Origin of the sequence: Streptomyces sp. NPDC002896, assembly GCF_040295225.1 — a bacterium.
Taxonomy (GTDB): Bacteria; Actinomycetota; Actinomycetes; order Streptomycetales; family Streptomycetaceae; genus Streptomyces.
In genome coordinates this window covers 113,795-171,465 of the sequence record NZ_JBEOVA010000013.1, presented here as the reverse complement: position 1 = coordinate 171,465, position 57,671 = coordinate 113,795, and the positions used below count along the sequence as shown (strand labels likewise).

The 57,671-nt window shown below is 69.6% G+C and carries 49 protein-coding genes and 2 pseudogenes; 22 read left to right on the top strand and 29 right to left on the bottom strand.

Going from position 1 to position 57,671, the window contains the following annotated elements; genetic code table 11:
• The first annotated feature begins 135 nt into the window (after positions 1–135).
• The 7 genes and pseudogenes from ABT009_RS25375 (at position 136) to ABT009_RS25345 (ending at position 9,778) form a co-directional block, all read left to right on the top strand.
• Positions 136–750, top strand: a complete 615-nt coding sequence (locus tag ABT009_RS25375; RefSeq protein ID WP_351299193.1) for a TetR/AcrR family transcriptional regulator — start codon at positions 136–138, stop codon at positions 748–750.
• 284 nt (positions 751–1,034) lie between these two features.
• Positions 1,035–2,732, top strand: coding sequence for an AMP-binding protein (locus ABT009_RS25370; protein WP_351299191.1), 1,698 nt, complete (start codon positions 1,035–1,037; stop codon positions 2,730–2,732).
• 15 nt (positions 2,733–2,747) lie between these two features.
• Positions 2,748–2,951 (top strand): hypothetical protein, encoded by a 204-nt coding sequence (locus tag ABT009_RS25365; RefSeq protein ID WP_351299188.1) that lies wholly within the window; start codon positions 2,748–2,750, stop codon positions 2,949–2,951.
• Positions 2,952–3,067: 116 nt separating this feature from the next.
• The gene (locus ABT009_RS25360) at positions 3,068–4,279 is read left to right on the top strand and encodes an acetyl-CoA C-acetyltransferase (protein WP_351299185.1); all 1,212 of its coding nucleotides are present in this window, start codon (positions 3,068–3,070) and stop codon (positions 4,277–4,279) included.
• Positions 4,280–4,327: 48 nt separating this feature from the next.
• Positions 4,328–6,535 carry a 3-hydroxyacyl-CoA dehydrogenase NAD-binding domain-containing protein gene (locus ABT009_RS25355; protein ID WP_351299182.1) on the top strand — a complete coding sequence of 736 codons (2,208 nt, stop codon included), beginning with the start codon at positions 4,328–4,330 and terminating at the stop codon, positions 6,533–6,535.
• A 62-nt stretch (positions 6,536–6,597) separates the two neighbouring features.
• Positions 6,598–7,542: pseudogene (locus ABT009_RS25350) on the top strand (CaiB/BaiF CoA transferase family protein).
• Between the two features lie 52 nt (positions 7,543–7,594).
• Positions 7,595–9,778 carry an acyl-CoA dehydrogenase family protein gene (locus tag ABT009_RS25345; RefSeq protein WP_351299179.1) on the top strand — a complete coding sequence of 728 codons (2,184 nt, stop codon included), beginning with the start codon at positions 7,595–7,597 and terminating at the stop codon, positions 9,776–9,778.
• 92 nt (positions 9,779–9,870) lie between these two features.
• On the opposite strand, the pseudogene ABT009_RS25340 reads toward ABT009_RS25345, so the two are convergent.
• Positions 9,871–10,086 (bottom strand): annotated as a pseudogene (locus ABT009_RS25340) (RNA-guided endonuclease TnpB family protein); the annotation flags it as partial.
• 42 nt (positions 10,087–10,128) lie between these two features.
• Positions 10,129–10,908: an SDR family NAD(P)-dependent oxidoreductase gene (locus ABT009_RS25335; RefSeq protein WP_351299176.1), complete on the bottom strand. Its 780-nt coding sequence runs from the start codon at positions 10,906–10,908 to the stop codon at positions 10,129–10,131.
• Positions 10,909–11,117: 209 nt separating this feature from the next.
• On the opposite strand from ABT009_RS25335, the gene ABT009_RS25330 reads away from it, so the two are divergent.
• Positions 11,118–11,885, top strand: coding sequence for a crotonase/enoyl-CoA hydratase family protein (locus tag ABT009_RS25330; RefSeq protein ID WP_351299173.1), 768 nt, complete (start codon positions 11,118–11,120; stop codon positions 11,883–11,885).
• A gap of 222 nt (positions 11,886–12,107) precedes the next feature.
• Here the strand turns inward: ABT009_RS25330 and ABT009_RS25325 are convergent, their stop codons facing one another.
• Together ABT009_RS25325 and ABT009_RS25320 are read right to left on the bottom strand one after the other, a co-directional pair.
• The gene (locus ABT009_RS25325; protein ID WP_351299170.1) at positions 12,108–13,769 is read right to left on the bottom strand and encodes an MFS transporter; all 1,662 of its coding nucleotides are present in this window, start codon (positions 13,767–13,769) and stop codon (positions 12,108–12,110) included.
• 269 nt (positions 13,770–14,038) lie between these two features.
• Positions 14,039–15,673: an AMP-binding protein gene (locus ABT009_RS25320; RefSeq protein WP_351299167.1), complete on the bottom strand. Its 1,635-nt coding sequence runs from the start codon at positions 15,671–15,673 to the stop codon at positions 14,039–14,041.
• A 151-nt stretch (positions 15,674–15,824) separates the two neighbouring features.
• Here ABT009_RS25320 and ABT009_RS25315 point away from each other — a divergent pair, with 151 nt between their 5' ends.
• A complete protein-coding gene (locus tag ABT009_RS25315; protein WP_351299164.1) occupies positions 15,825–17,105 on the top strand; it encodes an amidohydrolase family protein in 1,281 nt (426 codons plus the stop codon).
• 71 nt (positions 17,106–17,176) lie between these two features.
• On the opposite strand, the gene ABT009_RS25310 is transcribed toward ABT009_RS25315, so the two are convergent.
• From ABT009_RS25310 to ABT009_RS25300, 3 genes are all read right to left on the bottom strand, one after another.
• A complete protein-coding gene (locus ABT009_RS25310) occupies positions 17,177–18,415 on the bottom strand; it encodes an amidohydrolase family protein (protein WP_351299161.1) in 1,239 nt (412 codons plus the stop codon).
• Between the two features lie 62 nt (positions 18,416–18,477).
• Positions 18,478–18,927 (bottom strand): nuclear transport factor 2 family protein, encoded by a 450-nt coding sequence (locus ABT009_RS25305; protein ID WP_351299158.1) that lies wholly within the window; start codon positions 18,925–18,927, stop codon positions 18,478–18,480.
• 83 nt (positions 18,928–19,010) lie between these two features.
• Positions 19,011–19,925: an SDR family NAD(P)-dependent oxidoreductase gene (locus ABT009_RS25300; RefSeq protein ID WP_351299155.1), complete on the bottom strand. Its 915-nt coding sequence runs from the start codon at positions 19,923–19,925 to the stop codon at positions 19,011–19,013.
• Positions 19,926–20,041: 116 nt separating this feature from the next.
• Here ABT009_RS25300 and ABT009_RS25295 point away from each other — a divergent pair, with 116 nt between their 5' ends.
• A complete protein-coding gene (locus tag ABT009_RS25295) occupies positions 20,042–21,718 on the top strand; it encodes a FadD3 family acyl-CoA ligase (RefSeq protein WP_351299152.1) in 1,677 nt (558 codons plus the stop codon).
• A 20-nt stretch (positions 21,719–21,738) separates the two neighbouring features.
• Here ABT009_RS25295 and ABT009_RS25290 read toward each other — a convergent pair whose 3' ends face one another.
• Together ABT009_RS25290 and ABT009_RS25285 are read right to left on the bottom strand one after the other, a co-directional pair.
• Positions 21,739–22,992 (bottom strand): CaiB/BaiF CoA transferase family protein, encoded by a 1,254-nt coding sequence (locus ABT009_RS25290; RefSeq protein WP_351299149.1) that lies wholly within the window; start codon positions 22,990–22,992, stop codon positions 21,739–21,741.
• A 51-nt stretch (positions 22,993–23,043) separates the two neighbouring features.
• Complete coding sequence (locus ABT009_RS25285; protein WP_351299146.1) at positions 23,044–23,841, bottom strand: enoyl-CoA hydratase/isomerase family protein; 798 nt, start codon at positions 23,839–23,841, stop codon at positions 23,044–23,046.
• Between the two features lie 245 nt (positions 23,842–24,086).
• On the opposite strand from ABT009_RS25285, the gene ABT009_RS25280 reads away from it, so the two are divergent.
• Positions 24,087–24,785, top strand: a complete 699-nt coding sequence (locus ABT009_RS25280; protein WP_351299143.1) for an enoyl-CoA hydratase/isomerase family protein — start codon at positions 24,087–24,089, stop codon at positions 24,783–24,785.
• Positions 24,786–24,984: 199 nt separating this feature from the next.
• On the top strand, positions 24,985–25,806 hold the full coding sequence (locus tag ABT009_RS25275) for an enoyl-CoA hydratase/isomerase family protein (protein ID WP_351299140.1): 822 nt from the start codon (positions 24,985–24,987) through the stop codon (positions 25,804–25,806).
• Between the two features lie 12 nt (positions 25,807–25,818).
• Here ABT009_RS25275 and ABT009_RS25270 read toward each other — a convergent pair whose 3' ends face one another.
• The 5 genes from ABT009_RS25270 to ABT009_RS25250 form a co-directional block, all read right to left on the bottom strand.
• Complete coding sequence (locus tag ABT009_RS25270) at positions 25,819–25,992, bottom strand: hypothetical protein (protein ID WP_351299137.1); 174 nt, start codon at positions 25,990–25,992, stop codon at positions 25,819–25,821.
• Between the two features lie 42 nt (positions 25,993–26,034).
• On the bottom strand, positions 26,035–26,868 hold the full coding sequence (locus ABT009_RS25265; RefSeq protein ID WP_351299134.1) for an enoyl-CoA hydratase/isomerase family protein: 834 nt from the start codon (positions 26,866–26,868) through the stop codon (positions 26,035–26,037).
• Positions 26,869–26,971: 103 nt separating this feature from the next.
• Positions 26,972–28,162: an acetyl-CoA acetyltransferase gene (locus ABT009_RS25260; protein WP_351299131.1), complete on the bottom strand. Its 1,191-nt coding sequence runs from the start codon at positions 28,160–28,162 to the stop codon at positions 26,972–26,974.
• 1 nt (position 28,163) lies between these two features.
• Positions 28,164–29,567, bottom strand: coding sequence for an OB-fold domain-containing protein (locus tag ABT009_RS25255; RefSeq protein WP_351299128.1), 1,404 nt, complete (start codon positions 29,565–29,567; stop codon positions 28,164–28,166).
• A 166-nt stretch (positions 29,568–29,733) separates the two neighbouring features.
• Positions 29,734–30,417 (bottom strand): GntR family transcriptional regulator, encoded by a 684-nt coding sequence (locus ABT009_RS25250; RefSeq protein WP_351299125.1) that lies wholly within the window; start codon positions 30,415–30,417, stop codon positions 29,734–29,736.
• Positions 30,418–30,857: 440 nt separating this feature from the next.
• Between ABT009_RS25250 and ABT009_RS25245 the strand changes: the two genes are divergently transcribed.
• The gene (locus ABT009_RS25245; RefSeq protein ID WP_351299123.1) at positions 30,858–31,592 is read left to right on the top strand and encodes a GntR family transcriptional regulator; all 735 of its coding nucleotides are present in this window, start codon (positions 30,858–30,860) and stop codon (positions 31,590–31,592) included.
• 125 nt (positions 31,593–31,717) lie between these two features.
• Here ABT009_RS25245 and ABT009_RS25240 read toward each other — a convergent pair whose 3' ends face one another.
• The 4 genes from ABT009_RS25240 to ABT009_RS25225 all read right to left on the bottom strand — a co-directional run bounded on the left by ABT009_RS25240 (position 31,718) and on the right by ABT009_RS25225 (position 34,513).
• Complete coding sequence (locus ABT009_RS25240; RefSeq protein ID WP_351299120.1) at positions 31,718–32,530, bottom strand: enoyl-CoA hydratase/isomerase family protein; 813 nt, start codon at positions 32,528–32,530, stop codon at positions 31,718–31,720.
• Positions 32,523–32,990: a nuclear transport factor 2 family protein gene (locus ABT009_RS25235; RefSeq protein WP_351299117.1), complete on the bottom strand. Its 468-nt coding sequence runs from the start codon at positions 32,988–32,990 to the stop codon at positions 32,523–32,525. The genes ABT009_RS25240 and ABT009_RS25235 overlap by 8 nt, the downstream gene beginning before the upstream one ends.
• 38 nt (positions 32,991–33,028) lie before the next feature.
• The gene (locus ABT009_RS25230) at positions 33,029–34,024 is read right to left on the bottom strand and encodes an LLM class flavin-dependent oxidoreductase (protein WP_351299114.1); all 996 of its coding nucleotides are present in this window, start codon (positions 34,022–34,024) and stop codon (positions 33,029–33,031) included.
• A 72-nt stretch (positions 34,025–34,096) separates the two neighbouring features.
• The gene (locus ABT009_RS25225; protein ID WP_351299111.1) at positions 34,097–34,513 is read right to left on the bottom strand and encodes a nuclear transport factor 2 family protein; all 417 of its coding nucleotides are present in this window, start codon (positions 34,511–34,513) and stop codon (positions 34,097–34,099) included.
• A 216-nt stretch (positions 34,514–34,729) separates the two neighbouring features.
• Here ABT009_RS25225 and ABT009_RS25220 point away from each other — a divergent pair, with 216 nt between their 5' ends.
• On the top strand, positions 34,730–35,854 hold the full coding sequence (locus tag ABT009_RS25220; protein WP_351299109.1) for an LLM class flavin-dependent oxidoreductase: 1,125 nt from the start codon (positions 34,730–34,732) through the stop codon (positions 35,852–35,854).
• Positions 35,855–35,960: 106 nt separating this feature from the next.
• Here ABT009_RS25220 and ABT009_RS25215 read toward each other — a convergent pair whose 3' ends face one another.
• The 9 genes from ABT009_RS25215 to ABT009_RS25175 all read right to left on the bottom strand — a co-directional run bounded on the left by ABT009_RS25215 (position 35,961) and on the right by ABT009_RS25175 (position 45,594).
• Positions 35,961–36,878, bottom strand: coding sequence for an alpha/beta hydrolase (locus tag ABT009_RS25215; RefSeq protein ID WP_351299106.1), 918 nt, complete (start codon positions 36,876–36,878; stop codon positions 35,961–35,963).
• 110 nt (positions 36,879–36,988) lie between these two features.
• Positions 36,989–37,723 carry a class II aldolase/adducin family protein gene (locus ABT009_RS25210; protein ID WP_351299104.1) on the bottom strand — a complete coding sequence of 245 codons (735 nt, stop codon included), beginning with the start codon at positions 37,721–37,723 and terminating at the stop codon, positions 36,989–36,991.
• A gap of 41 nt (positions 37,724–37,764) precedes the next feature.
• Positions 37,765–38,619, bottom strand: coding sequence for a mycofactocin-coupled SDR family oxidoreductase (locus ABT009_RS25205; RefSeq protein WP_351299101.1), 855 nt, complete (start codon positions 38,617–38,619; stop codon positions 37,765–37,767).
• A gap of 101 nt (positions 38,620–38,720) precedes the next feature.
• The gene (locus tag ABT009_RS25200; protein ID WP_351299098.1) at positions 38,721–39,935 is read right to left on the bottom strand and encodes a CaiB/BaiF CoA transferase family protein; all 1,215 of its coding nucleotides are present in this window, start codon (positions 39,933–39,935) and stop codon (positions 38,721–38,723) included.
• Positions 39,932–41,083: an amidohydrolase family protein gene (locus ABT009_RS25195; protein WP_351299095.1), complete on the bottom strand. Its 1,152-nt coding sequence runs from the start codon at positions 41,081–41,083 to the stop codon at positions 39,932–39,934. The genes ABT009_RS25200 and ABT009_RS25195 overlap by 4 nt, the downstream gene beginning before the upstream one ends.
• A 26-nt stretch (positions 41,084–41,109) precedes the next feature.
• Positions 41,110–42,243 (bottom strand): thiolase family protein, encoded by a 1,134-nt coding sequence (locus ABT009_RS25190; RefSeq protein WP_351299092.1) that lies wholly within the window; start codon positions 42,241–42,243, stop codon positions 41,110–41,112.
• Positions 42,240–42,611, bottom strand: a complete 372-nt coding sequence (locus ABT009_RS25185) for a Zn-ribbon domain-containing OB-fold protein (RefSeq protein WP_351299089.1) — start codon at positions 42,609–42,611, stop codon at positions 42,240–42,242. The genes ABT009_RS25190 and ABT009_RS25185 overlap by 4 nt, the downstream gene beginning before the upstream one ends.
• A 152-nt stretch (positions 42,612–42,763) precedes the next feature.
• Positions 42,764–44,029, bottom strand: a complete 1,266-nt coding sequence (locus ABT009_RS25180) for a CaiB/BaiF CoA transferase family protein (protein ID WP_351299086.1) — start codon at positions 44,027–44,029, stop codon at positions 42,764–42,766.
• 41 nt (positions 44,030–44,070) lie between these two features.
• Complete coding sequence (locus ABT009_RS25175) at positions 44,071–45,594, bottom strand: class I adenylate-forming enzyme family protein (RefSeq protein WP_351299083.1); 1,524 nt, start codon at positions 45,592–45,594, stop codon at positions 44,071–44,073.
• Positions 45,595–45,848: 254 nt separating this feature from the next.
• Between ABT009_RS25175 and ABT009_RS25170 the strand changes: the two genes are divergently transcribed.
• From ABT009_RS25170 to chsH3, 8 genes are all read left to right on the top strand, one after another.
• Positions 45,849–46,655: an SDR family NAD(P)-dependent oxidoreductase gene (locus ABT009_RS25170; RefSeq protein ID WP_351299080.1), complete on the top strand. Its 807-nt coding sequence runs from the start codon at positions 45,849–45,851 to the stop codon at positions 46,653–46,655.
• Between the two features lie 15 nt (positions 46,656–46,670).
• Positions 46,671–47,114 (top strand): nitroreductase family deazaflavin-dependent oxidoreductase, encoded by a 444-nt coding sequence (locus tag ABT009_RS25165; RefSeq protein ID WP_351299078.1) that lies wholly within the window; start codon positions 46,671–46,673, stop codon positions 47,112–47,114.
• Entirely contained in the window at positions 47,111–48,382 is a 1,272-nt protein-coding gene (locus ABT009_RS25160) for a cytochrome P450 (RefSeq protein WP_351299075.1), read from the top strand. The genes ABT009_RS25165 and ABT009_RS25160 overlap by 4 nt, the downstream gene beginning before the upstream one ends.
• 80 nt (positions 48,383–48,462) lie before the next feature.
• Positions 48,463–49,929, top strand: coding sequence for an aldehyde dehydrogenase family protein (locus tag ABT009_RS25155; protein WP_351299073.1), 1,467 nt, complete (start codon positions 48,463–48,465; stop codon positions 49,927–49,929).
• Between the two features lie 210 nt (positions 49,930–50,139).
• Positions 50,140–51,642 carry a class I adenylate-forming enzyme family protein gene (locus ABT009_RS25150; protein ID WP_351299070.1) on the top strand — a complete coding sequence of 501 codons (1,503 nt, stop codon included), beginning with the start codon at positions 50,140–50,142 and terminating at the stop codon, positions 51,640–51,642.
• Positions 51,643–51,800: 158 nt separating this feature from the next.
• Positions 51,801–53,033, top strand: a complete 1,233-nt coding sequence (locus tag ABT009_RS25145) for a CaiB/BaiF CoA transferase family protein (RefSeq protein ID WP_351299348.1) — start codon at positions 51,801–51,803, stop codon at positions 53,031–53,033.
• 229 nt (positions 53,034–53,262) lie between these two features.
• Positions 53,263–54,771 carry a class I adenylate-forming enzyme family protein gene (locus tag ABT009_RS25140; protein ID WP_351299068.1) on the top strand — a complete coding sequence of 503 codons (1,509 nt, stop codon included), beginning with the start codon at positions 53,263–53,265 and terminating at the stop codon, positions 54,769–54,771.
• A gap of 198 nt (positions 54,772–54,969) precedes the next feature.
• Complete coding sequence (gene chsH3 / locus ABT009_RS25135) at positions 54,970–55,836, top strand: enoyl-CoA hydratase ChsH3 (protein WP_351299065.1); 867 nt, start codon at positions 54,970–54,972, stop codon at positions 55,834–55,836.
• Positions 55,837–55,968: 132 nt separating this feature from the next.
• On the opposite strand, the gene ABT009_RS25130 is transcribed toward chsH3, so the two are convergent.
• Complete coding sequence (locus ABT009_RS25130) at positions 55,969–56,595, bottom strand: cysteine hydrolase family protein (protein WP_351299062.1); 627 nt, start codon at positions 56,593–56,595, stop codon at positions 55,969–55,971.
• 102 nt (positions 56,596–56,697) lie between these two features.
• Complete coding sequence (locus tag ABT009_RS25125) at positions 56,698–57,627, bottom strand: cyclase family protein (protein ID WP_351299059.1); 930 nt, start codon at positions 57,625–57,627, stop codon at positions 56,698–56,700.
• Positions 57,628–57,671 lie beyond the last annotated feature (44 nt).

The window sequence follows — 57,671 nt, the reverse complement described above, 5'->3', positions numbered from 1 at the left end:
ACGCCCGGTGGACGGAGGGTGATCGTCAACCGGGAGAGTGCACATCCGCCCCTCGGGTAGTCTGAGAATCCGGATGCACATCAGGGAGCGATGATGGGGCGACAGCGGCAGACGGACTCGACGACCGCGTCCAGCATGCCTTTGCCCGCCTACCAACTGGAGCGCCGCCGACGCATCGTCTCCGCCGCCGCTGCCGCTCTCGACGAGCAGGAGTACGACCAGATCCAAGTGCGCGACGTCGCCACCCGCGCCGGCGTGGCCCTCGGCACGCTGTACCGCTACTTCGGCTCCAAGGAACACTTGTACTCCGCCGTACTGCTCGACTGGATCTCTCCCGAAGGCGGCGCTTCGGCCGGCCGGATCCGCGTCGTGGGCACCAAGTCGGCCACGGAGCGCGTGCGGCGGCGTGTCCACGGGACCATCGCCGCCTTCGAGCAGCACCCCCAGTACTTCAAGGTGCTGACGCTGCTCACGCAGACCACGGATTCACAGGCCCAAGCCCTGTACAGCGAGTTCTCCGACATGAGCTACCACGGCCTGTCGAAGGAGCTCGCGCTGCTCGGCCCGCAGCAGGCCGACGACGTCACCATGATGCTCTGGTCCACCGTGACCACCATGCTCACGTCCGCCATCTACCACGGGCGGAGCATGCGCGACGTCTACCGGGTGTGCGACGGCCTCATCGACCTGATCGAACCCCAGTTGATGCGGGCCGAGGCCGAGGACGCGGCGGCCTCGGTCGCCGGGTGACATCGCGGCCCGCACACCATTCGTCGGCCACGGCCGCTGGGCCGCTGAGGCGCCGTCAGCAAGCACGACCGCCCGCAAGGGGGTTGACGCGGCTATTGTGCCGCGCCACGCTGAACTAGATTCTGATTGTGCTCGCCTCGCTGGCCGCACGCCGCCGCGATCGATCCGCACCGGGCACGTGAACTGGCACCACCTTCCCGGCACCCCTGCCGATGCGCCCGCCTCCTCGCGTTCCCGCGACGTCAGACGGGGCGTCCCCACCCGAAGGGAGATGCCCGAGCACCATGACGGACACCCACGGAACACCCACCAGAGGCACCACCTTCAACCTGGGCGACCTGTTCGATACGGTCGCGAGGGCACTCCCCGATCGGGTCGCCATCGTCCACGGCGACACCCGCGTCAGCTACGGGCAACTACGCCAGCGGACGGACGGGCTCGCTGCGGCCTTGCGGCGCCGCGGCATCGGCCGTGGCGACCGCCTCGGCCTCCTCATGCACAACACTCCCGGCCACCTGATCGCGCTGCTGGCCGCGTTCAAGACCGGGGTCATCCCGTTCAACCTCAACTACCGCTACGAACGCGACGAACTCGGCCAGATTCTCGATGACGCAGAGCCGACCGCTGTGATCCACACGGATCGCTACGGTCCCACGTTGCGAGACCTGCGCCGTTCAGTCCCCGGCATGCGCCTGCTCATCCCGGACGACACGGAGCGTGAGTCCGCCACCCAGACCACCAACTCCAGACGGGACCACGCGCCGGAAGCGCTCAGCACGTTGTACACGGAGCCACCCGGAAGAGAGGACATCACCTCCGGCCGCTGCGGTGACGACGTCCTCATTCTGTACACGGGCGGCACCACCGGCCTTCCCAAGGGCGTCGAATGGTCGCACAAGGCGCTCTTCTTCGCGGCCCTCGGCGGCGGAGCGACCTACGGCGGCGCCCCCGTCGCCGCCCCCGTCGCCGCCCCCGATGAGATGGCCGACCGTGCCGCGGCCGTGCCTCCCGCCTCTCTGCTGACGCTCGCGCCGCTGATGCACGGCGCAGGCATGTGGACCGCGCTCATCGCGCTGCTGAACGGCGCATGCCTGGTGCTGTCCGCGTCGCGGAGCCTGGACGGCGAGGCCGTGTGGGATCTGATCGAGAAGGAAGCGGTGGTCTCGCTGTCCATCACGGGCAACTCGATGGCCGCGCCACTGATAGCGGCGTGGGACGCGCATCCGGAGCGCTGGCACGCATCCTCTCTTGCGGCGGTCTCGTGGGGTGGGGCGCCGATGTCCGAGCACTATCGCAACGCCCTTCGCACCAGGCTGCCGGCGATCAGGCTGCTGAGCGGCATGGGCTCGACCGAGAGCGGAGCCTCCGCGACCGTGGACCTGGCGGCCGCTTCCGACGGGCTGCTCTCCATCGCTCCCAAGCCCGATCTCGCGGTCCTGACGGAGGACGGGCGGTTCGCGCGTCCCGGAGAACTCGGAATCCTGGCACGAACCGGCCCCCTGCCCAACGGCTACTGGCGCGACCCCAAGCGCACAGCCGACACCTTCATCACCGTGGAGGACCGGCGCTGGGTACTCACCGGGGATTACGCCTCGGTCGGCGAAGACGGCAGGATCACCTTCTACGGGCGAGGGTCGACCTGCATCAACACCGGTGGCGAGAAGGTCTATCCGGAAGAAGTCGAGAACGTCCTCAGGGCCCATCCCGCCATCCACGACGTCGTCGTGGTCGGCGCGCCCGATGAGCGGTGGGGGGAAGCGGTGACGGCCGTCGCCGTCCTTCAGCCCGGCCGGCGCCTGGGCCTGGACGATCTGAGAGCGTTCTGCGACGGCCGTCTGGCGCGCTACAAACTCCCCGCCAGACTCGTGCTCACGGACGCGGTCAAACGCTCCCCCGCAGGCAAAGCGGACGTGCGCTGGGCCAGGGCCATCGCCGTCGAGCAGCAGCCACGAGCCGAGGAAAAGGACCCCCACTCCGCTTGAAAGGACCGCGTAGCGATGGCCTTCCCCGCTTGCGCGCCCGTGATCGACACCATGATCGGCGTTCCCCATATGAGGTCGGAACAGTACGACTTCATCCGCCGTCAGACCAAGGACCGCCAGTCGCGGGATACCAAGCAACCGGACCGGTTCATACCGTCGACGCACATCGATCCCAACACGGGCATGGACGGAATCCGGGCCCTGGGCCGCGCCTCCTGAAGCTGACCTGACCGCTGCAGGGCGGCCGGCCGCACGAGGCATCCGGCTGCGCTCACAACTGTTGCACCGTCAGATTCGGCGAACTAGATTCTAGTTATCAACCCTCGGAGGGTTCCGTGCCCGATGCGTTCATCTATGACCACGTCCGCACCCCTCGGGGCCGCGGCAAGCCCGACGGCGGCCTGCACGAGATCGCTCCGGTGCGCCTGGCCACGCAGACGCTGCAGGCACTCAGAGAGCGCAACGGACTGCCGGCGGACGCCGTCGACGAGGTGATCCTGGGCGTGGTGACCGCCGCCGGGGAGCAGGGAGCCACGTTGCCCCGGCTGGCCGCGCTGGCAGCGGGGTTCGCCGACCAGGTCCCGGGTCTGCACCTCAACCGCTTCTGCGCCTCCGGTCTTGAGGCCGTCGCCGTGGGCGCCGCCAAGATCGCCGCCGGCTCCTGCGACGTCGTCATCGGGGGCGGGGTGGAGAGCATGTCGCGCGTCCCGATGGGAGCCGACGGCGGCGGTCCGTGGGGCGTGGACCCTGATCTGACAGCCCAGTTCCCGTGGATGCTCCAGGGCGTCAGCGCCGACCTGATGGCCACGCTGCTCGGGCTCACCCGCGAGGATCTCGACGCCTACGGCCTGGCCAGCCAGCAGCAGGCGTCCAACGCCTGGGAGAAGGGCTACTTCGCCCGTTCGGTCATCCCGGTGACCGACGTCCTGGGCATGGTCGTACTGGACCGCGACGAGCACATCCGGCCGGACGCGACCGCCGAGTCCCTCGCCGGCCTCAAGCCGGCGTTTGAAGCGATGGGCACCCAGTTGGGGTACGACGCCGTGGCCATCCAACGCTATCCGCAGATCACCGCGGTCAACCACCTGCACACCGCGGGCACCAGCTCGGGCATCGTGGACGGCGCAAGCGCCGTGCTGGTGGGCAGCGCTCAGGCCGGGGAGCGGCTGGGGCTGACACCTCGCGCCCGGATCCGCTCCTCGGTCTCCATGGGCTCCGAACCGGTGCTCTTCCTCGACGCCCCCGCCGCCACCTGCCGCAAGGCCCTCGCCCGGGCCGGCATGTCCGTCGAGGACGTGGACCTTTGGGAGCTCAACGAGGCTTTCGCGGTCGTCCCCCTGCAGGTCATGGCCGAACTGGGCATCGACCACGGCCGGATGAACGTCAACGGCGGAGCCATCGCGATGGGCCACCCGCTGGGTGCGACCGGTGCGATGATCCTCGGCACCGTGCTCGACGAGCTGGAACGGCGCGACCTGGCCACCGGCGTCGCCACGCTGTGCGCTGCAGGCGGCATGGGCATCGCCATGGTCATCGAACGCGTCTGACGCGCTTTTCGCCCCTCAGCCATCCGACACCGGGAGCACACACCGGCCATGCCCGAGACCACTGCCGCGACAACCGCCGAGGCCGTCCGCTACGACGTCGACCGTGATGGCATCGCCACGTTGACCCTCGACCTGCCGGGGCAGAGCACCAATGTGCTCGGCGCCGTCCTGCAGCCCGCGCTCGCCGCCGCCGTCGAGCGCGCGCTGGCCGACCCGGCCGTTACCACGGGCATGGTCCTGACGTCCGCCAAGTCCACCTTCACCGCCGGCGGAGACCTCAAGGTGCTGGGCGATGGAGAGGCACCCCGCCGGGCTCCCTCCCCGGCCGAACAGCTGGAGCAGGTGCTCACGCTCTCCCGCGACCTACGCCGCCTGGAGACCGGCGGCAAGCCCGTCGTCTGCGCGATCAACGGCACCGCCCTCGGCGGCGGATTCGAGATCGCCCTCGCCTGCCATCGACGTATCGTCGCCGACGACCCCGCAATCATGCTCGGTCTGCCCGAAGTCGGCGTCGGTCTGCTGCCCGCGGGCGGGGGGACACAGCGCCTGCCGAGGCTCATCGGCATCCGCGCCGCTGTCCCCATCCTGCTCTCGGGTGCTCCGATGAGCCCGGCGAAGGCTCTCGCGGCCGGTCTGGTCGACGCCGTCGTCCCCGCCGACCGGCTCCTGGAGGAGGCCAAGCAGGCGCTGCGCGACGGGACCGTCGCCGCCACGGCCCCCTGGGACCACCCGGGATGGCGCATCCCCGGAGGGGCCGGCGCCCTGGAAAAGGACGTGCGCACCTTCTTCGGCGCCACCAACACCATGACGCGGGCCAACACCTCCGGCAACCTTCCCGCCCCCGCCGCCGTCCTGGCCGCCGTCTACGAAGGAACCCAGCTGCCGATGGACGCCGCGCTGCGCATCGAGGGGAAGCGGTTCCTGCCCTTGCTCAACGGCCAGGTCTCGCAGGCACTGATTCGCACCATGTTCATCAACAAGGGCAAGGCCGACAAACTGCATGCCCGGCCGGAAGGCATCGAGCGGGCCCGCTACCATCGCGTCGGCATCCTGGGAGCCGGAACGATGGGCGCCGGGGTGGCTCTGGTCGCCGCCAAGGCCGGCCTGGAGGTCGTCCTGCTCGACCGCGACCAGGCCGCCGCGGATGAGGGAAAGGCCTACGGCGCCGGGCGGCTGCGGCGCGATGTCGACAAGGGACGCACCACCCGGGAGAAGGCCGACACCGTACTCGCGCGGATCCACCCCACCGCCGCGTACGAGGACCTGGCGGACGTCCCCGTGGTGATCGAAGCCGTATTCGAAGACCCAGCCGTCAAGGCCGACGTCATCCGCCGTGCCGAGGCCGTCATCCCGGAGAGCGCCCTGTTCGCCACCAACACGTCGGCACTGCCGATCACCGGCCTCGCCCAGCACAGCGCGCGGCCCGGGGAGTTCATCGGCATGCACTTCTTCTCACCCGCAGAGCGCATGCCCCTGGTGGAGATCATCCGCGGCGGACAGACCTCGGACGCCGCGCTCGCCCACGCCCTCGACCTGGCCCGGACGCTGCGGAAGACCCCCATCGTCGTCAACGACAGCCCAGGCTTCTTCACCAGCCGCTTCATCGGCTCCTTCGTCGCCGAGAGCCTCACCATGATCAGCGAGGGAGTGAATCCGAGTCTGGTCGAGAACGGCGCCCGGGCTCTGGGCATGCCGATGGGCGCCATGGCGATCTCCGACTCCATGGGGCTTGATCTCGCATACCACGCGGCTCGCAGCCACGCCGCCGAGCGCGGCGAAGCCGCCCCGGACACCAGCGTGATCGGCAAGCTGGTCGCCGAACACGGCCGTCACGGCCGCAAGAACAGCAAGGGCTTCTACGACTACGCCCCCGACGGCTCCAAAACCCTGTGGCCCGGCCTCGCCGGCATCCTGCCGAGCATGCCGGACCAGCCCACCGCGGGCGACGTACGGGAGCGCATCCTGTACGCACAACTGGCTGAAGCCGCACGCGCGTTCGCCGAAGGCGTCCTCCCGCACGCCATCGACGGCGACCTGGGAGCGACCCTCGGCGTCGGCTTCCCCGCTCACCTCGGCGGCCCCTACACCGCCATGGACGACATCGGCATTCCGGCCGTCGTGGCCGTCTGCGACCGCCTCGCCACCGCTCACGGCGCCCACTTCGCCATCCCCGACCTGCTGCGCGACATGGCCACGACCCATGCGACGTTCCACGGCCCCCGTGCCGTCCGCTCCCCAGCGGCCACCGCCGCCTGAGCGCACTCCGCCTCGCAAACCGAAGGGAACACGTCGTGGGTCCACTCACCGGAGTGCGCGTCATCGAACTGGCCGGCATCGGTCCGGGCCCCTTCACAGCCACCATGCTGGCCGATGCGGGAGCCGAAGTCCTGCGGATCGACCGGGCCGGTGACCGGCGGTCGGCCGCCGACGTCACCCAGCGCGGGCGCGCGGTCCTGCGGCTGGACCTGAAGTCGCAGGACGGGCGCGGCACACTGTCGATCTGGTCGAGCGCGCCGATGTGCTCCTCGAAGGCTTCCGGCCAGGCGTCATGGAGCGCCTGGGCCTGGGCCCCGAGCAGTGCCACCGCCGCAATCCGAAGCTGGTCTACGCCAGGATGACCGGGTGGGGGCAGGACGGCCCGCTGTCCCGGACGGCCGGTCACGACATCGACTACATCGCGGTCTCCGGGGCCCTGCACAACTTCGCCAGGGACGGGCAGGCGCCGGTACCGCCGCTGAACATCGTCGGCGATTACGCAGGCGGCGCCATGTTCTGCGCCTTCGGCATCCTCGCCGCGCTACGAGGTCTACGAGACCGGCGACGGCCGGTACCTGGCCATCGGCGCCATCGAGCCGCAGTTCTACGCGGCGTTGCTCGAAGGACCGGGCCTGGCCGACGAGGCAGCCCGCGGCGCGCTTGCCGCGCAGATGGACAGGGCTCGCTGGCCGGAGCTGCGGACCCGCGTCGCCGAGGTCGTCGGCTCCCGCACCCGCGACGAGTGGGCCGAGGTCTTCGCAGGCACGGACGCGTGCGGCGCCCCGGTGCTCAGCCCCGACGAGGCCCCGTCCCACCCACACAACGCCGCCCGCGGCACATACACGCAGGTGGGAGGTGTGGTCCAACCGGCGCCCGCGCCGCGCTACAGCCGTACACCGGCCGGAGCCGGAGGGTCCGTGCGGACGGCCGACGACGCGTTGCTCGCCGATTGGGGTCTGGACCGCGACCGCGTGGCGAAGCTGCGCAAGTCCGGCGTCCTGCGGTGACGGCGCCAACGGCTCGACACCGCAACAGCCCTCTCGTAGAAAGGCGAGCACCTTGAGCGTAGCGATCAGCGCAGAGCACCGGGATCTTGCAGCCACGGTCCGCTCCTTCCTGCAGTCGCGCAAGGCACGCGCCGCCGCGCGGGCCCTGCTCGACGCCCCGTCGGCGCCGTTGCCCGACTTCTGGCCGAGGGCCTGCAAGCTGGGCTGGGCCGGACTGCACCTGCCGGAGGAGTACGGAGGGTCCGGATTCGGCTTGTCGGAGACCGCGGTCGTGCTGGAACAGTTCGGCCACGAGCTGGCTCCCGGCCCTCTGCTGCCCACCACGGCCGCCTCCGCCGTCATCCATGACCTCGCCGACCCGCTGCTCAAGGAGCGCCTGCTGCCCGGCCTGGCCGACGGCAGCGTCATCGGCGCCGTGGGGCTGGGCGGTTCCCTGGCGTTGTCGCCCGGCGCGGACAGCACACACACGCTGAGCGGCGAGACGGGGCCGGTACTGGGCGCGGACGCGGCCACCGTCCTGGTCCTGAGCGCGGGCGAGGACCTCGTCGTCATCGACGCACGGCAGGCGGGCGTGACCGTCACGGCTCACCCCTGCCTGGACCCCACGCGCCGCAGCGCCGCCGTGCGCCTGGACGGCGTGCCGGTGGCCACACACGACATCATCCCGGGCGGCCGTCGTCACTCTCTCGCGGTGCTGCGCGCACTGGTGTCCGCGGAGGCGTCGGGTCTGGCCCGGGAGTGCACGCAAGCTGCTGCGGCCTATGCCAAGGACCGCATCCAGTTCGGCCGACCCATCGCCACCTTCCAGGCCGTCAAGCACCACTGCGCCAACATGCTGACCGCAGCGGAGCTGGCCACCGCGGCCGCGTGGGACGCCGCTCGCGCATGCGCGGACCCCGCGGACCAGTTCCAGCTCGCCGCCGCGGCGGCCGCTCAGCTGGCCGTCAGCGCCGCGGTGGCCAACGCGGAGACGTCCATCCAGGTGCACGGCGGCATCGGCTTCACCTGGGAGCACGACGCCCACCTGTTCCAGCGCCGCGCCCTCACCCTGGCCGCGCTGGTCAGCCCCAGCGAGGCGGCTGCGGACGTGGCCCGGACCGCAGCGGCCGGCACGGTCCGCGACCTCGCAGTGGCCCTGCCGCCCGAAGCCGAAGCCGCCCGTCCCGCCATCCGGTCCGAAGTCGCCGCCATCGCCGCGCTACCCGAAACCGAGCGCCGCAGGGCCATGGTCGACAGCGGCCTGCTGATGCCCCATTGGCCCAAGCCCTTCGGCCGCCAGGCACCGGCGGCCCAGCAGCTCGTCATCGAAGAGGAGTTCGCGGCCGCCGGCATCGAGCGGCCGCACCTCGGCATCACCAGCTGGATCCTGCTGACCCTCATCCAGCACGTCGACCCCGCACAGGTCGACCGGCTGGTCCGTCCCGCCCTCTACGGGGAACTGATCTGGTGTCAGCTGTTCAGCGAACCTGGCGCCGGGTCGGACGCGGCCGGCATCACCACCCGCGGCCGCCGCACGGCGGGCGGCTGGCTCGTCACGGGACAGAAGGTGTGGACCAGCGGGGCGCGCGAAGCAGGCAAGGGCCTCGCCACCGTTCGTACCGATCCCGACGCTCCCAAGCACCGGGGCATCACGACCATGGTCATCGACATGCGAGCCCCCGGTGTCGACGTGCGGCCGCTGCGCCAGAACACCGGCAACTCCGACTTCAGCGAGGTCTTCCTCACCGATGTCTTCGTGTCCGACGAGGACGTCATCGGTGAGGTCGACAGCGGCTGGACCGTGGCCCGGGCCACGATGGGCAACGAGCGGGTCAGCCTCGGCGGCGGGGACAACGCCGTGCCGGGCTCCCGAGCCGTCGACCTCTTCGGCCTGGTGCGCGAGCACGGTGACCGCGTCCCGGGCGCCGACGGGCGTCTGGGAGCCCTGCTGGCCGAGGAGCACGCCCTCAACCTGCTGAACCTCCGCAGCGCCGAGCGCGCCCTGGCAGGGTCGGGGCCCGGCCCCGAAGGGAACATCACCAAGCTCGTCCTAGCCGAGCACGTACAGCGGCAGGCTGCGTTGGTGACCGAACTCGTGGGCCCGGACGCGGTCTTCACCACGGGCCGGACTGGCGTTGCCGGGCTGATGCGGCTCGGGGTGCGCGCCATGACCATCGCCGGCGGCACGTCGGAAATCACCCGCAACCAGATCGCGGAGCGCATCCTGGGCCTCCCTCGCGACCCGCTGATCGGCTGAGCCGCCCCGGAGCACCGCCGTCGACGCCTGTGAATCCCCATCCACTGTTGCGAGGGCCGCTTGACTTCTCCCCCTCGTGGACGAGGGGACTCTCACGGCTCGCGCCGTAGGCGTTTCTGCTTCACCGCCGACTGCCCGCCCGGAGTTCTCCGTTGAGGTCTTACACCAGCTCCACAGACAGACACCGCCAGCCCGGCGGCCAGAAGGTTCTTCGCCGCGTTCACGTCCCGCCCATACCGAGCAGCCTTGTGCTCCAGCATGCTCCGAAACTCCGCCCACGCCGCATCACTGATGGAACGGGTCAGACTGCGCCTGCTCCGCACCCCCGCGTGGGGCGCGCATCCCGAGACTCATCGGTGGTATTTCGATCCGCCATCCAGCATGAGCACCTGGCCGGTCATGTAGGTCGCGTCGGGCCCGGCCAGGAATACCGCAGCACGTCCGATGTCGTCCGGGGTGCCGAGCCGCTGCAGGGGTACGCCCTTGGTGAGGCTGTCATAGCCACGCCCTGCGGCCGCACGGTCCTCCGCCATGGAGGGGGAGACCACGAGTGGAACGATGAGGTGACACCGGATGTTCTCAGGTCCCCATTCGACGGCCGCCGTCCTGGTGAATGCCTGGATGGCTTCCTTCGTCCCGGCGTAGACTCCGTACCCCTGAGGTGTGAATTGTGCACCCGAACCGAAGTTGATGATTACGCCGTCCCCCCGCAGGTACGGATAGCAGGCACGCATGAGCCGCAGCGTGGCCAGCGGGCCCGTGCGCCACAGGGCGTCGATGTCATTCTCCGGTACGTCGAGGAAGGCGCCGCCCCTGACCGTGTGCTGGGCGGCATTCACGAGTATCCTCACCCCACCGTAGGCCTCGACGACCTTTGCCACGGTGCAGGTGATCTGCGCACCGTCACCGACATCACACGCCACCGGGAGCGCCATGCCTTCCGGAAGTCCTGCCGCGACGTCCTCGAGCTTTCCCAGGCTTCTGCCCAGGAGGGCCACCCGGGCACCGGCTCGGACGAATGCCTCCGCTATCCCCCTCCCCGCTCCTTGGCCGGCACCAGTGATGATGGCTGTCTTCCCCGCAAGCGGCCCCGCTGCCGAGGCGCTCGCCGGCCCGTCACCATTTGCCACCACAATCTCCTTCCAAGACTTTCGCCAGAACGAGATCTCAATACGGCAGCATGGTACGCCGACGGCCGCGTGAATTCGACAGCCCGCCGCAGGAATTCGGAAAACAGAACGCCTGAATTCTGAGCTCTTGCGCAGTGACGGGCCAGGTGAATGACCTGGCAGGTGCCACCGCGCCCAGCCCGGCAGATACTCAACAACGGGAGTCCCGTATGACCCAGGCCGAAGTTCTCGTCGAGGTCGCGGACGGCTTTGTCGTCGCCACCCTCAACCGCCCAGAGGTACGTAACGCGGTCAACCGGGCGATGGCCGAGCAAATCGCCGCCGCGATGGAACTGCTCGAAAATGGCCCGGACTTGCGAGTGGGTATCCTCACCGGAGCAGACGGGGCGTTCTGCTCGGGAATGGACCTGAAGGCTTTCGTCGCGGGTGAAAACGCGTATATACGTGGCCGAGGGTTCGCCGGCATCGCCAAACGGCCCCCCAAAAAGCCGCTGATCGCCGCCGTCGAGGGGTATGCGCTCGCGGGCGGTCTCGAGATCGCGCTCGCCTGCGACCTGATTGTCGCGTCTCGGTCCGCCCGGTTCGGTCTGCCCGAGACCAGGCGCGGTCTTGTCGCTGCGTCAGGTGGCCTGCTGCGGCTCCCCGAACGCTTGCCCTACCAGGTGGCCATGGAACTGGCGCTGACGGGCGGGTCACTCGATTCAGAACGGGCGTACCACTTGGGCCTGGTCAATCGGTTGACCGAGCCGGGAGAGGCGCTGGCGACCGCGAAGCAGCTTGCCGTGGACATTGCGCGGAACGCGCCCTTGGCCACCGTCGCTGCCAAGCGGATCATCGTGGAGTCGACGGACTGGAGCCGTGCGGAGGCCTTCGCCAAGCAGGAGGAGATCGCGGGCCCGGTCCTGCAGTCGAAGGACGCGGCGGAAGGGGCGCGGGCGTTCAACGAGCGGCGGCGGCCGATCTGGCAGGGCGAGTAACGGCTCGGCAGACGGGCCGGCTTCGCATGCACACCGCTCATGTCACCTTCTCGGTGCCCTACGCAGCCCTGCCACCGTGGCGTCGAGGTCCGCCTTCGTCCAGGCCAGGACGGCTACTGACGTGCCGTCGGCGGCGGTGCGGCTGGGTGTGGACGACCGGAGGAGCCGCACCGCGCCAGCGGCTCCCTAGGATAGGCGCTCTCCGGACGCCCTGACCGGCCGTCAGGCGAGCGCGGTAGGCGAAGCCGCGGCTGCGTCGGCCGCTCCAGCGGGAACGGGCTGATCGATCGCGGGGGCCTTGCTGAAGCGCAGGGCGATGCCCAGCAGCAGGGCCATGGCGGCACCGATCCCGCCGACGAACAGGTACACCTGGGTGTAGCCGGCGTCGGTGTAGACCTGCGGGATGTCGGTCACCACCTTGCCGGCGGACGTCTGGGTAACGACCTGGAACGGGTGTCGTACCAGGATGGAGGTGAGGACCGCCGTGCCTGCCGAGGCGCCGATGGCGCCGAAGACGGCAAGCATTCCCGCGCTGACACCCTGTTGTTGGGCCGGAACATTGGTCATGACGAGAATCGGCGAGGCTGCGTAGTAGAACCCGAAGCCGATGCCGTAGAAGACGCCCATGATGACCTGCTCCTGCCAGGTGGTGTGCCACTTCGCCAGGCCGAGGGAGCACACGACGAGGGACGCCGAGCCGATGACGATCAGCCCCCTCGGTCCGATGACCAGCTTGCGCAGGAGCAGGCCGCCGATCGGGCTGGCGATCATCGCGAACAGGGCCGTCCACAGGAGGATGTGCAGCGCCATCTGCAAGGCGCTGTACCCGTGGCCGTAGCTGATGTCCCCCTGAAAGTGCACGATCCCCGTCAAGGACGACACCGGCGCATCGAGCTTGGCGGCGGTCTGTTGCAGGATCCGCTGCTTGAGTTCGTCCGCCGGGGTCTCGAACATGTACGGCGTGATGTATGCCATCATGCCGAGCACGCCTGTGACGCAGAACCCGATGGCCATGATGATCGCGACCCGAGGCGACCGCAGAAGCCGCACATCCATGATCGGGTTCGTTGTCCGGTTCTCCCACACGGCGAACACCACCAGCGCGGCGACGCCCCCGATCAGGTAGCCGAGGCAGCCGAGGTCGGTCCATCCCCAGCTCGACCCTTGACTGAGGTAGATCAGGATGCCGGCGACGCCCAGGCCGATGAGCAGCGCTCCGAGCAGGTCCAACCGCTGCCGCACCCGCAGCTTCGTCTCCGGCACGACAAGGGCGAACAGCGGGGTGATCATCGCCATGTAGATGACGAAGAACCAGAAGACGGACCGCCAGCTGAAGTGGTCGGTCAGGACACCGCACAGCAGCGGAGCGAGGACTGCGGAGACTCCGAACCCGGTCCCGAGGAACGCCACGGTCAGCGGAATCCATGACCTGGGCATGAGGTCGCGGACGAGGCCATACGCGATCGCCGTCATGCCGAGGGAGGTCGCTTGGGCCGCACGGCCGACGAGAAACAGCGCCCATGACGTGGTGAGCGCGCACAGCAGCGAGCCGAGGAGGAAGAGGACACCGACTGCCAACAGGACCTTCTTCTTCCCCCACAGATCGCCGAGCTTGCCGAAGAGGGCGATGGTGGCCCCGCCTCCCACGCCGAGGATCGTGATGGCCCAGCTGATGCTGTGGCCCGACTGCGGGAAAGCCTGAGCGATCTGGGGCACGACGACGCCAACCATCGTGTACTGGAAGGAGACGACTTCGCTCAGCAGGACGAGCATCAGGATGACTGCGATCAGGCGCCAGCGGGGGGCGTTGTCGAGGCGTCCCGTGTCGTGCGCGCCGATGTCTGATGGATCGATGGACGTGAGTCCTGAGGCGGGTTCGGCCATGGCTGTCCTCGCGTGGGTGGAAGGAACAGGGTGAGGTGGGTCGGATCAGGTGCTTCCGGGGCCGACCTGGTGCCGAATCGGGGTGTGACCTGAGGACGGCCTCGGCTCGGAGCCGCCAGTCCTCTGCGACGCGGGGTTGGCGGTGAACCCATTCCCCCCGCTGATATTTTATCAAATATAAACCTATGAAGACGCAGGCGCATCGTCAAGAGAGCCGGCACAACGAGGAGCACGTGACGGGAACGGATACGAGAGCCTGCCCGCCCCCGTCAACGCCGTTCGATCGTGACCCCAGCCGCCTCCCGGTCCCAGGTGACCGGGGTGACGCCCTCTTCTTTCAGTAGATGCTTCGGCGACCGGCCGGTCTCGCTCCATGGCAGGGCGGCCCGGAACTCGTAGTAGCGGGGAACCGCGAAGTAGGGCAGGTGGTCGGCCGCCCAGCGGCACAGCTCCTCCTCGGTCAGGGCGGAACCCTCCTGGAGGACGGCCGTGGCCTTGATGTCGTCCTCGCCGACGTCACTCGCCACGGCATGGACGCACACATCCTTGATGCCTGGGTGCTCGTGGAAGACCTTCTCCAGCTCCCAACTGGAGACGTTCTCCCCGCGACGCCGCATGTAGTCGGCCTTACGCCCGGCAAAGTAGAGGTAGCCGTCGTCGTCGACCCGGCCGATGTCCCCGGTGTGGTACCAGAGGTTCCGCCACGCCGCCACGGTCGCCTCCGGACGCCTCCAGTACCCCTCGAACATCACGTGCGGCATCCGAGGCCGGCAGACGATCTCCCCCTCCGTGCCGACCGGGACCTCCCGGTCGGCATCGTCGAAGATCTTGACGGTGAACACGTCGCGGTTGATGATTCCCGCCGATCCGGGCCGGTCCTCCCGGCCGGGAGGCAGCCAGGAGAGCAGTGACGCTTCGGTACAGCCATAGGCGTTGCTGAAGGTCTCCAGACCGAACCGCTTGCGGTAGATCCCGTCGATCTCGGGCGGTATCGGCGCGCCGGTCACCAACCGCAGCGTCGTGTTCGCCTCGGGTGTACCCGACTCCTTGGCCTCTGGATGGTCCTCGGCACGTGCGACCAGGACCGCCGGCGACCCCAGAAGCGAGGCGATCGTCGCCCCCGTACGGTTGATCTCCGGCCAGAAACCGGAGACGGAGAACCGCCGCGACAAGGCACCGCGACCGCCGCTGAGCAGCGTGCCGGTCACCACACAGCTGATCGCGTTGAAGTGGAACAACGGCAGCGGTGTCCACACCACGTCATCGCGGGTGCGTTGCCACGTGGCGGTGATCTGGCGGGCGATCGACAGGTGGTAGTTGTGGCTGAGGGCGCAGCCCTTGGACGGGCCGGTCGTTCCGCCGGTGTAGATGATGGTGCCGAGGTCGGCCGGGCGTACGCGCACGGACGGCCGGGCGTCGTCGGCCGTGAGCAGTTCCGTCCAGGTGGCGAGCGCGGCGCCGCCGACTGCGGCGCGATCGGGCAGTTCGTCACCGACGATGACGAGATGCCGCACGGAGTCGAGGGCGTCGAGCACGTCGGCCACCCGGCTCGCCAGGTCGTCCTGGACGATCACGACCGCGGCGCCGGCGTCCGCGAGCTGGTGGCGCAGCAACTGGCCCTTGAGCGCGGTGTTCACCGGGACGGCGATAGCGCCGAGCTTGTGGACGGCGAACCAGGACAGCACCGCGGCGGCGCTGTTCTCCAGGACCGTCGCGACCGTGGATCCGTGGCCCACGCCGAGGTCGGCGAGCGCGTTGGCGACCCGGTTGGCCTCGCCGTCAATCCGTGCCGCCGAGTAGTCCTTGCCGCACAAGTCGAGGAACGGACCGTCGGGATCACTGCTGAGCCGACGATCCATCAGGTCGAGCATGGTCATCTGTTCGACGTCCGCCCAGTCCGCCATCCTGTTCCCTCCCGCTGCGTTACAGGCCCCGTCGAGCGCTAGGCTCAACAGCATTGTTTTATATACAATATCAATCATCTTGGCGGCATGGCAGTGCGAGCCGACTCCCCGAACGTACCCATCGTCACATCGTCGCGACTGGAGGAGCTGCGTGAATGCCGACGAAATGATCATGGTCAGCGTGGACGACCACGTGGTGGAACCGCCCTCGTTGTTCGAGGAGCACATCCCTGCCCGGTTCCGTGACAAGGCGCCGCGGGTCATCACCCAGGACGACGGATCGGACGTATGGACCTTCAACGGGACGGTGATCCCGAACATCGGGCTGAACGCGGTGGCGGGGCGGCCGAAGGAGGAATACGGCATCGAGCCGACCGCCTTCAGCGAGATCCGGCCCGGCACCTACGACATCCACGAGCGGATCAAGGACATGAACGCCGGCGGGGTGCTGGCATCGATGAACTTCCCATCCTTCCCCGGCTTCTCCGGGCGGCTGTTCGCCGCATGCCAGGACAAGCAACTCGCACTGGCCGTGCTGCGCGCCTACAACGACTGGCACATCGACGAATGGGCCGGCACCTACCCCGGACGCATCATCCCGATGGCACTGCCGGTGCTATGGGACCCGGAACTGTGCGCACAGGAGGTCCGCCGGGTCGCCAAGAAGGGATGCCACTCACTCACCTTCACCGAGAACCCCGCCACCCTCGGCTACCCCAGCTTCCACAACGAAGCCTGGGACCCCCTGTGGAAGGCGGTGAGCGAGGAGAACGTCGTCGTCTCCATCCACCTCGGCTCCTCCGGCCGGATCTCGGTCACCGCCGACGACGCCCCGGTCGACGTGATGATCACCCTGCAGCCGATGAACATCTGCCAGGCCGCGGCCGACCTGCTGTGGTCACGGGTGATCAAGAACTTCCCCGACATCCGCTTCGCCCTCTCCGAGGGCGGCACCGGCTGGATCCCCTACTTCCTCGACCGCATCGACCGCACCTACGACATGCACCACCTGTGGACCGGCCAGAACTTCGGCGGCCAGCGGCCCAGCGAGGTCTTCCGGGAACACTTCCTCACCTGCTTCATCGCCGACCCCGTCGGCATCCAACTACGCCACCTCATCGGCATGGACAACATCGCCTGGGAGTGCGACTACCCCCACTCCGATTCCTCCTGGCCGCACGCCCCCGAGGAACTCGCCGCCGTCGCCCACGACATCCCACATGAAGAGGTCGACAAGATCACCCATCTCAACGCCATGCGCTGGTACTCCTTCGACCCATTCACCCACCGCACCAAGGACGAGTGCACCGTCGCCGCGCTCCGGGCCGAAGCGGCCGGCCACGACGTCAGCATCAAATCCACCGGCACACACCGACTCCCCAAATCGGTCGGCATCAGCGTCGGAGAACTCGCCAAGCGATCGACCGCCTGAAACGCGCTCAGCTCAGTGCCGCCCCGGGCCCGGCCCGGGGCGGCACTCCCCACCCTGTCACTGGGTCTCGCTCAGTGCTCCGGAACCTCGAGCCCCAGCAACGCGATCGCGTTGCCCCGCGCGATACGGTCGATGTCCGCCTGAGCGAGGTGGCCGAACTGCAGGGCGGCCTCCTCACGTGAGCGTGGCCACGTCCCGTCCTGATGCGGGTAATCGGTCTCGAACATCACGTTGCCGCGACCGACCTTCTCCAGGAGTTCCACGCCCACGGCGTCCTTGAAGAAGCAGCTGAAGATCTGCCGGTGGTAGTACGTGGAGGGCGGCTCAGGGCAGTTCTGCTGGCCACGCGCCCAGCCGCGGTGGGTCTCCCAGACGTCGTCGATACGCTCCAGCAGGTAGGGGATCCAACCGATCTGCGCCTCGGCGTACAGCAGCTTCAGGTTCGGGAAACGGTGGAGCACACCGGAGAACATGAAGTCGGTCATGCTGGCGACACTGTTGCCGAAGATGATCGTCGATCCCACCGCCGGCGGAGCATCGGCTGAGGTCTGCGGCGTCTTGGTACCGGAACCGATGTGCATGGCGAGTACGGTCCCGGTCTCGGCGCAGGCGGCGAAGAACGGGTCCCACTCACCGGAGTGGATGCTTGGCAAGCCCAGATAGCCGGGCAGCTCGCTGAACGCGACCGCACGCACGCCGCGTGCGGCATTGCGCCGCAACTCCGCCACGGCCAGCTCGACATCCCAGAGCGGGACCAGACACAGCGGGATGAGGCGGCCGCCGCTGCCACCGCACCACTCCTCGACCATCCAGTCGTTGTACGCCTTCACGCACAGGTGGGCGAGTTCCTTGTCCTTGGCCCAGAGGAAGATCTGCCCGCAGAACCTCGGATAGTTCGGGAAGCACATCTGCGCCTCGACGCCGTTGATGTCCATGTCGAGGATCCGCTCGGCGGGCTGCCAGCAGCCGGGGCGCATGTCCGCGTACGTGATGCCGTCGTTGGTCACCTCGTCGGCGGGCACACCGGCAGCGGCGATGTAGCGCTTGATCTGGGCCAAGGCGTCCTCGTAGGCCCACCAGGCGACGTCGGGTCCGTCGGTGCCGGGCGTCTCGATATACCGGCCGTCCACCAGCTTCACCGAGCCCGCAGGGGCATGCACGATGTGCGGTCCGCGGTCACGCAGCCGGGAGGGAAGCCGGTCGCTCCACACCCCCGGGGGCTCGACGACATGGGCGTCCACGTCGATCAGCTGCGGAATCTTCGCGAGCCGCTCGTCGAGCACGTCGCGGCGGATCGTGGTCTCCGTCATCCGGGCCTCCTTCGATCATGAGTCTCATGCGCCGGCTGTGCGCGTGGTTTCCCAACCCGTCGTCAGCCCAGCGTGATCAGCCGTTCCGCCAGCTGCCAGCCGTCGAGCGTGCGCCGGAAGCAGTCGCGGTAGGCACCCATCTGCCGCAGCACCGGAGTCCCTCCGGTGTCGCCGTAGAACTGAAAGTACGAGTCCGCAACGGCGGTCTCGCCTCGCACGGTCACCGCCGTGGTGCCCACGAGGTGGCGGGTGGCGCTACCGGGCCCGGCGGTTCCGGCGGCACGCCGCTCGGCGCCGGCCGCCACGATCTCGCCGCGGTTTCGCTTGACCGGCACGCCCGGCATCTCCCAGCGGGCGTCCTCGGTGAAGAGGGCTCCGTAGTCGTCCAGCTCCCCCGCATCCGAGTAGTGGGCGATGCGGGCGATCACATTGCGGATCGCCAACTCGTCGGCGACAGCGCCGACCCGGTCATCAGGGCCCGGAACCATCTCGGGCACGGCTGCCTGGGTCATGGTGATGTGACTCCCTTCGACCGGCCCGAGACGGGCTGGGACACCCGGGACGGGCTGGGAAACAGCCTTGCGGAGGGCACGGCTCAGGCGCCGAGTCCCGGGGCGCGGGTGCCGTAGAGACCGGTCGCGATCCGCATGCCGAGCTCGGTGGCGTCCCACTTCTCCTCGGCGTTGCCGATAGTGGCGGCCTCATGCCAGCCGCGCATCAGATAGATCTTGTCGTGGATCGCGCGCAGCACCTGACCGGTCACATGCTGCGCCTCGTCACTGGCGAGCCAGGCAACCAGCGGGGAGCTGCCCGCGGGGTCCATCGGGTGGTACTGCCCTTCCGGCAGCTCGTCGGGCTCGAAAGCCTTGAGGTCCTTGCCCGAAGTGGCCGTCAGACGCGTCATCCCGCCGGGCCCTACGGCGTTCACGGTGACGCCGAGCTTGTACAGCTCCAGGCTCGTGGTCAGGGTCAGGCCGACGATCGCCGCCTTCGCCGTCGCATAGTTGGACTGGCCGAAGTTGCCCAACAGCCCCGCACCCGACGTGGTGTTGATCACCCGGCCGGTGAACGTCTCCCCCGCCTTGGCCCGCCTGCGCCACTCCACCGCGGCCAGATGCGTCATCAGCCAGGTACCGCGGACGTGCACCCGCATGACCGCGTCGAAATCCTGGACCGGCATGTTCCAGATGACCTTGTCACGAACGATCCCGGCGTTGTTGACGAGGACATCGAGGCGCCCGAACTCGCTGACCGTCCGCTCGACCAGCGCGGAGGCCTGCGTCTCGTCCGCGATATCGGCGTAGTCGGCGATCGCCGTTCCCCCACGCTTGGTGATCAGCTCGGCGACTTCGTCCGCGTCGCCACCCGAACCCTTGCCGCGCACGTCGCTGCCCAAGTCGGCCACCACGACCGTGGCACCGTGCTTGGCCAGCTCGAACGCATGGCCACGGCCGATGCCGTGGGCCGCGCCCGTCACGATGGCGATCTTGCCTTCCAGCAGACGCTCCACAAGGCCCTCCCTGAAGATCGGACGCTACGGCGGCCTGGACCTGGCCCAACCCAAGTAAAGAATATATACATTATCAATGCTCTCGCCAGAGTAAGGCTCTCCCCTTGGAGGTACTCATGGCTTCCTCATCCTCTGCCACCGGCCCCGGCGCCTTCACCGACCCGCGCGGTGATCTGCGCTGGGGCACCACGAGCGCGCTGCTGGCCGACGCCGCCGCCCGCCTCGGGCCGGCCGAAGCGATCGTCGACGGCGACACGCGGCTGAGCTACGCCGACCTGGACACCGCGGTGACGGCGGCGGCCCGCGCCTTCGTCAAAGCAGGTGTCACCAAGGGCGATCGGGTCGCCGTCTGGTCCCCCAACAGTGCGCGATGGATCGTCGCGGCTCTCGGCCTTCAGCGCGCGGGTGGCGTGCTGGTGCCGCTGAACACCCGGTTCCAAGGGGCCGAAGCGGCCTACATCCTGGCCAAGAGCCAGGCGCGCGTCCTGTGCGTGGTCCGTGAATTCCTGGGCCGCGACTACCCGGCTTCGCTCGAGAGCGGGGCCGGCGGCCCGGGCGACGGACGCCCTTTCGCCGAACTGCCGGATCTGGAGCATGTGATCGTGCTGGAGGGCAGTCCCGGCCCTCGTATGACGGCGTGGGACGACTTCGTCGCTGCTGGAGCGGCGGTCGGTGACGAGGATCTGCGTCAGGCGGCGGCCGGATTGGGGCCCGACGACCTGTCCGACATGCTGTTCACGTCCGGCACCACCGGCCACCCGAAGGGCACCATGTGCACGCACGGCCAGACGCTGCGGGCGTACAGCGTGTGGTGCAAGGTGGTCGGGCTGCGCGAGGGCGACCGCTACCTCATCGTGAACCCGTTCTTCCACGGCTTCGGCTACAAATCGGGGTGGCTGGCCTCGTTCATCGTGGGCGCCACCGCGCTACCCGAGCGGACCCTCGACGTGCCGCGCGTCCTGAAGGTGGTGCGGGATGAGCGGGTGACCGTACTGCCCGGCACACCGACCCTCTACCAGACGATGCTGGAGCACCCCGCTTTCAGCGCCGACGGTGTATCTCACCTGCGCCTCGCCGTGACCGGCGCGGCGAACGTGCCCCCCAGTCTGCTGTACCGCATCCGCGAGGAACTGGGCTTCGAGCACATCGTGACGGGCTACGGGCTCACCGAGTCGTGCGCGATCGTGTCGATGTGCCGCTACGACGACCCGCTGGAGGTCGTGGCCGCCACCGCGGGCCGGCCGCTGCCGGGACTGGAAGTCCGCGTCGTGGACCCGGCGGGCGAACCCGTACCCTCGGGCACCGAGGGAGAGATCGTCGTCCGCGGCTACACCGTCATGAAAGGCTATTTCGGCGAAGAGCAGGAAACCGCGGCGACCGTCGACGCGGACGGTTGGCTGCACACGGGCGACATCGGCGTCCTCGACAAGGAGGGCCGCATCCGGATCACCGATCGCCTCAAGGACATGTTCATCGTCGGCGGGTTCAACGCCTACCCTGCCGAAATCGAGAAGATCCTCGACAGCCACCCGCTCGTCGCACGCAGCGCGGTCATCGGTGTCCCGGACGTCCGCATGGGCGAGGTGGGCGCCGCATTCGTCGTACCGCGGCGCGGGGCCACAATCGCCACTGCCGAGCTGATCACCTGGGCACGCCGGAACATGGCCAACTACAAGGTGCCCCGCCAGGTGCACGTCGTCGACGACCTGCCGGTCAACGCATCCGGCAAGGTGCTGAAGACCGAGCTGCGGCAGCGGCTGGCCGCTGCCGCAGGCGTCCCCGACCGGAGCTGACCAGCCGGCCTCGCCCGTCGTCAGCCGCCGAACGCACCGGCCTTCCGCAGGCGCTCGAACCGCTCCTCGTCATATCCGAGCAGTTCGCGGGCTATCTCCTCGGTGTGCTCGCCGGCAGCGGGGGCGCGGCGCCCGGCGGCGGGCGGAGCCTCACCCGCCACCCGTACGGGGAACGGCAGCTGCTCGGCGACCAACCGGTCGGAGGGCTGCCATGGCATGCGGTCCGCGAACTGCCGGTCGGACGCGATGGTGGCAGGGGTGTTGACCGGGCACAGTGGCACGTCATGGTCGAGGCCGAACTCCACCCACGCCTCTGTGGTACGGCGAAGGAAGATGGCCGCCAGTTCGCGGCGCAGTGCCAGATCGCCACGTGCGTGGTCCGCCACTTCTGAGCCGGGGTGCGCCTCGAACAGGTCGTCACGGCCGATGGCGGAGCAGAAGTTGCGCCAGAACTTCCGTTCCGAGGCCATGAACAGAACGTGCCCGTCCGCCGATGCGTAGAACTGATAGCGGACGCTGTCGGCCATGCCGGCCGTACCCGGGGGCCGCCGCTCGTAGCCGTCGGCCGCATTGCCGGTGACCTCGCTCTGCGGCCGCGCGTAAGCGCGATGGCCTTCACTGCGCAGCCAGTCGAAAGCGGCGGCCGCGTCGGACTGCGCGACTTCGAGATGGCACCCCTCTCCGGTTGCGCGCGCACGCAGTACCGCTGCCAGGATCGCCGCGGTCCCGAAGAGCGGGCCGGCCGCGATACCGATCGAGGTGTGGTCGGGGATCGACGGCAGGTCGTCCGGGCCGGCGACGGGAGCCACGGTGCCTGCCCAGGCGTCGTAGGCGATTCCATGGCTGGGCAGCTCACGGTAGGGGCCGGTCATTCCGTACCCGCTGATGGTGAACATCACCACGGCCGGGTTGACCTGGCGGAGACGCTCGTATCCGACGCCGCGCCGGTCAAGACCTCCCGGACGCATCGCTTCGATCACCGCGTCGGCGCCCGCCACCAGGTCCAGGAACACCTCGCGCCCTGCGTCCGTGCGCAGATCGAGAGTGATGCTCCGCTTGCCCCGGCTGATGTGCAGGTGCAGGAGTGAACTCCCCTCGACGATGGGCCAGCTCATGGACCGGATGTAGTCACCGGACGGCGGCTCGACCTTGATCACGTCGGCCCCGAGATCGGCCAGCGGTGTGGAGACGGCGCCGGGACCCAGCATCGAGCACTCGACCACTCGCAAGCCCCGCAGGAGGCTGCCACCCACCAATTCCAGCGCGTCGGACACAAAAACCCCTCCTGTTGGTACAGACGAAACGTGACGGTCCAGCGGAGCGGATCAGCACACCGTCCAACGCGGTGCGCGCTTCTCGGCGAAGGCGCTGGGACCCTCGGTCTGGTCGGGGTGGCCCCACACGCTGGTCATCTCCGCCGCTCCGGCCTTGCAGGCATCGGTCAGGCCCATCTCGAGTGCGCCCCACAGGGCCCGCTTGGTCGCCCGCAGGGCAGCCGGGGAGTTGCGGGCGATCTTCTCCGCGAGCTCCTGGGCTGCTTCGTGCAGCCGCTCGGGCGGGTCGACGACCTCGCTGACCATGCCGAGCTGATACGCCCGCTGTGCGCTCATCCGCTCGTAGCGGCCGACCAGCGCCATCCGCAGCACTGCCTCGGCGGGCATCCGCCGCATGAGACCGATCGTCTCGATCGCGCTGACCTGTCCCACGGACACGTGCGGGTCGGTGAAACTGGCGTCCGCTGCGGCCAGCACGATGTCGGCGTCAGCGACGAAGTGCAGGCCGCCGCCTGCGCAGACGCCGTTGACCGCAGCGATCACCGGCTTGTCGATGCCGAGCTGCCACGAGGTGAACCCCATGTCCCAGCGCTGCACCGAGTCCCGGTACCGCTCCATGCCGAGTCCGTCTGTGGCCAGTTCCATGACGTCGGCCCCGGTCTGGAAGGACCGCCCGTTGGCGGCGTTGACGATGACCCGCACTTCGGGGTCTTCGGCGAACTCGGTCCAGGCGAGGCGCAGTTCGTCACGCATCGCGTTGTTCATCGCATTGCCGCGCTCGGGACGGTTGAATACCAGCCAGCCGACGTGGCCGCGCCGCCAGAGTTCCAACGTCTCGTAACCCATCATGCCTCTCCCTGCTCGGATGCGCCGGCCCGGTCTGTCGCGAGCAGGCTCCAGCTCGGCCTGACGGCCAACTCCGCTTCGCTGAGGGCAACTTCCCCGATGATCCTCGTTGGTGATCGTTCCTTCCGTGGGCAAGATCGCCCGTCCTCTCTCCGACGGCTGCTCCGTCGGCGAGACGCTCTCGCGTCTGCAGTGACCTGACCACTATGATAGATATTGAATAAATGATAAATACCTTAGGGGGAGGCGTGAGTGGCGTCCTTCATCTGGAACGGCACGGTCCCGTCGGCTGGTTGATCTTCAACCGTCCTCACGTCGGCAACGCCATGGACGCGGCGATGATGGCGGCACTGCCCGAGGCGTGGATGGAGCTGAACACCGACGCGGACGTGCGCGCGATCGTCGTCACCGGCAACGGCCAGGCCTTTCAGACCGGCCTCGACGTCCAGCAACTCAGCCGCGATCCCGCAGCGCTACGCGAGATGTCCCGCCGTACCCGCCGCGCCGACCCGCGCCTGACGGCGTGGCACCTCGGCGTGGCCAAGCCAGTGGTCACCGCGGTCAACGGCATCTGCGCAGGCGGCGGCCTGCACTTCGTGGCCGACTCCGACATCGTGATCGCCTCGACCGACGCGGTGTTCCTGGATCCTCATGTGAGTATCGGTCAGGTCAGCGCCTTCGAGCCGATCGGGATGGTCCGCCGCGCCGCGTTCGGCTCGGTGGCTCGTATGGCGCTGACGGGGTCGCACGAGCGGGTCAGCGCTGCGGAAGCACTGCGTCTGGGCTGGGTCAGCGACGTCGTCGCCCCTGACCGGCTGCGCGCCGCCGCTCAGGAACTGGGACAACGGCTGGCGGACAACGATCCCCAAGCTGTGGCTGCGACCAAACGGGCTCTGTGGGCCGCCCTCGAGACCGGACTGAGCGAGACAAGGGGACGGGAGCGGTGAGCGTGCCCCTTGAGGAGTGCACCACCGAGCAGGACGTGGTGGCTGCCATCCCGGCGCGGCTCGCCGCCGAGGTTTCCGGGGCATGCTCCGCAGCCGCGCCAACACGATCCAGCTGATCCTTGAAGCCGGTCTCAGGCGCTCTGGACAGCAAAGAAATATACATGATACACAAATCATCCCGCTGCCAGGAGGTGAGCTGTTGTCCACGTATGAGACGCTCAAATACGAGGAGCATGGGCCGGTGGCGTGGGTGACTCTGCAGCGGCCGGAAGTCCACAACGCCTTTGATCTCACGATGATGCAGGAGCTGCATTCCTGCTGGCGGGAGCTGCGGGACAACGACGACGTCCGCGTCGTGGTACTCACGGGCTCCGGAGACGAGGCGTTCTGCACCGGCCTGGACCGCGACGCGGCTCACGTCGGGGCACCGGGTCTGCTGAACGACATCGGGCAGCGCGGTGCGACACCGTTCCACCACAACGAACCGGACGATCTGCTGCCGCCGAAAACGGCCGCCGACCTTTGGAAGCCGGTCATCGCGGCAGTGAACGGGATGGCCTGTGGGGGCGCCTTCTACCTGCTGGGAGAGGCGGAGTTCATCATCGCCGCCGACCACGCCACATTCTTCGACCCTCACACCACCTTCGGCATGGCCGCGGTGATGGAACCGATGATGATGCTCCAACGGATGCCGATCGGCGAGATCATGCGGCTGTCCCTGATGGGCTCGCACGAGCGCATGACGGCGCAGCGGGCCTACGAAGTCGGACTGGTCCAGGAGATCGTTCCCGCCGAGCGACTACACGAAGCCGCCCAGCGGGCGGCGGAGATCATCGCCTCTCAACCACCTCTGGCCGTCCAGGCCACCGTACGTGCCATCTGGTACGCGCAGGAGCTGGGCTACCGCCAGGCGCTGGACGTCGGCCGAACCCTCGTCATGCTCGGCACCGACCAGGAGTCCCTCGCCGAGGGACAGCGGGCCTTCCGCTCCGGACGGCGCATCGGGTGGCGGCCGCGCTGACGGACACAGACATCACGTACCCACGCCGGCGGGCTTCCCGAGCGGAACACGACGGAGAGGGGGTGCGCTCCGGTGGACGAGGACGAGGCGGGCGAGGTCATAGCTCAGGTCATAGCTCTGGTGCGGCAGTTCGTCCGCGAGCACGTGGGTCCCCGCGGGCTCCTGTGGGTACTCCTGGGCCGGCACCGGCCCGATCCTGTCGTCACACCGGGCGGCCGGCGCCGGGGTTCACCAGCCGCGGAACCGCGGGGGGCGGCGCTCCAGGAAGGCACGCAGCCCTTCCTGGCCGTCGGCGCTGGTCATGTTGATCTCCGCCGCCATCGCCTCTTCGGCCAGTGCGGTCGCCCGGTCCACGTCGAGCGCCCGGTTCACCAGCCGCTTGCCAAGACCCAGCGCCACGGTCGGCCCGGCGGCGAGCCGCGCCGCCCACTCGGCGGCGGTCTCCGCCAGCTTCTCGCCGGGCACCACCCGGTTGACCAGGCCAATCCGCTCGGCGTCCGCCGCCGGCAGGTCGTCCCCGAAGAAGATCAGCTCCTTTGCCCGGTGCGTACCGATCCGCCTGGTCAGCAGGTACGCACCCGCACCGTCCACCACCAGACCGCGGCGGGCGAAGACCTCGATGAACTTCGCGGACTCCGCGGCCAGCACCAGGTCGCAGGCGTAGGCGAGGTGGCAGCCGATGCCCGCCGCGGTGCCGTTGACCGCCGCGATGACCGGCTTGTCGCAGTCGAGGACCGCACTGATCAGCCGCTGGGCCCCGTCGGCGATGGCTCGCGCCACCGACCCTGCCGGTTGCTGGGGCTGGTCCTCCGGCTGGTCGTCGGCCACCGGCGCGGATGAGCCGAGGTCAGCCCCGGTGCAGAAGTGACGGTCGCCGGTGGCGGTAAGCACGACGACCCGCACGAGTGGGTCACGGCCGGCCTCGGCCAGACAGTCGATGAGCGCCTGCCGCAGCGTGGGCGACAGGGCGTTGCCCGCGCGCGGGCGGTTCAGCGTGAGCCGGACCACCCCATCGGCACTCTGCGTCCGCAGCAGTTCGGACTCGCTCGGTTGATCGGCCACGGGCAGCCACCACCTCTCCTCACAGGTGAAAGACGGATATCGGCGAACATTCCCAACGAGCAACCGGCGCGGACCCGTTGGTGCCGGTGTACTCGGATCGGGTTCAGGGCGTCCCCAGGATGGAGACGAAGCTGACCATCTCGCCCGGGTAACCCCCGAGGTTGTGGGTGAGGGCGAGGGAACGGGAACCGTAGGTGGAGATACGGCGGTCGGCCGGGGCCTCGCCACGGAGTTGGAGCCACGCCTCGAACATCATGCGCAGGCCGGACGCGCCGACCGGGTGCCCGAAGGACTTCAGGCCGCCGTCGGGGTTGACCGGGACGCGGCCGTCGAGGTCGAAGTCGCCGTCGAGCACCCGCTTCCAGGCGGTGCCGCGTTCGGCGAGGCCGAGGTCCTCCATGAGTACCAGCTCGGTGGGGGTGAAGCAGTCGTGCACCTCGGCCATGGCCAGCTCGTCGGCGGGTGAGGAGATGCCGACCTGGGCGTAGGCGTCGCGGGCCGAGGCGGCCACCTCCGGGAAGGTGGTGTAGTCGTAGGCGGGGTCCATCAGGCCGGAGCCGTCACCGGCGACGAGCGAAAGAGCCTTGATCAGGAGCGGTTTGTCGGTGTAGCGGTGGGCGTCCTCCGCCCGGACGACGATGGCCGCTGCCGAGCCGTCGGCCACGCCGGCGCAGTCGAACACGGACAGGCCGCCCGCCACGGCCGGCATAGTGCAGAGCTGCTCGACCGGCATCTCCTTGCGGAACTGCGCGCGCGGATTGCGGGCGCCGTTGGCGTGGTTCTTCGACGCGATGCGCGCCAGGACGGTGCGCATCTCCTCGTCGGAGACGCCGTACCGGTGTGCGTAGGCCGGGGCCACCATGGAGAACATGGCTGCCGCGGTGAGCGTGCGCTGGGTGCCGTCGTTCGGGATGGGGAAGGCGTTCAGGCCCTGGTAGCCGGAATCCTTGACCTTCTCCACCCCGACCGCCATGGCCACGTCGTAGGCTCCGGCGGCAACCGCGTAGGCGGCCTGACGCAGCGCCTCGGAGCCGGTGGCGCAGTAGTTCTCCACCCGGGTCACCGGCTTGTCGTGCAGGCGCAGCGGCTTGGCCAGGGTCAGGCCCCCCATCCCCGACTGGGCGGTGCCCAGCCAGTAGGCGTCCACGTCGTCCTGGGTGATCCCGGCCGAGGCGAACGCCTCACTGGTCGAGTCGATCAGCAACTCGTCGACGCCCTTGTCCCAGTGCGCGGTGAACCGAGTACAGCCCATGCCGACGATGGCGACCCGGTCCTTGATGCCGTGCGAACCCATGTCACGCACCCCTCTCCGGCTCCCGCAGCGGCCGGGCCTTCCAGAAGTAGTTGTGCACGCCCTCGGCGGTGAAAAGCCGTCGGAACGTCGGCTCTACCCGCCCCCCGATGCGGACCTCGGACTCGTCCACATCGGTCAGCTCGATCGGCAGGCGTCCGCCGCCGTCGAAGTCGACCACGGCGAAGACCACCGGCGGACTCGGCGAGTAGGCCAGCCGGTCCACGGTGAAGGTCACGATCGTGCCCGGCGTGTCCGCCATCGGCGCCGCGGCGCCGTCCAGCGGCGACGGCGGCAACCGGACCATGCCGTCCGTGCCGGACGAGCCGACGAAGCCGTACTTCCACTCCCGGTTGCGGTTGGCGGCCGAGGCGGACGGCCGCGCGGGCTCCGGACGGCGGGGTGGCTCCACCGGGAGGAAGCCGCGCCAGGCCAGGAAGCGGCCGTAGTCGATCGGACCGTCAGTGGCCAGCTGCGCTGCCAGGGGGCGGGCGGGCCGGTAGGCGGCCAGGGCGTCGGTGGTGCGCAGCACCACGGCGTCCGCGCCGTCGGACAGGGTAAGCAGCACCAGGATGCGCCCTGCCTCGCCGGTTGCGGACTCCTGCTCCAGGGCCGCGCCCAGCAGCAGCGCGGGTTGGGCGGCCCCGGGGTTGCCGACCCGGCTCTCCAAACGGTCGGCCACCCGGTCCGCCGGCACCCCGGAGGCTGCCGCGACCGCCCGCGCCGCGCGGCCGTGCAAGCCCGCCACCACCAGGGCTGTGACCTCGGCCGGGTCCACCCCGGCGTCGCCGAGCGCCCGCTTCAGCGCCTCGGTCCCGAGCGCGGTGTACCGGCTCTCGCCGAACCGCTCCTCCCACAGCCGGGACGCCCGCTCGCCGGGAATGCGCCAACGGTCCAGGAACTCCTCGGTCGCCGAGGCCGCAGCCACCAGCTCGGCCAGCACGGGGCCGTCGGCCTCGCTACCGACCAGCAGCGCCGCGCCCGCGTCGCCTCCGGCAGCCTCATCCGGCGAACCCGGGCGGCCGGAGCGCAGGTCGGCGGCCACCACCAGCACCGGCACCGTCGCATCCAGCGCGGCGCGCAGCGCCCCGACGGCCGAGCGCACCGACCCGGCCGCGTCGTAGGCCGGGACGTCCCGGTCCAGGCGCAGGGCGGCGTGCAGCGCGGTGGCGTTGGTCTTGTCCGTGTAGGGAGGGTCGGTGGTGGCGAACCAGAGGGCCCTCGGCATCGTCGGCGCCTCGCGCAGCGCGAGCGATGCCGCGGCGACGCCGAGGGTGGTGGCGTCCTCGTCGTATGAGGCCACAGTGCGGGTGCCCCGGCCGCCGCCGGTACCGGCCACGGCGGTGATCGAACCCAAGTCCAGTCTCCGGTAGGGCAGGTAGCCGCCCCAGGCCAGAATTCCATGCATGAAGCCAGGCTAGGTGATGTTTTATAAAATATTCAAGGCCGCAGTACTCCCCCACACCGCCGCCCCCCATGGTCGCTACGCTCCTCCGCAACAACCTCGGCAAACGCAGCAACTGTGTGGAGGTGCTACCCCGGTGTCGCCGCGGACGGACCAGGGGCGACACCGCTCAGCTCTCAGCGGTCTCGTCGGAGTCGAACATGTGGCGGCCGCGGAACAACTCGACCACGAGACTTCCCTGCCGGCGCAGCATGGTCGCGTACTCACTCTCGGCACCGGCGGCTTCATTGCGCTCGATTGCCCCCAGGATCGCCGCGGTGCCCTCCCGGGCCACGACGTCGGTGCCCGGCACCAGCTCGAAGAAGTTGCCCGGCACCAGGTCCGTCATCTGCCGCAGCATGGTGCGCAGCCGCGGTGACCTCGCCGCCTCGATGACCGTACGGTGGAAACTGAGCGTGTACTCATAGAGGTTGACCGGATCCTTGGTCCGCGCGATCTTCTTCCGGATCGGCTCGAGCAACCGCGCCAGCTCCGGCCCTTGCCGCTCCACCGCCCGCTTGACCCCGAACCCGTAGAACAACCCGTACAGCTCGTAGTGGTCCCGTACCGAAGGCTCGTCGAGGCCGTTCACGAAGACCCCACGGTGCGGGACGATAGTCATCCAGCCTTCGCGCTCCAGAGTGAGCAGCGCCTCGCGGACAGGTACCCGCGAGACGCCCAAGGTCTGCGCGATGGCATCCTGCGGCACCCGCTGCCCCTGCTTCAGCACGCCCTCGAATATCAACCGCCGGACGTACAGCCGAACCTGCTCACCACTGCTCAGCCGATACAACTGCTCACCCGGCAGAGACACACTCGACCGCTCCGCGGGCGGAAGCGGGGACTCAAGAGACTGCTGACGGCGAGGCATCGGTCTCACTCCCTAGATTTTCCGCGGCCGACTCCGTCGGTCCCTGGCCTCATGACGCAGCAGGCCAACCAGCGCTGTCACGCTGCCGGCCTGCGCTTCAGGCGGCGGGCGCAGGTCTCCTCGGGGTGACGTGGCCCCGGCTGAGCACAGGGAACGATTGGAAGATTCTATTTTAGATAAAATACTAGCGGCGGTCGTCGGCCCGGCGGGATAGTGACTGTTAGTTCGCGCCCGTCTGGCATCAGCCGCCCAGGAGTGGTTCGTGGACCAGCCCGGCATTCATGTGCAGCGGTCAAGCCGGTCACGCCCAGCACGCCGCACGGCGGAGCTGACCGCATGTCAGAGCTTGTGAGAAGAGTTCTCCTCCGATCCAAGGGGTTCTGTTGAGCGAAGACGAAGCCGCCGTCGCTGAGGGGCCGCTACCGCCCCCCGGCATGGAGGTCATCCGGCAGCGCAGCGGCGAGAAGACAGCCCAGTACATCCGCCGGCTGATCTTCGACGGCCGACTGCGGCAGGGGGACCGGGTGCCCCAGGACGATATAGCGCGGGCACTCGGCGTCAGCCGCCTCCCGGTACGGGAGGCGTTGCTGTCCCTGGAGCAGGATGGCTGGGTCACCATCCGGCCTCACCGCGGCGCGTTCATCGCCCCGCTGGACGCGACCGTCGTCGCCGACCATTACGCGCTGTACGGGCTCATGCACGGATTCGCGGCCCGCCGCGCGGCAGCCCGGATCAGCACGGAGTCCCTGGCCCGGCTGCGCGAGCTCTCCGGGCTGCTCGCCGCCGAGAACGACCCCGAGGCGTTCGCCCGGCTGAGCCTCGAGTTCGACCGCCTGGTGCGGGGGACGGCCAGCTCCGCACGGTTGCGATCGCTGCTGCGCGCCATGGTCGGCCTCATCCCCGGCAACTTCTTCGCCCTCGTCTCCGGCGCGATCGAAGTGGAGCGCGCGGGCAGTGCGGCCATCGTCGAAGCGCTGTCCCGGCGCGACGGCGAGACGGCGAGCGAGGCATATGCAGGGATGCTCCGCCGGCAGGGCGAGCTGGTGGTACGACTGTTCACCGAGCGCGGCCTGTTCGCCCCGGAGTATCCGGACGCCCACACCGAGGCCGCGAGCTGATCCGCAGCGCGGCGGCAACCGGTAACGGAACGCAGGTGCTGGGCCCACACAACACGCCTTGTTCGCAGCCTCGTGACGCTGGAGCAGGATGCATGCGGCGGGTCGGCTCACGCAGCCGCCTGCGGTCACAGTCTGCGGCCGGTGCGGAACTCCTTCGGGACCCAGGACGGTTCGCGCTTCTCTGCGAAAGCACGCATTCCTTCGGCCATTTCCTCGGACTGAAGCATCGCGTCATACGTCATGCGGTCGACGGGCGCGTAGTGGTCGTTGATGACCCGCTTGACCTGGAACCGCGCCCCCGGTGCCGTTCGGCAGATCTGGGTGGCGACTTCCGTTGCCACGTCCTGCACTTGGTCGTCCGGGACCACCCGTGTGAAGATGCCCCACCGCTCGGCCTCCTCAGCCGTCACGACCCGTCCCGTGAGCAGCATGTCGCGGGCGCGGGCGACTCCGATCTGGGCGGGCAGGTAGGCGGCGTAGCCCATGTCCGCTATGCCGCGCAGGAGCTCGGGGGCTCGGACGGTGGCGCTCTGCGCGGCGACGGAAACGTCGGACAGCATCGCGATGAGAAGGCCGCCGCCCTGCGCAAGGCCGTTGACCGCGGAGACCACCGGTTTCGCGGATCGACGGATCGCCTCGAAGGGCGTCGCATCAAGGCCCAGCAGATCGGGGAAGTCCATCCATCGGTCCGGTTCCCGGCCGCGCAGTTCCCCGCCAGGGATGAACACACCGCCGGTACCCGTGATGATCAGGGCCGCCAGCTCCGGGTCGCGGTTGACGAGGTCCACCGCCCGACGCACACCGAAGTACATCGAGCTGGTAAGGGCGTTTCGCGAGTCCGGCCGATCGACGACACACCACGCCAGCGGGCCCCTGCGCTCCAGCCGGAGGTAGGGACTCCCCAGGTCGTCACCGCTCAAGCCAACGGGTTCATCCATGAGCTGCCCCTGCTGAGGCTGTCAGCTGCTCGGCGGCTGCAAGGTCATTCGGCAACAGCTTCGGGGAAGTGTCCATGCGGAGGCGTGTCAGCTTCGAGGTCTTGATGCGCCACACGCCGTCCGCCTTCTCGTAGGTCTCGTGATAGTGGCCGAAGCCCCTCATCTCCCGGCCGTCGGGGTACCAGAGGCGGTCCTCCAAGGCCCAGATTCCGGTGGCCGTGGACGGGGAGGTGAGGGTGATCTCCGGTGTGTGGCCTTGATGCACGGTCGACACGTCGGCCAGGAGGTCGCTGACGTAGGCGATGAACGTGTCGCCGCCGGTGGTCACGATGCCACCCGACTCGGTTGTGTCCACCACCAGGTCGTCGGTGAACACCTGGCGCATGCCGTCCCAGTCCTTGGTGTCCAGCATGCGGAAGTACCTGGCCTTGAGCTGCTTGATGGCCTCGATGTCGTCCATGGCAAACCCGCCTTTCGGTAGTTCCCCTTGACCACTGGTCAGCTGGTGAACGCGGGCATCACGTCGCGTTCGAACAGGCGCAGGCTCGACCACGCCAGCTCGATCGGCATCCCGCCGCACAACGGATGGAACTGGGCGAAGGGGTACGGCGATGCCGCCAGCTCCGCCGCGAACTGTGCAGGCGTCAGAACCCTGTACTGGCCGGTCGCCCGCAGGTCGTCGGCGTCGGCAACGGTGCGGTACGGGGCAGTGAGGTCGCCCGGAGCGTGCCAGGTGCCGTAGGCATTCGTCTCGTGGAGGAAGTACGGCGCCATCTGCTCCCAGCCCTTGTCGGGATCTTCAGCGAGCGCCACGACCCGGGTGTCGCCCAGGGGGCCCGGGCCGGGGTCCAGCCGGCCGAGTTTCCGGACTTCGTCCCTGTAGAACTCCCAGAGCGCGGGCACCGAGGGGAGGAAGCCGTCGGCGATGCGGGCGGCGCGGCGTGCGGCCGGTTCGCTGCTGCCGCCGAGCAGGATGGTCGGGCCCCCGGGCCGGAACGGCGCCGGCGTGACGTGTACCGTGCGGCCCCGGTAGGTGAACGGCTCACCGGTGAAGGCCGCCTTCAGGGTGGTCACCAGCTCGGTCACGCGCCTGACCCGTTCGTCCATCGGCACGTCGAACATCGCGAACTCCTGCGGCACATAGCCGCCGGCGACGACCAGATCGGCCCGCCCCCTGCTCAGGTTGTCGAGCACGGTCATTTCCTCGGCGAGGCGCAGAGCGTCGTGGAACGGGGCTATCAGCGCGGCGATGAGGAAGCGGATGTTCGTCGTACGAGCCGCCATGGCCGCGAGCATCTGAACCGGGCACGGAAGATAGCCGTCCGGGGAACCATGGTGCTCGGACACGGTCACGCTCACGAAGCCGAGCCGGTCGGCCCACTCGACCATATCCAGGGCGGCCGCATAGCGGTCGGCCATGGTCGTCCCGGCGAGCTCCGGGTTGCGGAAGTCGAAACGAAGGGCGAACGCTCCGCCTGGACGATTCCTCGGCATGCCTTGCTCCTCTCGCGTGACCGCCGCCTGCATGACCCGACCGACGGCGCGACGCCGCCGACCGTGCCCAAGTCAGCCGAGGGTGAGCTGTCGGCGGGTGATCTTCCAGCCGTCGCTCGTACGCCGAAAGGTGTCGAGGTAGTGACCAGCCGCCGAGATGGCCGGCGAGCCGGGCCCGCCACTGACGAACACCCACTGCGACTCCGCCGTGGCAGTGTCGCCCTGGATGTCCACGGCGGTGGTGCCCACGATGTGGCGGCTGCCCGTGCCCGGCCCGAGAAGCCCGGCAGCGTACCCGCTGACGTTCCCGGCGCGGATCTCGTCGTGGCCGGTCCGCTGGTTGCCCGGCATCTCCCAGACCGCGTCCTTCGCGAACAGCTCCACATAGGAGTCCACGTCGCCACCGTCGGTGTACAGGGACACCTTGGCGATGATGTTACGCACGGCCAGTTCGTCGGCAGTGCACCTGATCACTTCATCCTGGCTCATGAATCAGTCACTTCCGCTCCAGACGGCGGCCACGGTCTTCTTAAAGTGGTCCGTGGCCGTGGCGGTCTGCAGAACCCTCCGCCAAGTATTGCCATCTTTTACAGGATAGCAATACTAGCTACAGATGAAGGCAGGATGCGTCGCCGCGGAGTCCACAACCGGCAGTGGTGCCGCGCGCGATGACCCTGCCTCGGACTGTCAGGAGGGCAGGGCATCGTGGAATTCGGACTGTTCGTGCAGGGGTACGTTCCCAAGATGCGGGCCGAGGGCGATCCGCTCGCCGAGCACCACGCACTCCTCAACGAGGCACGCATCGTGATCGAGGCCGACCGCAGCGGCTTCAAGTACGCCTGGGCCTCGGAGCACCATTTCCTGCAGGAATACTCACACCTGTCGGCGAACAGCGTGTTCCTCGGCTATCTCGCCCACGCCACCGAGCGGATCCACCTCGGTTCGGGCATCTTCAACCCGCTCGCCCCGGTCAATCATCCGGCCGTCGTTGCCGAGAAGGCCGCGATGCTCGACCAGCTCTCTGGCGGCCGGTTCGAGTTCGGCACCGGCCGGGGCGCCGGCAGCCACGAGATCCTCGGCTTCCTGCCCGATGCCCCCGACATGGACATCACTCGGGAGTACTGGGAGGAGACCATCGCGGAGTTCCCGAAGATGTGGCTCCAGGACGAGTACCAGGGCTTCCAAGGCAAGCACTGGTCACTGCCCCCACGCCGGATCCTGCCCAAGCCGTACGGCCCGAGCCACCCGCCGATGTGGTACGCCGCCGGATCGCCGTCCTCGTACGCCATGGCCGGCCGCAAGGGCCTGGGCGTGCTCGGCTTCAGCATCGCGCGCGTCAGCGACATGGAGAAGGTCGTCGACGGCTACCGGGCAGCGATCGCCGATCCCGACCCCATCGGCGCCTACGTCAACGACAACGTCCTGGTCTGTATGCCCGCCTTCTGCGCGCCCACCCACGAGGAGGCCGTTCGGATGGCGGTGAGCAGCGGCCTGGGCTATTTGCGGTCACTCGTCTTCCGGTACCACGACACCTTCCCGCGGCCCAGTGACGTGCCCCCCTGGCCGGAGGTACTCCCCGAGTACACGACGGAGGTCGTCGAGGCGGCCATCGCCCAGGGCGCGCTGGTGTGCGGCGACCCCTCCGAGGTGGTCGCGCAGTGCCGGCGGTGGGACCAGGCGGGCGCCGACCAGATGGCCCTGTCGGTGCCCATGGGCGGGCCCGTCGACGACGCGCTCACCACCATCCGCCTCCTCGGCGAGCACGTCATCCCGGTGATCGACCCCGACCCTGTGCACCGCACCACCCGCTTCCGCTCCTCCGCCCAGTAACCGAAGTACCGGACGGCCGGCGGCCCCGGACGCTGCTGCGTCCGGGGCCGCCGGCAGTGCGAGCGCGCGCTGCCATGCCCTCCCCGTCCTCCCAGGCGGCGGCGCGTCACTCACCGACGAAGCGCGCCACGGCCTGCACCGCCGCGGCCGACCGGGGGTCGTCCGGAACCACCACCGGCCACACGTGCGGCAGGTCGGGAACGAGGTGCGTCTCTACGGGCACTTGGGCGCCGGCCGCCCGCCGGGCGAAGACGGCGGCGTCGTCGAGCAGCACCTCGCCGGTGCCGGCGAAGAGCAGCACCGGCGGCAGGCCGGTCGGGTCGGCCTCCTGCGGCGACGCCAGCGGCTGGGTCGCCGCCGCCAGCCCCTGCAGGTACCCGTCGGCGGCCGCCTGGGCGGACTCGCGGGAGAACAAAGTGTCGCTTTGCGCGTTGAACTCGAAGGAGGCCGAGGCCGCGGTCAGGTCCAGCCACGGGGAGAACAGCACCAGCCGCCTCGGTGGCGACACGGGGACACTTCGCGCGCACAGGGCCAGCGCCACCGCGAGTCCACCGCCTGCCGAGTCGCCGGAGAGCACCGGCCCATCCCCCTCTTCCGGGGCCAGCGCCTGCCAGACCGCAGCCGCGTCGTGCAGGGCCGCCGGGAAGGGGTGCTCCGGCGCGAGCCGGTAGTCCGGGACGACCACTCGGTGTCCGGTGGCGCGGGCCAGGCGATGCGCGAAGGCGATCCACATCACCGGCGCGCCCAGGCGGTAGCCGCCACCGTGCAGGTGCACCAGCACCGGCGGCTGCGCCCCGTCCGCCGAGCCGCCCACCGCCCCGTGCTCGGGCTCGACCACCGCGCAGGGGATGCCTCCGATGCTGTCGCGGTGCCAGGGGACGCCGTCCGGAACAGCGGCAGCGGCCTCGACCGCCCGGCGCATCTCGACCAGGTCGGCCGGAGCCGTGTGGCCCTCCCGCAGCGCGGGCAGACCCCAGGCGGCCAGTTCCTTCAGGGTGGTTTCGCTGTCCGTTTCGCTTTCCATGTCCTCGAGTGACTCCCTTCAGCAGGCTTTCCGCACAGGCTGAGTGCGACAGCCCGTACAGTTCTTGGCCCCGGGCCCCTCGCGGGCGGCCAGGTCGCCCAGACACACGGTCAGTCCAACAGGCTTGCGTCCGCAGCGAGTTCCGCGCGCACACTCACCTCCCAGAAGCCGTGGAATCCGTTGCCGTCGCTGCGGCGGGAGCGTTCGAGCCAGAAATCGGGCACCCGGCTCGGTGCCCGGCTGCCGGCCGCCCGGACCATCCAGGCACTGCGGCAACGCTGCTCCAACGCGACCGCGCGCTGGTGGACCGCCCGCACGGTCGAGCCCAGCACGAAGACGCCGTGCCCGGCCAGCAGAGCCAGTTCGGCGGCACCCATCGCCGCGACCGCCTTCGCGGCGACCGACGAGTCGTCGACGCCGCCCTCGTACTCGTCGACGAGCACGAGGTCGCCGCCGCCGAGGCTGGAGCTCTGGTCATAGACCGGCGGGATCTCCCCCATGTCCGCCCACGTGGTCCCGTACCTGGGGTGATGGTGCAGCGCGACCTGCACGTCGGGGCGGATCCGGTGCAGTTCGAGGTGGAGCGGAATACCGAGCGGCGCCGGCCAGTCCCCCGCCACGACGTTGCCGTCCAGGTCGATACGGATCACGTCACTCGCCCGGATCTCGTTCCACGCCAGCAGCCACGGGTTGCACAGCAGCGTGCCGTCGCCCAGGTTGTAGGTGATGTGTCCGGCGAGGTGGTCGTCGTAGCCCTCTCGCCAGAGCGTACGGGCCAGTAGCACGATCTCCTGGGCGGGCGTGAGATCCGGAATGAGCCTGCCGGGCCTCGGCACGAATGGCATGGCGACTCCTCGGGTCGGTGACGATGTCATCCGGCGGTCGGTCAGGGCTTGTTGGTGTTGCCCGCGTCGACGGTCAGCTGGAGGCCTGTGACGTACCGCGACTCGTCCGAGGCCAGCCACAGAACGGCCTGCGACACGTCCCGCGGCTGGATCACTCCGACGCCAAGGGGGGCGGCTGCGTCCGTCGGACTGTCCAGATCGGGGAGGATGTTGGCCGCTCCGGAGACGAACAGCGGCACCGTCGCGGCCATCTCCAGCGCGCTCCCGTCGCTTCCCATCGGCGTCGCCACGCCGGTCGGGTGCACCGTGTTCACGCGAATCCGATGCTGCCCCAGCTCGTTCGCGAACGCCTTCATCAGTCCCACCACACCGTGCTTGGAGGCGACGTAGTGCGCGTAGGGCACCTGACCTCGGATCCCGGCGGCGGAGCTGGTGAGGATCATCGATCCGCCGTGCCCCGCCTCGATCATCGCGGGCGCGGTCGCCTGGATGGTGTTCCACACGCCCTTGAGGTTGGTGTCGACGACCGCGTCGTAGGCGTCCTCGGGGATCTCCAGCGCGCTGGGGTGGAAGGTGATGACGCCCGCGTTGGCGCAGACCACGTCGATGTGCCCGAACGCCTCCAGGCCGGCAGCCACGGCGGCCTTCAGCTCTCCGATGCGGCGCACATCGGCCACGGCGGTCGTGCAGCGGCGGCCCAGCTTCTCCACCAGCTCCTTGGTCTCCGCCAAATCGTCCGGCGTGGCCATCGGGTAGAGCACACGGTCGCTCACCGGGCCGCAGATGTCGGTGGCGATGATGTCGGCGCCCTCCTCGGCGAGGCGGACCGCGTGCGCGCGACCCTGTCCGCGGCCCGCGCCGGTGATGAAAGCGACCTTGCCGGCAACTCGACCCATGGTTCGACTCCTGGATGATGTCAGGCGGCCGCTGTCGTGAACGGCCGCGGTGCCCCCGCCGCAGCGCCGCAGCGCGGTGAGCTCGCGAGGACCGGGCGTGGTTACAGCACGTCTCCCGCCGCTTTGAGCCGCAGGATGGTGTCCCAGTCACGGCCGAGTTCCAGCAGGATCTCGTCTCCCTGCTCGCCGTGCTCGGGCGCGCGGGTGAGACTCGGCGGGGTGTCGTCGAACTGCGCCGGGCTGGCGACGAGGGGGTAGGGACCGGCCGGTCCCCGGACCTGGGTGACGTACTGGTTGGCCGTCACCTGCACGTCCTCGCCTGCCTCGCGGGCGGACTGCACGACGGACCAGGGTACGGGGAGGCCGGCCAGCATCTTGGTCCACTCGGCGAGATCCCGCTCGGCGAAGACGGCGTCGAGGGCCGCGACGCATTCGGCGGCGTTGGCCAGTCGGGCCTCACCGCTGTTGAAGCGGGGATCCGCGCCCAGCTCGGGGCGGCCGATCACCTCGCAGAACGTCTCGAAGCTGCCCTCGGTGAGGATGCCGGAGAGGTTGATGTAGCGTCCGTCGCGGGTGCGGTACGCACTGACCGTGGGGTTGGGCGACTGGGCGTGCCGGAACCGCGGGATGTTCTCGACGCCGTACAACTGGGCGGCCACGACGCCCGGGGAGAGCACCCACAGGCCCGAGGACAGCAGCGAGACGTCGACCACCGCGCCGCGCCCCGTGCGCTCCCGGCGGAACAGGGCCGCGGCGATGGCGCCGGCCAGGAAGGTTCCGGAGGTCAGGTCGCCCAGGGCAGGGGAGATAAGCGGGACGAACTCGTCGGCGACCTGACTGGCCGCGTGGCCGATGCCCGACCGGCTCCAGAAGTCGGTCATGTCGTAGCCGCCGCGCTCGCGCTCCGGCCCGCGGTCGCCGTGGCCGGTGGCGCGGGCGTAGATCAGGCGGTCGTTGACCGCGGACAGGTCGTCCAGGTCGAGTCCGAAGCGTGTCCGGGCGTTGGGCAGCAGGTTGGTGATGAAGACGTCGGCCTCGCGGACGAGGTCGTACAGGACCTCTCGGCCTCCGTCGGTGGAGACGTCCAGGCCCATGCAGCGCTTGCCGCGGTTGAGGATCTCCCACATGAACTTCACCCCGACGTCCTTGGCCGGCAGGGCGGCCACGGGGGTGCCGTTCATCGGGTCGGCGGTGCCGGGAGGCACGATCTTGATCACGTCGGCGCCCCAGTCGGCGAGCACCGCACCGGCCGAGGGGGCGAACGCGTACATCGCCACCTCGACCACCCTGACGCCTTGCAGTACGTCGTAGCTCATATCCCCAGCAGCCCGCTCAGGTTGGTTTCGGCGATCTTGACGGCGTCGGCGTCGGGCACGTCAGCCATGGCCTCGGACAGCTCCTTGCGGTTGTTGGGCCAACGGCCGTCGCCGTGCGGAAAGTCGCCCTCCCACAGCAGGTTGTCGACGGGGACGTCGCCCAGCGAGCGCAGGGCAAACTGCTCGTCGACGAGGCAGGCGTACATGTGCTCCGCGAACAGCTCGCGCGGGGCTCGCCGGCCCATACCGGCCTGGCCGATGGACAGATCCCGGCCCAAACGGGCGTCGTTGAAGGCCTTCTCGGCGCGCTCCAGCAGGTAGGGGATCCAGCCGGCACCGCCCTCGGACAGGATGACCTTCAGATTGGTGAAGCGCTCCAGCACATCGGACATCAGCCAGTCTGCCGCGGCCATCATCGAATTGACGCCGTTGAGGGTGACCAGCACCCCGGGAGGGGCGTCGTCGGAGGTGGTCACCAGGCGGGAGGAGCTGCCGATGTGCTGGCACACAGGCAGGCCGGCCTGGTCGATGACCGCCCAAAGCGGGTCCCAGTGACGCGTATGCAGCGAGGGCAGGCCGAGGACCGTGGGGTTCTCGGAGAAGGCGATGGCCTTGGCACCCTTGGCGATGACCCGCTCTGCCTCGGCGACCGCCAGGTCGATGTCGTACAGCGGGAGGATCGCGGCGCCGTACAGGCGGGCCGGGTCGGTGGCGCACCACTCGTCGATCAGGTAGTCGTTGTAGGTCTTGAGGAACACCAGTCCGGCCTCGAGGTCCTTGACGCCGAGGAAGAAGCGGTGTCCGGCGAAGCGCGCATAGTTCGGGAACATCAACTGACCCCACACGCCGTCGATGTCCATGTCCCTCAGCCGCTCGGCCGGGTCGTAGCAGCCGGGGCGGATCTCGTCGAAGCGGGCGGTCCCGGGGGCGGGCGGGTAGCCCTTCTCGGGGTGGCCGGGCAGCGGGCGGCAGCTGCCCATGGGGATGTAGGTGAGCTGGTCCTCGTACAGCCACGCCTGGCGGCCGTCCTTCTCGATCACGCGCGGGGCGCGGTCGCGGTAGCCCGCGGGTACCCGATCCACCCACAGGTCCGGCGGCTCGATGATGTGGTCGTCGGCGGAGATCAGTTTGGTGTCGGGAGGCAGCATCGCCTTTCCTTTCTGCCGACTCGCGCTCAGCGCGCGAGCAAGAGGGAGGAGGTGAAGTTCTCGGCGCCGCTGGAGACCACAGCGACCTGCGGGCGCGGATGCACCTGGCGGTCCTCCGCGACTCCCCGCAGTTGCAGGCACGCCTCGTACAGCGCGCCGTAGCCGTGCAGGCGGCCGCCGGAGAGCTGTCCGCCGCCGGTGTTGAGTGGCAGCTCCCCGTCCAGGGCGATGCGTTTGCCGCCCTCGATGAACCGCCCGCCCTCCAGGCGCGGGCACAGACCCAGCGCCTCCAGCCAGCGGACCGCCAGAATGGAGAAGCCGTCGTACAGCTCGGCGACGTCCACATCGGCGGGAGCGAGGTCCGTACGCGACCACATCATGTCGGCGCAGGCGTCGAAGCCGGAGGCCGTACCCATGGCCTGGATGGTGACAGCCCGCAGGGGGTCGTCGGTGTGGCTTCCGGCCCGGGAGACGACCACGGCGATCGAACCGTCGACGGGCACGTCGCAGTCGTAGATGCAGAGCGGGTCGGAGATCATACGGGCCGCGAGGTACTCCTCGAGGGTCATCGGGTCCCGGTAGACCGCCGACGGGTTGTGCGCCGCGTGGGCCCGTGCGGTGACCGCGATCTGGGCCAACTGCTCGCGGGTGGAGCCGCTCTCGTGCAGATAGCGCTGCATGGCGAGACCGCCGTAGGTGGGGTAGCCGGCGCCGTAGGGCGCGGTCCACTGGTTGCGCTCGCGGGCGGTGCTGCTGCGCATGGTCTCGGAGCGTCCGCCGAGCCGTTCCTGGGCGGTGGACTCCCATACCGTGCGGAAGCACAGGACGTGCTCGGCCAACCCGGCGCCGACAGCCAGGACGGCGTTGGCGATCGACCCGAGTTGGCCGGGCACCTCCCCTCCCCCGGTGTGCCAGCGCAGGCGCAGTCCGAGCAGGGCGCGCACGTCGTCGACACCGGCTCCGGTGATGCCAGGGGTCGAGCCGGTGGCGCCGGGGTAGGTGGACAGCCCGTCGATGTCCGCGGGTTCCAGTCCGGCGTCGGCGATGGCGGCCAGGGCGGCGTCGCTGGTGAGCGTCCACGGGTCGCGGTGCAGTCGGCGGCCGATGCGTGAGCTGCCGATACCGGTGATGACGGCCTGGGTCTCGACGGGGCGATTCATGGGCGGAACACCGGGATCCAGGTCTCGCCGGAGCGCTCGAAGGCGACGGTCACTGGGAGGCCCACGCACACCGCCTCGGGTTCGCAGCCGGTGATCGCCGTCATGACGCGCAGGTTCTGCTGCTCGGGCAGTTCGACCTCGGCCAGCACATAGGGAGGTGGCATGTCGGGGTTCCACTGGTAGCGGTTGATGGTGAAGGAGTGGACCGTTCCCCGGCCGGAGACCGGAGCGAAGCGCATCTCGCTGCCGTGGCAGCGAGGGCACAGCGGGAGCGGCGGATGCTGGTAGTGGCCGCAGGCGGAGCAGCGGGCGATGCGCAGCACGCCGTCGGCACCTGAGGTCCAGTAGCCGGCCGTTCGCTCCGTCAACGGTGGGGCAGGTCTCTTGACACTCTGTTCGGCTGTCATCACCGACTCCCCAGGCGACACAAAGATGCTATCTTTATATAGATAGACATGACTCGACCTTAGCACGGGCAGCACACGTCGGCACGGGCCGCGGAGGCGGAAAACGAGGCCGGTCAGCGGTCTTCGGCCGCGGGCATGATGACCCCGGTCTTGGCGAGACGCCGGAGTTCGCTGTCGCCCAGGCCGAGCTCGGCGCCGAGGACCGCGGCGGTGTGCTCACCGACCCAGGGCATGCGCGTCTCGGGGCCTTCCGCCACCTTGGAGAGCTTGACCGGGTTGCCCGGGGACAGGATCGGCCGCTCCACCCCGTCGGTACGGGGCATCTCGACGAGCATGGCGCGGTCACGGACATGCGCGTCGGCGACCACGTCGGCCGGGGAGTGGACGGGGCCGGCGGCGACACCGGCGGCGCCGAGCGCGGCACTGGCCTCGAGACGGGTGAGTCCGGCCGCCCACTCCTCGACGCCGGGCCGAATGACGTCCTCCACGTGGTCGAGCCACTCCTGAGGACCGGTCAGCCGCTCGTCATCGAGCCATTCTTCATGCCCCACGAGTCGAGCGAGGCCGGCGAACATGTGCGGGCGGCCGCACTGGAGAACGAAGAAACCGTCGGCGCACCGGAAGGAGTGATTGATACCCGGCGCGTTGCCCGGCTGCCGCTCGAGGCCCATGGACCAGTAGTTGATGCCGGCGTCACCGAACGCGACCATCGCGTCGTACATGGCTATGTCGACATGCTGCCCCTCACCCGTCCGGTCACGGTGGCGCAGCGCGGCCAGAACCCCGACGGCCGCGAAGAGCGCCGACCCCGTGTCACCAAGGGCACCGAGCGGAGAGGTGACCGGGGGCGTCTCGGGATCGCGCTTGAAGTCGTACAGTCCGGCCATGCCCTCCACGATGGGCGCATAGGCGGGCCAACCGGCGTATGGCGAGTCCCCGCCGGCGCCGAAGCCGGAGACGGACAGATAGACGGCCTCGGGGTGGACGGCCGCGATGTCCCGATAGCCCAGTCCGAGGCGGTCCGCGGTGCCGGCCTTGAAGTTCTCCGCGATGACGTCGAAGCGAGGGGCCAGGCGCAGGACCAGGTCGCGTCCCTCGGGGGATTTGAGGTCGATCCCGACGCTGCGTTTGCCGAAGTTGTTGCGGGTGAAGGTGACCCCGACCTTGCGGCCCTCGGGGTCGAGCATGGCGGGCAGGGACGCGCGTCCGGACTCACCTGTCACCGGCGGCTCGACTTTGACGACGTCGGCGCCGAGCCGGGCGAGCAACTGGGTCGCGTAGGGCAGCGCCTGCATCTGCTCCATGGCCAGGACGCGGACGCCGTCCAGCGGCTTGCCCCAGGCAGCGGCCTGCTGGTTGGCCGTCTCTCCGATGCGCACGGGTGTCCTTCCTGCCGGGTGGCCGTGTCGGCCACGTGGGATCAGTGCGGGGTGAAGCGGTCGCGCAGCTCGGTCTTGATGACCTTGCCAGCCGGGTTGCGCGGCAGCACGGCGACGGATTCGGCCTGCTCGGGGAGCTTTTGCGGCATCAAGCCGCGGCCGCGCAGATAGTCGGTCAGATCCCGCAGACTCGGCGGTGCGGCCGGGTCGGCGGGGACGACGACGGCGCAGGCGCGTTCGCCGGTGGCCGGGTCGGGCAGGCCGACGACGCTGACCTCGGCGACGTCAGGGTGTTCGGCGAGGAGGTCCTCGATCTCCTTGGCACTGATGGTCTCGCCCTTGCGGATGATGACGTCCTTGAGGCGGCCGGTGATGGTGACGTTCCCGTGTTCGTCGAGGCGGCCGAGATCACCGGTGCGCAGCCAGCCCTCCGCGTCGAAGGCCTCGGCGTCGAGCGCCGCGTCGAGGTAGCCGAGCATGACCTGGGGGCCTTTGGCCCGCAGTTCGCCCTCCTCCCCCACTCCGGCCGCGGTGCCGTCGGCTCGCACCACACGCAGCCGCACTCCGGCGGTGGGGCGGCCCTCGCAGCGCGCGAGGACGACGTCGGGATCGTGGGGACTGCTCATGGTGAGGATGGGGGCCTCGGTCAGCCCCCAGCCGGAGACCACGCCTGCGCCGCCCATCTCGGCCTTGAACTGTGCGTGCAGAGTGGGGGGTTTGGGCGCGGCGCCCGCCAGGCCGTAGCGGATCGCGGGAAACACCGGCTTGTCGGGGGTCCGGCGCTGGGCGGCCAGGTAGGCGAGTTGGAAGACCGTTCCGGCGCCGGCCAGCGTGACGCCCTCGCGGCCGAGCTGCTCGACGGTGGCCACCGGGTCGAACGCCTCGGTGAGGATCATGGTCAGGCCGCTCGCCAGACAGGTGGTGAGCCAGGTCGTGCATCCGCCGATGTGGGCGAAGGGGAAGACCATGGCCGCGCGGTCGTCGCCGCGGGCCTCCAGCCGCTCGGCCATGCCGTAGCCGGCGGCCATGACCGTGGCATCCGTGTGCCGGGCACCCTTGGGCTCCGACGTGGTGCCGGAGGTGTAGAAGTGCCAGCGCACACCGGTGGATTCCGGGGCCGGTGGCAGGGTTTCGGGGTCGCCCTTGGGCAGCGCGCCGTCGACGACCAGGATCTGCAGCCCGTCCTGCCTCGCGGCGACAGCACGGGCCAGGGCGGTGTGGTCGAACCCGTGCCAGACGGGCGGGACGATCAGGAGGCGCGCCTTCGTCTGCCGGGTGACGAAGGCCAGCTCCCGCTCCCGGTAGCTGGGCATGACCGGGTTCTGCACCGCGCCGAGGCGCGCGAGCGCGGCGACCAGGACGACGGACTTGATCCAGGTGGGGAGTTGCCAGGTGACCCGGGTGCCTTCGCCGACGCCGAGAGCGGCCAGCCCCGCGGCGGTCTCCTCTGCGGCGTCACGGTACTGACGGAACGTCATACGGCGCCCGAGTTCGTCGACCAGCATCTCGGCGTCCGGCGTCGCGTCAGCCCGCTCCTCCACCGCAGCCCACAGGCTCGTGCGCATGGCGCGTCCCCTCTCCCGTGCTCATCGCTCGTCCATGGATGCACCGCGGGCGCCGTCGGCGCAATAGTCGGTACTGATGTTCTCCGCCACGCCTCCCGGTATCGGCCCTACCGGTTGCGGCAGCCGTGCGGGGCTTTGGGGCAGGGCCGAGGCGACGGTACTCCCGCCATGACTTAGACATCAAGCATTGCTATCTTGATAATGATAGATTACTAATGTGCACCACACGCCGTATCAGGAAGGGCGGTGGGTCGATGAGCGAGGGACGGGCAAGGCTCGCGGGACGGTCCGCGGTGGTCACCGGCGCCGGCTCGGGCGTGGGCAGGGCAACGACGCTGCGCCTCGTACGAGAGGGGGCACGGGTCGTGTGCGCGGACCTCCGCGAGGAGTGGGCGCAGCACACGGCTGACCTGGCAGCCAAAGAGGGCGGCGAGGCCGTGGCCGTGCGCTGCGACGTGGCGGTCGAAGCCCAGGTGGAGGCGGCGATCGCCCGGGCGGTCGCGGCGTTCGGCCGGCTCGACATCATGGTGAACAACGTCGGGGTGACAAGGCGCCCGGGGCTGGCGCTGCACGAGACAACGGAGCAGGACTGGGAAGTTCTCGCCACGGTGAACTTCAGCGGGGTCTTCTACGGTTGCAAGCACGCGGTGCTGCAGTTCAAGCGCCAGACCGAGAGCGGTAAGGGCAGCGGCGGCGTGATCGTCAACACCGGCTCGGTAGCGGGCATGGTCGGCTGGGGCGGCACGGTGTACGGGGCGTCCAAGGCGGCGGTCAACCACATCACCAAGGGCGTCGCGATCGAGTACGCACCGCTGGGCATCCGCTGCAACGCGATCGCGCCGGCCGCGATGCCGCTGACGAACTTCGGGGTCGCGGACGCAACCACGCCCGAGCGGGCACTGACGGACGAACAACTCGCGGAGGCGGGCGCGTACCACCCGCTAGGGCGCCACATCGAGGCAGAGGACTGCGCGGCCGCGATCGCCTTCCTGGCCTCGGACGAGGCAAAGAACATCACCGGTGTCCTGCTGCCGATCGACGGCGGCTACACCGCCCGCTGAGCCACGGAGGCTGCGTTGTCGCACTCCTACACTCCCCCGGACATATCACTGGTGGGCGCGGAACACGTGCGCCGCTACCTGGAGACAGACGGCGCTGTCGGCCACACCTGGAACGGCGTCCACTGCCTGGTGCTCACCACCACCGGGCGCACCTCCGGCCTCCAGCGCTCCAGTGCCCTGATCTACGGCACGGACGCCGACCGGTACATCGTGGTGGCCTCCAACGGCGGTTCGGCCGGGCACCCGTCGTGGTATCTGAACGTGCTGGCCGGTCCCGAGGTGGTCCTCCAAGTCGCTGCGGACCGGTTCCCGGCGGTCGCGCACACCGCCGAAGGGCCAGAGCGCGAACGGCTGTGGCAGGTCATGACGAAGGTGTGGCCGAACTACGACGTGTACCAGGAGCGCACCGAGCGCCTCATTCCGGTGGTGGTGCTCGAGCGGAAGGACAGCCCGTCATGACCGCGCCGGGGGCAGCGGCACTGGACCCCGCGCGGATCCGGGAACTGTTCGATCTGCGTGCGGCCGGATACACCTCGCGCGGTGGTGACTTCAGCGCCGATCCATACCCGGCGTTCAAGCGGCTGCGGGAGACCGGACCGGTCCACCCGGGGATCGTCGGTCCGCTGGTCGGCTACCACGGCGAGGCCTTCTTCCAGGGGCTGCCGTTCCCCGACCGCCCGCACGTGTCGGCGTTCGACTACGCCACCTGCGACGAGGTACTGCGCGACAGCGAGCGGTTCTCGGCTTCCCCGGCCGTGCTGGGCGAGGACGCGGCGCTCTACGAGACCAGCATGCTGTACATGGACGGGCAGCGACACCGCAACTACCGCACGCTGGTGCAGCCGTCCTTCCTTCCGCGGCGGATGCGCTGGTGGGTGGAGAACTGGATCGCCTCCACCGTGGACGCGCTGCTGGACACCATCGAGGCGAACGGCCGGGCGGACCTGAACGTCGAGTTCTTCGCCCCGATCCCGCTGCTGACCATCTGCGGAAGCCTGGGCGTGGACGTCCAGCAGGCCCTCGACATCCGAGCCGTCATCGTGGAGGCGTCCGCGGACGCCGGCAGACGGTTCATGGAGATCGTCCAGCCGCTGGTGACCGCCCGCCGGGCGCACCCCGGCGACGACCTGTTGAGCACCCTGGTGCAGGCGGAGGTCGCGGACGAGGACGGCACGACGCACGCCCTGTCCGATCGCGACGTGCTGTCCTTCGCCTATCTGCTGCTCGCCGCCGGTTCCGGCACCACCTGGAAGCAGATGGGCATCACCCTGCTGGCACTGTTCCAGCACCCGCACTGGCTGGCGGAGTCGCGCCGCGACCCCGCCGTGCTGCGGGCGGCGGTGGACGAGTCGCTGCGCTGGATGCCCACCGACCCGGTCTTCGCCCGCTTCGCCCGCGAGGACGGGGAGTTGCGCGGGGTCCCGTTCCCGGCCGGCTCGGTCGTACACGTGTGCCTGGCCGAGGGCAACCGCGACCCCGAGCGCTGGGAGCGGCCCGACGAGTTCGATCCGTCGCGCCCCCTGCGGGCGAACCTGGGCTTTGGCGCCGGGCCGCACATCTGCCTGGGCATGCACGTGGCCCGTACCGAGATCGCCACGGCGATCGGCGCCCTACTGGAACGCTTCCGCGACGTGCGACTCGACCCCGAGGCCGAGGCGCCGCGCATCACCGGCATGTACGAGCGCGGCCCGACGGCGGTGCCCGTCGTGTGGGGCCGGCCCGCGTGACGGCGGACCCTCCCGACCACCCCGCACCTGGCCGCCGATGCCGGGACGGCCCTTGACGACGATGAGGAAGGTGACGACCAGTGACAGAACCTCGGCGGCCGTTGATCGACGGCCGATTCGGCGGAAGCGGCCCCGCTCTGGGGGTGGACGACCCCGCGACCGGCAAGCAGTTCACCGAGGTCGCGACGGCCACCTCAGCCGAGGTCGACCAGGCAGTACGGGCCGCCCGCCGGGCCTTCGACGAAGGGCCTTGGCCGCGGCTGAGGATCCGTGAGCGGGTGGCGGCCCTCGCGCGGATGTCCGACTGGCTCGAGGAGCGCCGCGACACCCTGCTCGACGAGGTCATCTCCGAGACCGGGTGTCCTCTGGTCGCGGCCAGGCCCGGGCAGATCGACATGCCGCTGGCCTTCGCCCGCCAGCTGCCTGCGCTGCTGGAGAGGCAGCCGCAGTGGGAGCACAACGAGATGCCCCTCGACGACTACTTCGAGGCGCCCGGCAAGATGCGGCTGTCCATCCGCAAGTACGTCCCAGTCGGCGTCGTCTCGGCGGTCTCGGCATACAACTATCCGCTGATGCTCGACGTGGTGAAGGTGTTCCCGGCGCTCGCAGCCGGCTGCACGGTGGTGCTGCGCCCCAGCCCGCTGACCCCGCTCACCTCGCTGCTGCTCGGCGAGGCCGCGCAGGCCGCCGGGCTGCCGCCTGGCGTGCTCAACACCGTGGCCGAGAGCGGCACCGAGGGCGCGGTGACCATGACGACGCACCCGGCCGTCGACCTGGTGACGTTCACCGGCTCCACCGGCGTCGGACGGCAGATCGCAGCCCAGGCCGCCCCCACCATGAAACGACTCGTGTTGGAACTGGGAGGCAAGAGCGTCCAGTTGTACCTGCCCGATGCGCTGGCCGAGGGTCCTGGGCGCTCCGTCGCCGGAGCCGCAGGTGTCTTCGCCAACCACGCCGGCCAGGCCTGTGTGGCACAGACCCGCATGCTCGTACCCAAGGAGCATGAGGAGCAGGTGCTGCAGGCTCTGGCCGCGTTCGCCCCGCAGTTGGCGGCCGGGGACCCGCGCGACCCGGGCACCCTGGTCGGCCCGCTGATCACCGAGGCGCAGCGCGACCGCTGCGCCCGCTATGTCGCCGAGGGCGCCCGGGCCGGCGGGCGCATTGTCACCGGCGGCCGCCCCATCGACCGGCCGGGCTGGTACTACGAACCGACCGTGATCTCGGTGGACGGCAACGACAACCCCGCCTGCCGGGACGAGATCTTCGGACCGGTCATCACCGTCCAGGCTTACGCAGATCTGGACGAGGCCGTGGCGATCGCCAACGACACCGACTACGGCCTGTCCGCCGGCGTGTACACCGATGACCAGGCCGCCGGCGTGGCAGTGGCCGACCGCATCCACACCGGCACCGTGCAGATCAACACCGCCTGCGCCACCGCGTACACCCCCAGCGGGGGCGTCAAACAGAGCGGTGTCGGCCGCGAGCGCGGCGTCGCCGGGCTGCGGGCTTTCCAGGAGATCAAGCATGTGGTCGTGGGTACCTGACGGGATGCCGGAGAACGGGAAGCAGAGAACGGGAACGGGGTGGGCCGGAGTGCTTCGCACCCCGTTCCGGTTCGATGTCCGGTCACCGTACCGGTTCGATGTCCGGTCACCTCTCCGCAACATACTGATGCTAGTAATGATTATGACGATGAACGTCGAACCAGGATGAATGCTGGCTCCCGATCTGTGCGACACGACTCAGGAGGGCAGATGTCGCAGCCCGCGAACCGCTCCTCGGACGAACCCGGTGAGAACTCCCTGGCTGAATTCCTGACCGGCTCACCAGCCTCGGCACAGGACGAGATCCTGTACTGGAAGGACGGCAGCTGCACTCTTGCGGAGCTCACCGCGTCGGCCCGGCAACTCGCCGAGGAACTCCGCCGCTGCGGCGTGGGACCTCAGGAGCCGGTGGCCTGTGTCGTCAGCAGGGGCGCGGAGGCGGTCGCCGCGTGGTTCGCGGTGTGGCTGGCCGGAGCGGTGTACATCCCGGTGAACGGCCGACTGCCCGACCCCGAGATCCACGCGCTGCTCGCCGAGAGCGCGCCGGCAGCCGTGATCGCCGGATCGGCGGACACCGACCGGATCCCGCGAGGCCTGAGCCGGACGCTGCGCGAGCCGGGCGGCACCTGGACCGTCCAGCGCGGGGAACCGTGGACCGGGGAGCGGTTCGCTCCCGGAGACGCACTGGTGATGCACACCTCGGGCACCACCGGGCGCCCCAAGCCCGTCGTGCTGAGCCACGCCGGCGTACGCGACGGCATCGACACCGTGCTCGGCAAACTCAGGCGAGGGCCGCGCCGGACAGCCCCGATGCCGAACCTCATTCCCACGTCCATGGCCCTGTGGGCAGGCATGTGGAACACGTTGTTCGCCTTCCGGATCGGCGCCCCCGTCATCCTGCTGGACAGGTTCGACACCCGCGACTACGCGCTGATGGTCAAGCGCTTCGGCATCCGCTCCACGGTGCTGGCCCCGGCCATGATGACGATGCTCACCGAGGACCCGGAGATCACCGACCTCGGCCCCCTCACCTACGTCCGCTCCATCACCGCACCGCTCACCCCGGCCCAGGCCCACCGCTTTCACGAGCGCTTCGGGGTGTCCGTCCTGAACTCCTACGGCCAGACCGAACTGGGCAGCGAAGTCGTCGGCTGGACGGCAGCCGACCTGCGCGAACACGGCGTGGCCAAGCTCGGCTCGGTCGGACATCCGCACCCCGGTGTGTCGATCCGCATCCTGGACGGCGACTACCACGAGCAGGCAGAGAACGTCGTCGGCGAGATCTACATCCGTTCCCCTTTCGCGGCACAAGTCCGTGACCGCCTCGTCGACGGGTACCTGCGCACCGGAGACCTGGGCCGCGTCGACGCCGACGGCTTCCTGTGGATCGAGGGCCGGGTCTCGGACGTGATCAATCGTGGCGGGCTGAAGGTCATTCCCCAGGAGGTCGAGGAGGCCCTGCGCCAGTTGCCCGGCGTCGCCGACGCCTGCGTGGGAGGCGTCCCCGACGACCGCCTGGGCGAGATGCCCGTCGCCTGGGTCCGACGCGCTCCCGGCACCAGCGCGGACCCGGGGAAGTTGCGTGCCGCCCTGCGCGAGCGCATCGCAGCGTACAAGATCCCGGTCGACATCCGGTTCGTCGACTCGTTCCCGACGTCCGAGATCGGCAAGGTACTGCGGCACAAGCTGATCAGCTCGTACGCGGCCTCCTGAACACCGGAAGCGGCAGCGGGGCCGCCACGTCAAGGTCAAGCGCATATGGAGTTCCGTTGCAGCAGAGTGGAGGACACACCAGTGCGTATACCCCTGCTCCGGATCGGTCTCCGGATCGGGCCCAAGTGAGCGGCGCCCCGCAGCCGGCTCCTCCTGGGCTGCCCGATGCGACCGGTCCGGCTGAGCCCGATGTTTCCGCTTCCGGCCCCCTTCGCGGAATCACCGTCATAGCGGTCGAGCAGGCGGTGGCCGCTCCGCTCTGCACCCGGCACCTGGGCGATCTGGGGGCTCGCATCATCAAGGTGGAACCGCGGGCCGGCGGCGACTTCGCCCGGGACTACGACGACGTGGTGCACGGCATGTCCGCTCACTTCGCCTGGGCCAACCGCAACAAGGAGTCGCTGGCCCTCGACCTCAAGCATCCGCTCGGTCAGGCGGTACTGGACCGGCTTGCGGCCCGCTCGGACGTCCTGGTCCAGAACCTCGCCCCCGGCGCCGCCGACCGCCTCGGTCTCGGCTCGGCAAGCCTGCGGGCCCGGTACCCACGGCTGATCACCGTGGACATCTCCGGTTACGGCCAGGGCGGCCCGTTCGCCGGGGCTCGCGCCTACGACCTGCTCGTCCAGTCGGAGGCGGGTTCATGCGCGATCACCGGGACACCTGGGCACCCGGCCAAGCCAGGTATCCCGCTCGCCGATATCGGGGCCGGGCTGTATGCCTTCTCCTCGGTGCTCGGAGCCCTCTACGCGCGAGAGCGCACCGGAGACGGAGCCGCGATCTCGGTCGGGCTGTTCGACGCTGTGGCCGAGTGGATGGGCTTCGCGCTCAACCAGGCTCGGTACGCGGGCGCGCCGCCCGAGCCCAACGGCCTCAGTTCCCCGATGGTCTCCCCCTACGGAGCCTATGCCACCGCCGATGGGCAGACGCTGGTGCTCGGGACGACCAATGACCGGGAGTGGCAACGGCTGGCCCGCCGGCTGCTGGACCGCGCGGACCTCGCCGAGGACCCGCGGTACGCAACGAACGCGGACCGCGTCGCACGCCGTGCGGAGCTCGATCGGGTCATCTCCGACTGGGCCGCCGAGCGCACCCTCGCCGAGTGCCGGGCTGCTGCGGAGAAGGCAGGGCTGGGGCACGCCCGACTCAACTCCGCCCAGGAGGTGCTGGACCATCCCCAGCTGGTGGAGCGTGACCGCTGGCGTGAGGTCGGTTCCCCGGTCGGGCCGGTACTCTGCCTGCTGCCCCCGCCCGAGGTGGAGGGCTGGACGTGGCGCCTGGATCCGATTCCTGCTCTGGGAGAGCACACCGACCGGATCCTCGCTGGACTCGGCTTCGACAGGGCCGAGGTGGCGAAGCTGCGTGCAGAGGGGGTTGCCGGGCCGGTCGGCTAACCAGCGGAGCCCGACTCGAGGGCGGTTCGACTCCGACGGCCACAGTCGGCGGACAGGCGCCGCCGAGGTCTTTCCGAGCCCCCGGGAGGAGTGATCCAATCGCTCGTCACAATTATATAATAAGCCGTCAGATCCCTTTTACCTCGTGTGCTTACCCGTGGTGTTCTTACCCGCGGTTTCCTACCCGTGCGTCGTACTCCGCCGCCACGGTGGGGCGAAGGGAGCCGATATGACCGTACTGTCCTCGTCACTCCGCGCCGCGGCCCATCGTTTCCCCGGGCGTATGGCACTGGTCCACGAGTCGCTGGCGCTTCGGTACAGGCAGCTGGACGTGCTCGTCGACCGCCTCGCGGCCGGCCTCGCCCGACAGGGCGTGCGCGCGGGCGACCTGGTGGCGCTGTCGTTGCCTGCCGGTGCCGAGTATGTTGCCGCGTATCTGGCGCTGGCCCGGATCGGCGCCGTGACGACGGGGGTCAATCCGCGCCTGCGTCCTGCCGAGCGGGCTGCCGTCCTCACCGCTGCCGCCCCCCAGCTGGTTCTCGCCACTGAGGAGTTGGGCGAGGGCGTGCCCTCGGGGTGCCCGGTCCTCGGCTGCGTCCCCGCACGTGAGGCCGCGGCAGTCTGGCACGGCCTGCTGGAGGACACCGCACCGCCTCCGGAGCCGGCCGAGGACCCGGTCTGGCCGGAAACCGTGGTGTTCACCTCGGGCACCACCGGAGTCCCCAGGGGAGCCCTCTTCACCAGCCGCCAGATCGCCGCGATCACCGCCATGGACACCGAGGGACAGTGGGGAACGGGCGGGCCGCTGCTCGTCGCAACCGGCCTGCCGCACGTGGGCTTCATGACCAAGCTGGCCGGGCACCTCCAGTCGGGCGCGACCCTGCATGTGCTGGGGCACTGGCGAGCCGCGGACGCACTGCGGGTGATCGCCCGGGAGCATGTCCCCTACATAGGAGGGGTGGCCGCGCAGATCTCTCTGCTGCTGCACCATCCTTCCTTCGAAAGCTACGACTTCAGCCACGTGCGCGGGCTCATGGTCGGCGGCGGGCCCTCCCCCGCCGCCACCGTGCGGGAAGCCCGGGCGCGCTTCGGCGCCGGATACTCCGTCCGCTACTCACTGACCGAGTCCGGCGGGCTGGGCACCCTTACCCGCTTCGACGCACCGGAGGAGGAGACCCTCCACACCGCGGGCCGACCCCGGCCGGGCATCACCCTGGAGATCCGGGACCCGGACACCGGACACCGGATGGGCCTCGGCGAGACAGGTGAGATCGTACTCGGCGGAGACACCGTCATGGCCGGCTACTGGCGCGACCCGCAGGCCACCGCGCGGGTTCTCTCGCCCGACCGGCGGCTTTGCACCGGAGACCTGGGGTTCCTCGGCGAAGACGGCTGCCTGCGCGTGACCGGGCGGATCAAGGACATGTACATCCGGGGCGGCTACAACGTGTTCCCCCACGAGGTCGAGGCGGTACTGCTCGACCACCCAGGCGTGCAGGCCGTCGCGGTGGTACCCCGGCCGGATCCCGTCATGGGAGAGATCGGCGTCGCCGTGGTGGTGCCCAGACCGGGCGTGCCCGCGGTCACCCTGGACGAGCTGCGTGCCTTCGCGGCTCCCCGGCTGGCCCGATACAAGCTGCCGGAAGCGCTGCGTCTGGCCGCGGAGCTGCCGCTGACCTCCATGGACAAAGTCGATCGCCGCCTCCTCGCGCAGGTCGAGCAGCGCGCGCGGGCCTGATCGGCCGGGGCCGGTCGGCGCCGCCGAGCCTCGCACCACGCGAGGCGCCGCACCTCGCAGCGCTACCGAGCAACCTCGGCACCAGGTCTCTCAGCAGCAGACCCAGCTTTTTATCTTATATAATAGATTCAACTGCGCTGCGCTTCCCAGTCGTTGACCCGGGCGGCCACGAGCCGGCCCGAGAGAGGACGCCGCACCATGCCCATCGACGCGACCGTGGCACTCGACGCCCCGCCCCTCGTTCGTGAGGTCAGCTGGACCGACCGCGATGTTCTCCTCTACCACCTCGGCATCGGCGCGGGCGCGAGTGCCACCGATCCCAAGGAGCTCCGCTACACGTACGAGCGCGACCTGCAGGTGCTTCCGTCCTTCGCCACCGTGGTGGGCGGCGGCGTGGTCGGGGAGGGCGGGCTCAACGCGCTGCCGGGCCTGAAGCTCGACCTCAAGGCTGTCCTGCACGGCGGTCAGGAGGTCGTCGTACACCGCCCGATCCCTGCCCAGGGCACAGCGATCGCCTCCAGCGGGGTCAGCGCCGTGTACGACAAGGGCAAGGCGGCGGTGATCGTGATCGAGTCCACCGCGGCGCTCCCGGACGGCACCCCCCTCTACGCCTCCCGCAACGAGATCTTCGTCCGCGGCGAAGGGGGCTTCGGCGGGGATCGCGGCCCTACGACCGCCTTCCCCCCGCCCGACCGTGCCCCGGAGTTCGTCGTCGAACGGCCGACCCACCCGAACCAAGCCCTGCTCTATCGACTCAGCGGCGATCGCAACCCGCTGCACGCCGAGCCCGCGTTCGCCGCCGCGGCCGGATTCGACCGCCCCATCCTGCACGGCCTGTGCTCCTACGGCCTGGTACTGAAAGCCGCGGTGGACACCTGCCTGGGAGGCGAGACCACCCGGGTGGCGCGCTACCGCGGCCAGTTCGCCGGCGTGTTCTTTCCGGGCGAGACCATGCGCGTACGGATATGGCAGGGGCCAGGCACGCGCCTGCTGGTCCGAGCCACCGCGGCAGACCGGGACGACGCCCCGGTGCTGAGCAACTGCACGGTCGAATACCACGATTGATGGCGCGTCGGCGAGGCGCCGCCCGCATTCCACGCGAACAGCGCATTACCGCCCCGCCGATGGCCGAGGTGCACGGCTGCCCATTCCGCCGGCGGACGTCGATCGACGCCCGCCGGCGCGCCGTTCGCGAACTCAGCCGCCGGTCCAGCAGGCGACCAGTTCCGCTGTCGTGGTGACCGTGGCGACCAACGACAGCGAGTGTGCGATCAGCACGTCGGTGTACTCCGGCGGGACCCCGGCCACCGCGTCCCGGACCAGCACGACCTGATATCCGAGATTCACCGCGTCGAAGACGGCGTTCGGAATGGCCACGTTCGCCGAGACCCCGACCACGACCAGCGTGCGGCATCCCAGGTTCCGCAGCAGCGCGTCCACGTCGGTACCGGCGATCGGAGACAGGCCGTGCAGCCGCGTGCTCACCAGGTCGCGTGCGTCCCTCGGCACCTCTTCGGCCAGTTCCACCATCGGCGAGCCGAGGAGCTGGATGACGGGCCTGCGTTCGGCCGCACGAAAAAGCCGAGCGTTGCGGTTGGCCCCCCTGCCGTCCGCCCGGCGGGCCGCTATGGCATGCAGCACCTGGACGTCTGCGGCATGGGCAGCACCGACCAGGCGTGCGATGTTCTCCAGGGCCCCCGTCGCCCGGGCGGCCTCGGCCAGTTCGGGCAGTGCGCTGTCCTTGCCGACGACCCCGCGCTGGACCTCCTGGGTGAGCAGCACGGTGGACGCCGGCGTGACGAGCTCGGCGAGTGCGATCGGCATCGATCCTCCCTCTCTGGCCGGGTATGCCTCAGTCGGCGACGAAGCGCCCCACGTCCTCCAGGGCCTACGCCGTGGCCCCCGGTCGGCGCCGGTCGACGCGGGTCATTTGATGGCGATCGGGTTCACCGGGGTGCCGCTGCCGCCGACGAAGGGCTCCGGTGAGGCCTCGAGGAAGAACGCATAGAGGCCGTCGGCGGCGCAGTCCTCGGAGAGCTCCTCGAGGTTCCAGTTCTGGCCCTGGAGCATGCCCATCTCCACGAGGTGCAGCGCGTGCACCGGCATGAAGCAGTTCTCGATCTCCGGCGGGAAGATCTCGAACGCCACGGTGTCGACAGCGACAGCGGCGACATCGCGGGCGTGGAACCACTCGGGGGCGTGGAGGGAGAGCCCGGCCGCGGGCGGGTAGTACCTGGTCTTGTCACCCGCGAGATAGCTGCGCATCACCCCGGTGCGTACCAGGACGATGTCGCCGGAGCGGACCGTGGTGCCCGCCAGTTCCTCGGCCGCTTCGAGTTCGGCGGGCCCGATCGCGAGGGCGTCGTCGAGGCGGTCGACGCCGTAGGCCCTGGCGACGTCGAGCAGAACGCCACGGGAGGCGATGTGCTTGGCCTTCTCTATGCCGAGCTTTTCGGCGCCGCCGTGGGCGGTGATGGAGTCCTTGGCGGAGAAGCCGTTGTAGAGGCGGTCCTCGTAGGAGACATGGGTCAGGCCGTCCCAGTGGGTGGCGGCCTGCAGGCCCATGGAGACGGTGTCGTCGCTGGTGGCGACCGTACCCGGGCCGAAGACCTCGCAGTTGATGAGGGTCATGGTGTGCAGCGGGTTGGTGCGCCCGGGCATGGCCCCGGTCTGCACGCCGTCCTGCTGCAGCGGCAGGGCCAGGGAGATGCGCTTGCCGGTGCGGATGAGTTCGGCGGCCTCCCTGACCACTTCGTCGGTGATCAGGTTGAGGGTGCCGATCTCGTCGTCGGCCCCCCAGCGGCCCCAGTTGTTGACGCGCTTGGCGATCTCCGTGAACTCGGCCGGCATGGGCACGGGGGACCTCCTGAGGGTGGGTGGGGAGTGCGGTACGCGGCGGT

Coding starts and splice junctions, on each gene's coding strand:
- ABT009_RS25375 (WP_351299193.1), top strand. CDS start 136: ATGCCTTTGCCCGCCTACCAACTGGAGCGCCGCCGACGCATCGTCTCC.
- ABT009_RS25370 (WP_351299191.1), top strand. CDS start 1,035: ATGACGGACACCCACGGAACACCCACCAGAGGCACCACCTTCAACCTG.
- ABT009_RS25365 (WP_351299188.1), top strand. CDS start 2,748: ATGGCCTTCCCCGCTTGCGCGCCCGTGATCGACACCATGATCGGCGTT.
- ABT009_RS25355 (WP_351299182.1), top strand. CDS start 4,328: ATGCCCGAGACCACTGCCGCGACAACCGCCGAGGCCGTCCGCTACGAC.
- ABT009_RS25330 (WP_351299173.1), top strand. CDS start 11,118: ATGACCCAGGCCGAAGTTCTCGTCGAGGTCGCGGACGGCTTTGTCGTC.
- ABT009_RS25325 (WP_351299170.1), bottom strand. CDS start 13,769: ATGGCCGAACCCGCCTCAGGACTCACGTCCATCGATCCATCAGACATC.
- ABT009_RS25320 (WP_351299167.1), bottom strand. CDS start 15,673: ATGGCGGACTGGGCGGACGTCGAACAGATGACCATGCTCGACCTGATG.
- ABT009_RS25310 (WP_351299161.1), bottom strand. CDS start 18,415: ATGACGGAGACCACGATCCGCCGCGACGTGCTCGACGAGCGGCTCGCG.
- ABT009_RS25305 (WP_351299158.1), bottom strand. CDS start 18,927: ATGACCCAGGCAGCCGTGCCCGAGATGGTTCCGGGCCCTGATGACCGG.
- ABT009_RS25295 (WP_351299152.1), top strand. CDS start 20,042: ATGGCTTCCTCATCCTCTGCCACCGGCCCCGGCGCCTTCACCGACCCG.
- ABT009_RS25285 (WP_351299146.1), bottom strand. CDS start 23,841: ATGATGGGTTACGAGACGTTGGAACTCTGGCGGCGCGGCCACGTCGGC.
- ABT009_RS25260 (WP_351299131.1), bottom strand. CDS start 28,162: ATGGGTTCGCACGGCATCAAGGACCGGGTCGCCATCGTCGGCATGGGC.
- ABT009_RS25255 (WP_351299128.1), bottom strand. CDS start 29,567: ATGCATGGAATTCTGGCCTGGGGCGGCTACCTGCCCTACCGGAGACTG.
- ABT009_RS25240 (WP_351299120.1), bottom strand. CDS start 32,530: ATGGATGAACCCGTTGGCTTGAGCGGTGACGACCTGGGGAGTCCCTAC.
- ABT009_RS25235 (WP_351299117.1), bottom strand. CDS start 32,990: ATGGACGACATCGAGGCCATCAAGCAGCTCAAGGCCAGGTACTTCCGC.
- ABT009_RS25230 (WP_351299114.1), bottom strand. CDS start 34,024: ATGCCGAGGAATCGTCCAGGCGGAGCGTTCGCCCTTCGTTTCGACTTC.
- ABT009_RS25225 (WP_351299111.1), bottom strand. CDS start 34,513: ATGAGCCAGGATGAAGTGATCAGGTGCACTGCCGACGAACTGGCCGTG.
- ABT009_RS25215 (WP_351299106.1), bottom strand. CDS start 36,878: ATGGAAAGCGAAACGGACAGCGAAACCACCCTGAAGGAACTGGCCGCC.
- ABT009_RS25210 (WP_351299104.1), bottom strand. CDS start 37,723: ATGCCATTCGTGCCGAGGCCCGGCAGGCTCATTCCGGATCTCACGCCC.
- ABT009_RS25205 (WP_351299101.1), bottom strand. CDS start 38,619: ATGGGTCGAGTTGCCGGCAAGGTCGCTTTCATCACCGGCGCGGGCCGC.
- ABT009_RS25200 (WP_351299098.1), bottom strand. CDS start 39,935: ATGAGCTACGACGTACTGCAAGGCGTCAGGGTGGTCGAGGTGGCGATG.
- ABT009_RS25195 (WP_351299095.1), bottom strand. CDS start 41,083: ATGCTGCCTCCCGACACCAAACTGATCTCCGCCGACGACCACATCATC.
- ABT009_RS25190 (WP_351299092.1), bottom strand. CDS start 42,243: ATGAATCGCCCCGTCGAGACCCAGGCCGTCATCACCGGTATCGGCAGC.
- ABT009_RS25175 (WP_351299083.1), bottom strand. CDS start 45,594: ATGCGCACGAGCCTGTGGGCTGCGGTGGAGGAGCGGGCTGACGCGACG.
- ABT009_RS25170 (WP_351299080.1), top strand. CDS start 45,849: ATGAGCGAGGGACGGGCAAGGCTCGCGGGACGGTCCGCGGTGGTCACC.
- ABT009_RS25160 (WP_351299075.1), top strand. CDS start 47,111: ATGACCGCGCCGGGGGCAGCGGCACTGGACCCCGCGCGGATCCGGGAA.
- ABT009_RS25150 (WP_351299070.1), top strand. CDS start 50,140: ATGTCGCAGCCCGCGAACCGCTCCTCGGACGAACCCGGTGAGAACTCC.
- ABT009_RS25140 (WP_351299068.1), top strand. CDS start 53,263: ATGACCGTACTGTCCTCGTCACTCCGCGCCGCGGCCCATCGTTTCCCC.
- chsH3 (WP_351299065.1), top strand. CDS start 54,970: ATGCCCATCGACGCGACCGTGGCACTCGACGCCCCGCCCCTCGTTCGT.
- ABT009_RS25130 (WP_351299062.1), bottom strand. CDS start 56,595: ATGCCGATCGCACTCGCCGAGCTCGTCACGCCGGCGTCCACCGTGCTG.